General features: G+C 74.8%; 55 protein-coding genes and 1 tRNA gene (2 of these 56 only partly in view). 37 read left to right on the top strand and 19 right to left on the bottom strand.

Annotation, left to right across the window (positions count from 1 at the left end; genetic code table 11):
* Positions 1-235, bottom strand: partial view of an alcohol dehydrogenase catalytic domain-containing protein gene (locus QDR37_RS16225; protein WP_279714808.1) — the start only. 857 nt of this gene lie to the left of the window's left edge; only the first 235 of its 1,092 coding nucleotides appear in the window; the start codon lies at positions 233-235; the stop codon falls past the left edge of the window.
* Between the two features lie 79 nt (positions 236-314).
* Between QDR37_RS16225 and rsmA the strand changes: the two genes are divergently transcribed.
* Positions 315-1,175: a 16S rRNA (adenine(1518)-N(6)/adenine(1519)-N(6))-dimethyltransferase RsmA gene (gene rsmA, locus QDR37_RS16220; RefSeq protein WP_279714807.1), complete on the top strand. Its 861-nt coding sequence runs from the start codon at positions 315-317 to the stop codon at positions 1,173-1,175.
* A gap of 1 nt (position 1,176) precedes the next feature.
* Here the strand turns inward: rsmA and QDR37_RS16215 are convergent, their stop codons facing one another.
* Positions 1,177-1,956: a PRC and DUF2382 domain-containing protein gene (locus QDR37_RS16215; protein ID WP_279714806.1), complete on the bottom strand. Its 780-nt coding sequence runs from the start codon at positions 1,954-1,956 to the stop codon at positions 1,177-1,179.
* A gap of 112 nt (positions 1,957-2,068) precedes the next feature.
* Here QDR37_RS16215 and QDR37_RS16210 point away from each other — a divergent pair, with 112 nt between their 5' ends.
* Positions 2,069-3,001 carry a 4-(cytidine 5'-diphospho)-2-C-methyl-D-erythritol kinase gene (locus QDR37_RS16210; protein WP_279714901.1) on the top strand — a complete coding sequence of 311 codons (933 nt, stop codon included), beginning with the start codon at positions 2,069-2,071 and terminating at the stop codon, positions 2,999-3,001.
* On the opposite strand, the gene QDR37_RS16205 is transcribed toward QDR37_RS16210, so the two are convergent.
* A complete protein-coding gene (locus QDR37_RS16205; protein WP_279714805.1) occupies positions 2,988-3,695 on the bottom strand; it encodes a hypothetical protein in 708 nt (235 codons plus the stop codon). The two genes, QDR37_RS16210 and QDR37_RS16205, sit on opposite strands and share 14 nt — an antisense overlap.
* A gap of 254 nt (positions 3,696-3,949) precedes the next feature.
* On the opposite strand from QDR37_RS16205, the gene QDR37_RS16200 reads away from it, so the two are divergent.
* From QDR37_RS16200 to QDR37_RS16185, 4 genes are read left to right on the top strand one after another with little or no spacing between them, the layout of a single operon-like run.
* Positions 3,950-4,429, top strand: a complete 480-nt coding sequence (locus QDR37_RS16200) for a sigma-70 family RNA polymerase sigma factor (protein WP_279714804.1) — start codon at positions 3,950-3,952, stop codon at positions 4,427-4,429.
* Positions 4,426-5,043: a hypothetical protein gene (locus QDR37_RS16195; RefSeq protein WP_279714803.1), complete on the top strand. Its 618-nt coding sequence runs from the start codon at positions 4,426-4,428 to the stop codon at positions 5,041-5,043. Before QDR37_RS16200 ends, QDR37_RS16195 begins: the two co-directional genes overlap by 4 nt.
* A gap of 8 nt (positions 5,044-5,051) precedes the next feature.
* Positions 5,052-5,666, top strand: coding sequence for a hypothetical protein (locus tag QDR37_RS16190; protein WP_279714802.1), 615 nt, complete (start codon positions 5,052-5,054; stop codon positions 5,664-5,666).
* A gap of 47 nt (positions 5,667-5,713) precedes the next feature.
* A complete protein-coding gene (locus QDR37_RS16185) occupies positions 5,714-7,498 on the top strand; it encodes an ABC-F family ATP-binding cassette domain-containing protein (RefSeq protein WP_279714801.1) in 1,785 nt (594 codons plus the stop codon).
* 82 nt (positions 7,499-7,580) lie between these two features.
* Here the strand turns inward: QDR37_RS16185 and QDR37_RS16180 are convergent, their stop codons facing one another.
* Positions 7,581-8,384, bottom strand: a complete 804-nt coding sequence (locus tag QDR37_RS16180) for an aminoglycoside adenylyltransferase domain-containing protein (protein WP_279714800.1) — start codon at positions 8,382-8,384, stop codon at positions 7,581-7,583.
* Between the two features lie 28 nt (positions 8,385-8,412).
* A complete protein-coding gene (locus QDR37_RS16175; RefSeq protein ID WP_279714799.1) occupies positions 8,413-9,864 on the bottom strand; it encodes a hypothetical protein in 1,452 nt (483 codons plus the stop codon).
* A gap of 144 nt (positions 9,865-10,008) precedes the next feature.
* Here QDR37_RS16175 and QDR37_RS16170 point away from each other — a divergent pair, with 144 nt between their 5' ends.
* From QDR37_RS16170 to QDR37_RS16135, 8 genes are all read left to right on the top strand, one after another.
* Positions 10,009-10,809 carry a DUF4097 family beta strand repeat-containing protein gene (locus QDR37_RS16170; protein WP_279714798.1) on the top strand — a complete coding sequence of 267 codons (801 nt, stop codon included), beginning with the start codon at positions 10,009-10,011 and terminating at the stop codon, positions 10,807-10,809.
* Positions 10,806-11,414, top strand: a complete 609-nt coding sequence (locus tag QDR37_RS16165) for a PadR family transcriptional regulator (RefSeq protein ID WP_279714797.1) — start codon at positions 10,806-10,808, stop codon at positions 11,412-11,414. The genes QDR37_RS16170 and QDR37_RS16165 overlap by 4 nt, the downstream gene beginning before the upstream one ends.
* Before the next feature lie 37 nt (positions 11,415-11,451).
* A tRNA-Gln gene (locus tag QDR37_RS16160) sits at positions 11,452-11,523 on the top strand.
* 93 nt (positions 11,524-11,616) lie between these two features.
* On the top strand, positions 11,617-13,074 hold the full coding sequence (glmU, locus tag QDR37_RS16155; protein WP_279714796.1) for a bifunctional UDP-N-acetylglucosamine diphosphorylase/glucosamine-1-phosphate N-acetyltransferase GlmU: 1,458 nt from the start codon (positions 11,617-11,619) through the stop codon (positions 13,072-13,074).
* Entirely contained in the window at positions 13,071-14,048 is a 978-nt protein-coding gene (locus QDR37_RS16150; protein WP_279714795.1) for a ribose-phosphate diphosphokinase, read from the top strand. Before glmU ends, QDR37_RS16150 begins: the two co-directional genes overlap by 4 nt.
* A 160-nt stretch (positions 14,049-14,208) precedes the next feature.
* A complete protein-coding gene (locus QDR37_RS16145) occupies positions 14,209-14,835 on the top strand; it encodes a DUF2510 domain-containing protein (protein ID WP_279714794.1) in 627 nt (208 codons plus the stop codon).
* A 33-nt stretch (positions 14,836-14,868) separates the two neighbouring features.
* Complete coding sequence (locus QDR37_RS16140; protein ID WP_279714793.1) at positions 14,869-16,203, top strand: CoA transferase; 1,335 nt, start codon at positions 14,869-14,871, stop codon at positions 16,201-16,203.
* Complete coding sequence (locus QDR37_RS16135; RefSeq protein ID WP_279714792.1) at positions 16,200-16,748, top strand: TOPRIM nucleotidyl transferase/hydrolase domain-containing protein; 549 nt, start codon at positions 16,200-16,202, stop codon at positions 16,746-16,748. The genes QDR37_RS16140 and QDR37_RS16135 overlap by 4 nt, the downstream gene beginning before the upstream one ends.
* Here QDR37_RS16135 and QDR37_RS16130 read toward each other — a convergent pair.
* A complete protein-coding gene (locus tag QDR37_RS16130) occupies positions 16,745-17,461 on the bottom strand; it encodes a hypothetical protein (RefSeq protein WP_279714791.1) in 717 nt (238 codons plus the stop codon). The genes QDR37_RS16135 and QDR37_RS16130 overlap by 4 nt on opposite strands.
* 100 nt (positions 17,462-17,561) lie before the next feature.
* On the opposite strand from QDR37_RS16130, the gene QDR37_RS16125 reads away from it, so the two are divergent.
* From QDR37_RS16125 to QDR37_RS16115, 3 genes are read left to right on the top strand one after another with little or no spacing between them, the layout of a single operon-like run.
* Positions 17,562-18,572, top strand: coding sequence for an aldo/keto reductase family protein (locus QDR37_RS16125; RefSeq protein ID WP_279714790.1), 1,011 nt, complete (start codon positions 17,562-17,564; stop codon positions 18,570-18,572).
* Positions 18,569-19,480 (top strand): aldose 1-epimerase family protein, encoded by a 912-nt coding sequence (locus tag QDR37_RS16120; RefSeq protein WP_279714789.1) that lies wholly within the window; start codon positions 18,569-18,571, stop codon positions 19,478-19,480. Before QDR37_RS16125 ends, QDR37_RS16120 begins: the two co-directional genes overlap by 4 nt.
* A gap of 36 nt (positions 19,481-19,516) precedes the next feature.
* Positions 19,517-21,040, top strand: a complete 1,524-nt coding sequence (locus tag QDR37_RS16115; protein WP_279714788.1) for a hypothetical protein — start codon at positions 19,517-19,519, stop codon at positions 21,038-21,040.
* Positions 21,041-21,065: 25 nt separating this feature from the next.
* On the opposite strand, the gene QDR37_RS16110 is transcribed toward QDR37_RS16115, so the two are convergent.
* Positions 21,066-21,839: a GDSL-type esterase/lipase family protein gene (locus QDR37_RS16110; protein WP_279714787.1), complete on the bottom strand. Its 774-nt coding sequence runs from the start codon at positions 21,837-21,839 to the stop codon at positions 21,066-21,068.
* Between the two features lie 78 nt (positions 21,840-21,917).
* Between QDR37_RS16110 and QDR37_RS16105 the strand changes: the two genes are divergently transcribed.
* The 3 genes from QDR37_RS16105 to QDR37_RS16095 are packed head-to-tail and all read left to right on the top strand — an operon-like array spanning position 21,918 to position 23,601.
* On the top strand, positions 21,918-22,598 hold the full coding sequence (locus tag QDR37_RS16105) for a hypothetical protein (protein ID WP_279714786.1): 681 nt from the start codon (positions 21,918-21,920) through the stop codon (positions 22,596-22,598).
* 11 nt (positions 22,599-22,609) lie between these two features.
* Positions 22,610-23,299, top strand: coding sequence for an AzlC family ABC transporter permease (locus tag QDR37_RS16100; protein ID WP_279714785.1), 690 nt, complete (start codon positions 22,610-22,612; stop codon positions 23,297-23,299).
* Complete coding sequence (locus QDR37_RS16095; protein ID WP_279714784.1) at positions 23,296-23,601, top strand: AzlD domain-containing protein; 306 nt, start codon at positions 23,296-23,298, stop codon at positions 23,599-23,601. Before QDR37_RS16100 ends, QDR37_RS16095 begins: the two co-directional genes overlap by 4 nt.
* On the opposite strand, the gene QDR37_RS16090 is transcribed toward QDR37_RS16095, so the two are convergent.
* From QDR37_RS16090 to QDR37_RS16075, 4 genes are all read right to left on the bottom strand, one after another.
* Positions 23,598-24,488, bottom strand: coding sequence for an aminoglycoside phosphotransferase family protein (locus QDR37_RS16090; RefSeq protein ID WP_279714783.1), 891 nt, complete (start codon positions 24,486-24,488; stop codon positions 23,598-23,600). The genes QDR37_RS16095 and QDR37_RS16090 overlap by 4 nt on opposite strands.
* Before the next feature lie 162 nt (positions 24,489-24,650).
* Positions 24,651-25,160, bottom strand: a complete 510-nt coding sequence (locus QDR37_RS16085) for a hypothetical protein (protein ID WP_279714782.1) — start codon at positions 25,158-25,160, stop codon at positions 24,651-24,653.
* A gap of 201 nt (positions 25,161-25,361) precedes the next feature.
* Positions 25,362-26,954 carry a sodium:proton antiporter gene (locus QDR37_RS16080; RefSeq protein ID WP_279714781.1) on the bottom strand — a complete coding sequence of 531 codons (1,593 nt, stop codon included), beginning with the start codon at positions 26,952-26,954 and terminating at the stop codon, positions 25,362-25,364.
* A gap of 122 nt (positions 26,955-27,076) precedes the next feature.
* Positions 27,077-27,796, bottom strand: coding sequence for an SDR family NAD(P)-dependent oxidoreductase (locus QDR37_RS16075; protein WP_279714780.1), 720 nt, complete (start codon positions 27,794-27,796; stop codon positions 27,077-27,079).
* Between the two features lie 91 nt (positions 27,797-27,887).
* Here QDR37_RS16075 and QDR37_RS16070 point away from each other — a divergent pair, with 91 nt between their 5' ends.
* Together QDR37_RS16070 and QDR37_RS16065 are read left to right on the top strand one after the other, a co-directional pair.
* Positions 27,888-28,664: an SDR family NAD(P)-dependent oxidoreductase gene (locus QDR37_RS16070; protein ID WP_279714779.1), complete on the top strand. Its 777-nt coding sequence runs from the start codon at positions 27,888-27,890 to the stop codon at positions 28,662-28,664.
* A complete protein-coding gene (locus QDR37_RS16065; RefSeq protein ID WP_279714778.1) occupies positions 28,661-29,449 on the top strand; it encodes an ABC transporter permease subunit in 789 nt (262 codons plus the stop codon). The genes QDR37_RS16070 and QDR37_RS16065 overlap by 4 nt, the downstream gene beginning before the upstream one ends.
* 299 nt (positions 29,450-29,748) lie before the next feature.
* On the opposite strand, the gene QDR37_RS16060 is transcribed toward QDR37_RS16065, so the two are convergent.
* The gene (locus QDR37_RS16060) at positions 29,749-31,929 is read right to left on the bottom strand and encodes a glycoside hydrolase family 3 C-terminal domain-containing protein (RefSeq protein ID WP_279714777.1); all 2,181 of its coding nucleotides are present in this window, start codon (positions 31,927-31,929) and stop codon (positions 29,749-29,751) included.
* Between the two features lie 146 nt (positions 31,930-32,075).
* On the opposite strand from QDR37_RS16060, the gene QDR37_RS16055 reads away from it, so the two are divergent.
* Positions 32,076-32,822: an ABC transporter permease gene (locus QDR37_RS16055; protein WP_279714776.1), complete on the top strand. Its 747-nt coding sequence runs from the start codon at positions 32,076-32,078 to the stop codon at positions 32,820-32,822.
* Between the two features lie 6 nt (positions 32,823-32,828).
* Here the strand turns inward: QDR37_RS16055 and QDR37_RS16050 are convergent, their stop codons facing one another.
* A complete protein-coding gene (locus QDR37_RS16050; protein ID WP_279714775.1) occupies positions 32,829-33,614 on the bottom strand; it encodes a hypothetical protein in 786 nt (261 codons plus the stop codon).
* Between the two features lie 111 nt (positions 33,615-33,725).
* On the opposite strand from QDR37_RS16050, the gene QDR37_RS16045 reads away from it, so the two are divergent.
* The 7 genes from QDR37_RS16045 to QDR37_RS16015 all read left to right on the top strand — a co-directional run bounded on the left by QDR37_RS16045 (position 33,726) and on the right by QDR37_RS16015 (position 40,617).
* Positions 33,726-34,340, top strand: a complete 615-nt coding sequence (locus QDR37_RS16045) for a DedA family protein (RefSeq protein WP_279714774.1) — start codon at positions 33,726-33,728, stop codon at positions 34,338-34,340.
* Positions 34,330-35,004 carry a response regulator transcription factor gene (locus QDR37_RS16040; RefSeq protein WP_279714773.1) on the top strand — a complete coding sequence of 225 codons (675 nt, stop codon included), beginning with the start codon at positions 34,330-34,332 and terminating at the stop codon, positions 35,002-35,004. The genes QDR37_RS16045 and QDR37_RS16040 overlap by 11 nt, the downstream gene beginning before the upstream one ends.
* 128 nt (positions 35,005-35,132) lie before the next feature.
* Positions 35,133-36,473, top strand: coding sequence for a HAMP domain-containing sensor histidine kinase (locus tag QDR37_RS16035; protein WP_279714772.1), 1,341 nt, complete (start codon positions 35,133-35,135; stop codon positions 36,471-36,473).
* A 52-nt stretch (positions 36,474-36,525) separates the two neighbouring features.
* Positions 36,526-38,067 (top strand): hypothetical protein, encoded by a 1,542-nt coding sequence (locus QDR37_RS16030; protein ID WP_279714771.1) that lies wholly within the window; start codon positions 36,526-36,528, stop codon positions 38,065-38,067.
* A gap of 51 nt (positions 38,068-38,118) precedes the next feature.
* Positions 38,119-38,886 carry a polyprenol monophosphomannose synthase gene (locus tag QDR37_RS16025; RefSeq protein WP_279714770.1) on the top strand — a complete coding sequence of 256 codons (768 nt, stop codon included), beginning with the start codon at positions 38,119-38,121 and terminating at the stop codon, positions 38,884-38,886.
* A gap of 48 nt (positions 38,887-38,934) precedes the next feature.
* Positions 38,935-39,732, top strand: a complete 798-nt coding sequence (locus tag QDR37_RS16020) for an LLM class flavin-dependent oxidoreductase (RefSeq protein ID WP_279714769.1) — start codon at positions 38,935-38,937, stop codon at positions 39,730-39,732.
* 105 nt (positions 39,733-39,837) lie between these two features.
* Positions 39,838-40,617: an SDR family oxidoreductase gene (locus QDR37_RS16015; protein WP_279714768.1), complete on the top strand. Its 780-nt coding sequence runs from the start codon at positions 39,838-39,840 to the stop codon at positions 40,615-40,617.
* 101 nt (positions 40,618-40,718) lie between these two features.
* Here the strand turns inward: QDR37_RS16015 and QDR37_RS16010 are convergent, their stop codons facing one another.
* Genes QDR37_RS16010 through QDR37_RS15995 form a run of 4 tightly spaced genes read right to left on the bottom strand, consistent with a single transcriptional unit; the run spans position 40,719 to position 44,777 of the window.
* Positions 40,719-41,582, bottom strand: a complete 864-nt coding sequence (locus QDR37_RS16010; protein ID WP_279714767.1) for an NAD(P)H-hydrate dehydratase — start codon at positions 41,580-41,582, stop codon at positions 40,719-40,721.
* Positions 41,566-42,282 (bottom strand): histidine phosphatase family protein, encoded by a 717-nt coding sequence (locus tag QDR37_RS16005; protein WP_279714766.1) that lies wholly within the window; start codon positions 42,280-42,282, stop codon positions 41,566-41,568. Before QDR37_RS16005 ends, QDR37_RS16010 begins: the two co-directional genes overlap by 17 nt.
* 4 nt (positions 42,283-42,286) lie before the next feature.
* The gene (gndA, locus tag QDR37_RS16000) at positions 42,287-43,753 is read right to left on the bottom strand and encodes an NADP-dependent phosphogluconate dehydrogenase (RefSeq protein WP_279714765.1); all 1,467 of its coding nucleotides are present in this window, start codon (positions 43,751-43,753) and stop codon (positions 42,287-42,289) included.
* A 37-nt stretch (positions 43,754-43,790) separates the two neighbouring features.
* Positions 43,791-44,777: an aldo/keto reductase gene (locus tag QDR37_RS15995; protein WP_279714764.1), complete on the bottom strand. Its 987-nt coding sequence runs from the start codon at positions 44,775-44,777 to the stop codon at positions 43,791-43,793.
* Between the two features lie 154 nt (positions 44,778-44,931).
* On the opposite strand from QDR37_RS15995, the gene QDR37_RS15990 reads away from it, so the two are divergent.
* From QDR37_RS15990 to pth, 5 genes are all read left to right on the top strand, one after another.
* Complete coding sequence (locus QDR37_RS15990; protein WP_279714763.1) at positions 44,932-45,987, top strand: D-2-hydroxyacid dehydrogenase; 1,056 nt, start codon at positions 44,932-44,934, stop codon at positions 45,985-45,987.
* Between the two features lie 49 nt (positions 45,988-46,036).
* Positions 46,037-46,540 (top strand): gluconokinase, encoded by a 504-nt coding sequence (locus tag QDR37_RS15985; RefSeq protein ID WP_279714762.1) that lies wholly within the window; start codon positions 46,037-46,039, stop codon positions 46,538-46,540.
* Between the two features lie 181 nt (positions 46,541-46,721).
* Positions 46,722-48,113, top strand: coding sequence for an aminotransferase class III-fold pyridoxal phosphate-dependent enzyme (locus tag QDR37_RS15980; protein ID WP_279714761.1), 1,392 nt, complete (start codon positions 46,722-46,724; stop codon positions 48,111-48,113).
* A gap of 401 nt (positions 48,114-48,514) precedes the next feature.
* Positions 48,515-49,114 (top strand): 50S ribosomal protein L25/general stress protein Ctc, encoded by a 600-nt coding sequence (locus QDR37_RS15975; protein ID WP_279714760.1) that lies wholly within the window; start codon positions 48,515-48,517, stop codon positions 49,112-49,114.
* A gap of 6 nt (positions 49,115-49,120) precedes the next feature.
* Complete coding sequence (gene pth / locus QDR37_RS15970) at positions 49,121-49,705, top strand: aminoacyl-tRNA hydrolase (RefSeq protein WP_279714759.1); 585 nt, start codon at positions 49,121-49,123, stop codon at positions 49,703-49,705.
* Between the two features lie 88 nt (positions 49,706-49,793).
* Here pth and QDR37_RS15965 read toward each other — a convergent pair whose 3' ends face one another.
* Positions 49,794-50,162 carry a divalent metal cation transporter gene (locus QDR37_RS15965; protein ID WP_279714758.1) on the bottom strand — a complete coding sequence of 123 codons (369 nt, stop codon included), beginning with the start codon at positions 50,160-50,162 and terminating at the stop codon, positions 49,794-49,796.
* A gap of 123 nt (positions 50,163-50,285) precedes the next feature.
* On the opposite strand from QDR37_RS15965, the gene QDR37_RS15960 reads away from it, so the two are divergent.
* A complete protein-coding gene (locus QDR37_RS15960) occupies positions 50,286-50,714 on the top strand; it encodes a DUF6789 family protein (protein WP_279714757.1) in 429 nt (142 codons plus the stop codon).
* A 61-nt stretch (positions 50,715-50,775) separates the two neighbouring features.
* Here QDR37_RS15960 and QDR37_RS15955 read toward each other — a convergent pair whose 3' ends face one another.
* Positions 50,776-52,848, bottom strand: a complete 2,073-nt coding sequence (locus QDR37_RS15955; protein ID WP_279714756.1) for a S53 family peptidase — start codon at positions 52,846-52,848, stop codon at positions 50,776-50,778.
* Positions 52,849-53,117: 269 nt separating this feature from the next.
* On the opposite strand from QDR37_RS15955, the gene mfd reads away from it, so the two are divergent.
* Positions 53,118-55,220, top strand: the 5' portion of a protein-coding gene (gene mfd / locus QDR37_RS15950) for a transcription-repair coupling factor (protein WP_279714755.1). It continues 1,524 nt past the right edge of the window; 2,103 of the gene's 3,627 nt are visible here — the first part of the coding sequence; it begins with the start codon at positions 53,118-53,120; its stop codon lies off the right edge, out of view.

Genomic DNA, 55,220 nt, shown 5'->3' with positions numbered 1-55,220 from the left:
CGACACCGATCCGGCCGCTCGTCCCGGGCCCGAGCGCCTCGACGACACCGGCGCCCTCGTGCCCGACGACGATCGGCAGCCGGGCCGGCAGATCGCCCGTCATGTAGTGCAGGTCGCTGTGGCAGACGCCCGCCGCCTCGATGCGGACCAGCACCTCACCGGGGCCGGGCGGGGCGAGCTCGAGGTCCTCGACGGTGAGGGGCGCCCCGACCTCGCGGAGCACGGCGGCGCGCATCGTCGTCCTCCCCGTGCCGTACCTGATGGGCGGCAGGCTACCGGGACCGCCCGAGCGGCCCCCGGTAGGCTGCGGGACGGTGAGCACGGGCGACTTCCCCCAAGGGCGCCTGCTGGGCGCCTCCGACGTGCGCCGGCTCGCGGACGCGCTCGGCGTCGCGCCGACGAAGCGCCTGGGGCAGAACTTCGTCCACGACGCGAACACGGTGCGCCGCATCGTCCGCCTCGCCGCGGTCGCCCCTGGGGACCGCGTGCTCGAGGTCGGCCCGGGCCTCGGCAGCCTCACGCTCGGCCTGCTCGAGGCGGGCGCGGAGGTCGTCGCGGTGGAGATCGACGAGCGCCTCGCCGCGGCGCTCCCCGGCACCGCTCGCGAGCTGCTCGGCGACGCCGCCGACCGCCTCACGGTCGTCCCGGGCGATGCGATCACCGTCGCCGTGCCCGGGGAGCCGGTCCGCGTCGTCGCGAACCTGCCGTACAACGTCGCGGTCCCGGTGCTGCTGCGGCTGCTCGCCGACGTGCCGTCGCTCGCCGCGGGCGTCGTCATGGTGCAGGCGGAGGTGGGGGAGCGGCTCGCCGCGCCGCCGGGTTCGAAGACCTACGGCGTCCCGAGCGTGAAGGGTGCCTGGTACGGGCGCTTCGAGCTCGCCGGCACGGTGCCGCGGGGCGTGTTCTGGCCGGTGCCGAACGTCGACTCGGTGCTCGTCCGCTTCACCCGGCAGCCGCCGCGGGGCGACGAGACGCTGCGGCGAGCCGTGTTCCGGGTCGTCGACGCCGCCTTCGCCCAGCGCCGGAAGACCCTGCGGCAGGCGCTCGCGGGCGTGGCGGGCGGCACGGACGCCGCCGCGGCGCTGCTCACCGCGGCCGGGGTCGAGCCGGGCGAGCGCGGCGAGCGGCTCGGCATCGACGCGTTCGTGGCGCTCGCGGAGCGGCTGCCGGCCTGAGCTACCGCTGCTTCCCGGCCCGCACGGCCGTGCCCGGCCGGGTGCCGCCCTGCGGGGCCGGTGCGGCCGGGGCGCCCGCCTCCGGGGGCGCCGGCGGAGCGCCGCCCTCGTCGAGCTCGATGCGCTCCTTGCGCACCTCGCCGGTCACCTCGCGGTCCTCGCTGACGCGGCGCTTCGTGAGCCGCACCCGCTCGACGGGCACGACCTCCTTCGTCACGACGACCCGCTCCTCGTAGAGCACGAGCTCGCGCTCCGCCTCGCCGATCGCGCCCTCCGGGTCGGGGAGGCCGTCCTCGATCGCCTCGCGCTCGATGACGAGCTCCTCGTGCCGCACCGCGACCGTGATGGTCTGCTGCTCGGTGACCACGACCTTCCGCAGCCGCACGCGGGTCGTCGGGACGGGCTCGGTGGACACCGCGAGGCGCTCCTCGCTGCGGGTCAGCTCGGGGCCGTCCGGCACGGCAGCGGCGTCGCCGAGCACCGGCACCTCGTCGCCGTAGTGCGCCTCGAGCCACCGCCGCTCGTCGTCGCGGAGGGGCGCATCGGGTCGCCGCTTCGGTGCCGCCCGCACCCGCTCGCGCGGCACGGGGATCCGCACCGTGTCGTCGGCGACCGTGGCGCCGGTGAGCGGCACGAGGGTCTCCGCCGTGCCGAGCACGCCGGCCCGCACCCCCACCCAGGTCGGCGTCCCCGCCTCGCCGTAGACCTGCCGCACCCGGCCCACGGACTCGCCGCGGAGGTCGACCACCTCCGCGCCCACCAGCTCGTCGGACCGTGCCACGGCGTCGCTCCAGGGCCGCGCGGACGGATGCCGCGCGGTTCGAGGTCCACCGTAGGCGAGCGGTGGCGACCCGCGGGAGCCGCTGCGCCCTCCCGGTAGGGTCACCCGGGTGGTGACCACCTCCCCGGCACCGGTGCACGCGCGGGCGCCGGGCAAGGTGAACGTCTTCATGCGGGTCGGCCGCGTGCTCCCCGACGGCTACCACGACGTCGCCACCGCCTACCAGGCCGTCGCGCTCTTCGAGGAGCTGCACGCCGAGCCCGACGACGACCTCGCCCTCACCTTCTCCGGGCCGATCCCGGTCGCCGGGCTCCCCGTCGACGGCCGCAACATCGTGATCCGGGCCGCCCACCTGCTGCAGGCCCGCACGGGATACCGCGGGGGCGCGCGGATGCAGGTCGTGAAGCGCGTGCCGATCGCCGGGGGCATGGGCGGCGGCTCCGCCGACGCGGCCGCGGCGCTCGTCGCCCTCGACGCGCTCTGGGATCTCGGCCTCGGCCGCGACGGGCTCGCGGTGCTCGCCGCCGAGCTCGGCGCCGACGTGCCCTTCGCCCTGCTCGGCGGCACCGCGATCGGCACGAACCGCGGCGAGAAGCTGAGCCCCGCCCTCGCGGCGGGGACCCTGCAGTGGGTGATCGCCCTCGCCGACCGCGGACTCAGCACCCCGGAGGTCTACGGGACGCTCGACGCGTTGCGCGCCGAGTCGGGCGAGCAGCCGGACGAGGCGCCGGTGGTGCCGCCCGAGGTGCTCGCCGCGCTCCGCTCCGGCGACCCGGCCGTGCTCGCCCCCGTGCTCCACAACGACCTCGAAGCGGCGGCGCTGCACCTGCGCCCCGAGCTCGGCGAGGTGCTCGAGCTCGGTCGCCGCAACGGTGCGCTGACCGGGATCGTGTCCGGCTCGGGCCCGTCGATCGCGTTCCTCGCCGAGGACCTCGACGCGGCGCTCTCGCTGCAGATCGCGCTGTCGGCGGCGCGGCTCACGGTGCTGCGGGCGACCGGGCCGGCGCAGGGCGCGCGCGTCGTCGAGCCTGCTACTCCGCGGTGATCGTCGCGGCGCCGACGACCGTCGAGCCCTGCAGCGCCGTGGTGCCGAGCCGGGCGTCCAGCAGGGTCGCGGCACCCGGGTCGAGCTCGACCCGGACGTTCGAGAACACCGTCTGCCCACCGGTGGTCGACGGCGACGCCATCGCCGCCGGGTCCAGCGTGAAGAGCACGACGCCGCGGGACCGCGTGGCACCGCCCGCGACCACGTCGCCCGTGATGTAGGGCGCCGAGCCCGGGATCACGACGAGATCGGTGAGCTCGACGCTCCGGCCGCGGCCCCGCAGCACGAGGCCTGACCCGGCGTGGAGCACGTCGCCCTCGACCGTCCCGCCGCTGAACAGCAGCAGCGAGCCGCCGGTGATCGGCAGCGACAGCGTGGTGCCCTGCAGGGCGGCCCTGCCCCCCTTCGCGACGGTCACCCTGAGGGCCTGCAGCTCGGCCGCGAACGCGCCGCTGAAGGAGATCTGCGTCGACCCGCCGGTGAGCGGGGCGCGGGCGGTCGTCGGCGTCGGGCCCGGCGTGGGTCCTGTCGTCGATCCGGCGGTCGGCGAGGACAGCGGCTGCACGCCGTGCGAGGTCGGCAGCGGCGTGGGGGACCCGGACGGGGTGTCCGCCGGCTCGGCGCAGCCCGCCAGCGCCGTCACGAGGAGACCGGCCGTCAGCGCGGCGAGTGCGGTCGTTCCGATCGTGCGCATGCCGGTCCTGCCTCTCCGTGCCGGGGCGCGCCCGTCCCGCCGGACGCCGCTCGCCCGTGTCACCCTCGCAGGCGGACGCCGCCGCCGCCGGATCCGGCTCGCTCCCCGCAGCCTCCTCCCAGGGATCACCCTGCTGCTGCGTGGCGGGGAGGACGCCCCTTCCGCAGCCGTCCGGTCCGTCGTGCAGCGGAACGTCCCCGCTCCGGGGTATACGAGGTGTGGAGCTGCTCGTCCCGAGGCCGGAGGTGCCCGCAGTGGTGGCACTGCCCGCCGACCCCGCGTTCGAGCGGTTCGTCACGACGCAGGGGCCGAGGCTCGTGCGGCTCGCCACGCTGCTCACCGGCAGCCCGTTCGACGGGGAGGACGCCGTGCAGGACGCCATGATCGCGATCGGCGGCGCGTGGCCGCGCATCCGGCCCGAGTCGCTGCAGGCGTACGCCCGCACCGTGGTGGTGCGCCGGTGCCTCAACCTCGTCACCCGGCGCCGCGAGCAGACCGTCGAGCAGGTGCCCGACGCCTCGGTCGACGACCCGGCGCTGCTGCGGTACGAGCAGGACCGGGCGTTCTTCGACCGGCTCGCCGGGCTGCCGAAGCAGCAGCGGGCGGTGCTCGTGCTGCGGTACTACGCCGACCTCGACGACGCCGCCATCGGCGCCCTGCTCCGCTGCCGCGAGAGCACGGTGCGCAGCCAGGCCGCGCGCGGGCTCGCGAAGCTGCGGGAGGAGCAGCGATGAACCCCGAGGACTCCCTCCGCGCGCTCCGCGACGACGACCGCTGGCAGGACCGGCCGTTCGTGCTCCGCGACGTGTCCCGACCGCACCTCCGGTCCTCGGGACGCCGCGGGGTGCTCGCCGCGTCGCTCGCGCTCGCCGCCGTCGCCGCGGGCCTCCTCGTGCTCGGCCTCTCGCAGGCCGTCTGGACGCCGGCGGCGCCGGCGACGACCCCTGCCGCAGCGGCGCCGGCCGTGCCCTGGACCTCCGCTCGGCCCGGTGGCGTCGGTCCGCTCGTGCAGGGTCCGGTCTCGCCGACGCTGCCGGTCCACGCCGCCATCGCGGCGCCCGCCACGGCGCGCGCCGGATCGGTGCTCGCCTACACGGTGACCCTCACGAACACGTCCGCGAAGGCGGTGCGGCTGAGCCCGTGCCCCACCTACACGGAGGCGGCGCTGCCGAGCGGCGTCCCGCTGCGCTACCGGTTGAACTGCACGCCGGTGCGGGCGCTCCCGCCCTCCTCCGCCGTCCGCTTCGCCATGCGGCTCGCCCTCCCCGCCGACCCGGGCGCCGTGACCCTGCGATGGACGCTCGCCGACGGCCCGACCGCGACGGCGCGCGTGACGCTGACCCGATAGGAGCACCGATGACCCGCCTCCGCTCGCTGCTCCTCGCCCCCGCCGTCGCGCTGCTGCTGTCCGGCTGCGCCGGGCAGGCGGGCGCTGCCTCGGGCGGCGCATCCGGCTCATCCGCGTCGTCCTCGCCGTCCTCGCCGAGCGCGTCGTCGTCGCCGTCCGCGTCGGCGCGCGGCCCCGGTGAGGGCGCCGTCGTGAAGCCGGGTCCCGCGCCCTCCACGGCCCCCGGCGCGGCGCGCACCGCGCACCTCGTGCAGCACCAGGGCCCCGTGCCGAGCACGAAGCGTCTCGGTCCGGTCTGGCAGCTGGTCCGATCCTCCCCGGCCTCCCCGGACGTGCGGATCCTCTGGACCTCGGGCACGTCGCCGGCGTGCGGCGCTCCGACCGACGTCTACGTCACCGAGAGCGCCGGGGCGGTCGTGCTCGACCTCGCGGGTCCGCGCCCGCGCATCGGCGCCGCGTGCAGCGCGCTCGTGGTCGAGAGCACCGCCACGGTCGTCCTGGCGCAGCCGCTCGGCAGCAGGGTGCTCGAGGAGCACCGGCCCGGCGCCTGCGCCCGCCCGACGCCGTCGACCGGAATGCAGCCGCAGGACGCCTGCCCGAGGGCCGTCGGGCCGGTCGGCTAGGCGGTCGCACGAGGGTCCTCGAGCGGCCCCGCCTAGGCTGTCGGCCCGTGGTGCACCTGGTCGGCGCGGAGCGGATCCGGCTCGAGCACCCGACGCGGGTCGTGCTCGACGACCTCTCGCTCGGGCTCGAGTCCGGCGACCGCATCGGTGTCGTCGGCCGCAACGGCGAGGGCAAGTCGACCCTGCTCGGGCTGCTCGGCGGCGTGCGCGAGCCCGACGGCGGCCGGGTCACGCGGCGCGGCGGCGTCCGGATCGGCATGCTCGACCAGCGCGACGCGCTCGCCGCAGGAACGGTGCTCGAGGCGGTCGTCGGCGACCGCCCCGAGCACGAGTGGGCGGGCGACCGGCGCGTGCGCGACGTGATGACCGGCCTGCTCGAGGGCCTCGACCCCGCGACCCCGACCGACGCGCTCTCCGGCGGCCAGCGGCGGCGGGTGGCGCTCGCGGCGCTGCTCGTCGGCGAGGACGACGTGCTGCTGCTCGACGAGCCGACGAACCACCTCGATCTCGAGGGCGTGCGGTGGCTCGCGGCCCACCTGAACGCCCGGTGGGCGGCCGGGCAGGGCGCGCTCGTCGTCGTGAGCCACGACCGCTGGTTCCTCGACGCGGTCTGCACGCGGATGTGGGAGGTGCACGACCGCACCGTCGACGCCTTCGAGGGCGGCTACGCCGCGTACGTGCTGCAGCGCCTCGAGCGCGACCGCCAGGCGCGGGCGATCGAGGACCGCCGGCAGAACCTGCTCCGCAAGGAGCTCGCCTGGCTGCGCCGCGGCGCCCCGGCGCGCACGTCGAAGCCGAAGTTCCGCCTCGACGCCGCCGCGGCGCTGATCGCCGACGAGCCGCCGCCCCGCGACCGGGTCGAGCTCACGCGGGTCGCGACCGCGCGGCTCGGCAAGGACGTCGTCGACCTCGTCGACGCCGGTGCCGCCTTCGACGGGCGGCGGGTGCTCGAGCACGTCGAGTGGCGCATCGCGCCGGGGGAGCGCACCGGGATCCTCGGCCGGAACGGCGCGGGCAAGTCGACGCTGCTCGGCCTGATCGACGGCACCGTGCCGCCCGCGGCCGGCCGGGTGAAGCAGGGCAGGACGGTGCGGATCCGGCGCCTCAGCCAGCAGCTCGACGAGCTCGAGCCGCTGCTCGGGGAGCGGGTGAGCGACCTGATCGGCCGGCTGCGGGCGGGCTACCAGGTCGGCGGCGCGGAGATGACGCCGGGGCAGCTGCTCGAGCGGCTCGGCTTCCCCTCGGCGCAGCTCTCGAGCCGGGTCGGCGAGCTGTCCGGGGGCTGGCGGCGGCGGCTCCAGCTGCTGCTCGTGCTGCTCGACGAGCCGAACGTGCTGATCCTCGACGAGCCGACGAACGACCTCGACACCGACATGCTCACGGCGATGGAGGACGTGCTCGACTCGTGGCCGGGCACGCTCATCGTCGTCAGCCACGACCGGTACCTGATCGAGCGGGTCACCGATCAGCAGTACGCGGTCGCGGGCGGCCGGCTGCGCCACCTGCCGGGTGGTGTGGAGGAGTACCTGCGGCTCACGGACGCGATCGCCGCGGTGCCGTCGGACGCGCCGGGAAGCCCCGGCCGGCCGGAGGGCGACGCGCTGTCCGGGGCCGAGCGGCGGAACCTCGAGAAGGAGCTCGCGTCGCTCGAGAAGCGCATCGGCCGGGCGGAGGAGCGCATCGCGAGCGAGCACGCGGCCCTCGCGGCGCACGATCAGAGCGACTACGCGGGACTCGGTGAGCTCACCGAGCGGCTGCGCGAGCGCGAGTCGGAGCGCGAGGACCTCGAGCTCGCCTGGCTCGAGGCCGCCGAGCGCCTCGAGCACCCGTAGCCCGGGTCCGCCCCCCCGATCGCGGATCCGGATTTCTCGCGCCGTTCCGGAGATCCTCGCCGACACGCCGGCGGAGGGAGCCTCACGCCGGCGTGTCCCCGAGTTCTTCCGGATCCGCGAACGGGGACGACGGCGCGGGATGCGCCGCGAGCAGCTCCCTCGCCTGCTCGTCGACGAACGCGAGGACCGCGGCCCGCGGCGCGCCGCCGTCGTCCGTGCCGTCGTCGTACCACCACCGATCCGCCCAGCGGACCAGGTCCGCGTGCTCCGGCAGCTCCGCCTCCGCCTGCAGCGCCGACTCGTGCTTCGACCCGCGGCGGTCGTGCTCGAGCAGCAGGCGGGCCCGGCAGAGCGTGAGCACCGCGTAGGCGAGGAAGCCCGGGGCCTCGTTCTCGCGGACCCACTCGGGCCACTGCTCGACGTGCCGTCGCACGACGGCCCGGACGGTGACGGGCGGCACCTCGGGCACGAGCGCGTGGGGCGCGGGCCCGATCAGCGCGACGCCGTTCCTGGCCGATGCGCGGTTCAGCAGGTAGTGGTCGCTCGCCGGCACGAGGTGCAGGGACTCGCCGGGGCTGACGCGCGCGAACCGTCTCGAGGGGTCGACGCCCGTGAGCAGATCGAGCGCGACGTACTCGACCTCGATCCGGCCGGCCCAGTGCGGATGCGAGCGGTCGAACCGCTGGTGCAGCGCCGCGAGCCGGGCGAGCACCTGCTCGTCGGGATCCGATCGCAGCGCCGCGAGCAGGTCGAGGTCGCTGCGATGCGGCGCGAAGTCCCCGAGCACGGCGCTGCCGTGCAGCACGAGCCCGACGAGGTCCTGCCCCAGCGCGGCGGCGATCGCGTCGGCGAGCTCCGTCCCGACGCGCGCGGCCTCCGGGTGCATCCGGCGACCGTAGCGGCAGTCCGCCGCCTCAGCGGCTGAAGCGGAGCAGCATCGACCCGCTCGTGCGGAACGTGCCGGTCTGCCGGAGGCCGAGCACGCGCATCGCGGCGACGGGGACGACGGTCTTCGGCTCGGAGTCGAGGTCGAGCAGGAACCAGACCGTCCGGAGGCCGCGCAACCGCGGCACCGCCGCCGTCGTGGTCGTGTCCGCGCCGAACAGCGCGGTGCTCTCGGCGAGCGGCCCACGCGCCGTGAGGTCGGTGAGGCCCCGGAACGGCAGCGGATAGGCGATCTCCTCGATGCGCGTCGTGACGCCGGGGATGTGGTGGTACTGCCCGTAGACGATCCCGGAGGGCCCGTCACCGGGGCGCCGCTCGGTCGCGACGAGACGCGCGGCGAGCTGCAGCTCGCTGCCCGCCTTCGCACGCGGCTGACGGTCGGCGACCACCTGCGGCAGCGCCGTGACGGCGATCGCGAGGACCGCGACGGCGGGGAGGAGGCGGGGGAGCGCCGCGGCGGCGAGCCCCACGAGCAGCGCGATCGCGGGCGCCGTGAACGTGACGTACCGCGGCCAGTACATCGGGGCATGCACGAGCCCGGCGGCGAGCAGCGCAGCCGGCGGCAGCAGCGCCCACGGCAGCGCGACGGCGAGGGCCGGGGCCGGGACGGCGTGCCGGAGCACCGCAGCGACCGCGCCGACCACGACGACGGCGAGCACGGTCCAGGCGACGGCGTCGGACCGGAACCACTGCGTCACCGCGACGTCGTGCCAGGTCGCGGGCCGGATCCAGGCGACCTGCCCCGTCTGCGCGGCGGCGAGGCGGGCGAGCGGCAGCACCGCGATCGCCGCCACGACCGCGGCGACCGCACCGGCCGCCCGCTGCCGACCGCGTCCGAGGAGCGCGGCGGCGACCGCGGTGGCGCCGCCGAGCAGGAGCGCGTCGAGGAAGAGGGCCGCGGTCAGCGCGAGCAGAGCCGCGTGCCCCGTCCAGGCGAGCAGTGCCGTCGCGCGGGAGCGGTGCGGACCGAGCGCGTGCAGCAGCGCGAGCACGGTCGCCGCGGCGAGCAGCGCGGTGAGGGCGTAGGAGCGGCCCTCACCGCCGGCCCAGACGAGCGACGGCAGCACGGCCGCGACGAGACCGGCCACGACACCGGCGACGCGGCCGCCGAGCCGTGCGCCGAGGAGCGCGACGACCGCGGCGGTACCGCCCGCGGCGAGCACCGACGGCAGCCGCAGCGTGAGCGGCGTGTAGCCGACGGCGAGGAACCAGACGTGCAGTGCCGCGTAGTAGACGGCGTGCACGACGTCGACGTGCTGGATCATCCCGCCGAAGGCGGCCCAGGTACGGGTGGCGGCTGCGACGGATGCCGCCTCGTCGCGCCAGAGCGCCGGGACCTCGACGTGCCACCCGGCGACGAGTGTGCCGGCGAGGCCTGCCCAGAGCGCGTCGGTCCACGGGGGCAGGGCACGAGCGGGCACGGCAAGGAGGTAGCAGTGCCGGGTGAACGGCCGGCGTCCGACGGCGCCGCGACGGGGCGGCGAGCAGAGCTGGACTCGAGATGTATCGCGTTGTACAGTCGGCCGGCAGAACGAGATATATCTCGAACGGAGAAGGGAACGGCGATGGCCGACGAGGAATGGATGATCGAGGACGGGACGACGCTCGACCTCGAGGGGGTGGCGCGGCTCAAGGTGGGCCTCGCGGGCGGGCAGGTCGACATCCTCGGCCACGACGAGACGTTCACGCGGGTCGAGGTGCACTCGGTCAGCGGGCGTCCGCTGCGCATCGTGCAGAGCGGCGACCGGCTGGAGATCGACCACACGCAGGTCCGCTGGGACGACTGGCTCGGCGCGATGAAGAACCTCACGACCTCGGCGCGTGCCGACGTGAGCCTGCTCGTGCCGCGCGCCGTCGCCCTGAAGCTCGGGGTCGCCAGCGCGCCCGTGCTCGTGACGGGCCTGACGAGCGACGTCTCGCTCAGCTCGGTGTCCGGCGACCTCGTGCTCGACGGCGTCGCCGGGAACGTGCAGCTGAACTCGGTGAGCGGCGAGGTGTCGGTCCGCGACCACGAGGGCGCCCTCGCCGTGCACACCGTGAGCGGCGACGTGACCGCCTCGGGCGAGGTGCGGGCGTTCTCATGCGACGCCGTGAGCGCGGATGTCTACCTCGACCTCTCCGGCGCGGCCGAGACGGTCTCGGTGAACACGGTCAGCGGATCGATGACGGCCCGCCTCGGCGCCGACGTCCGCGTCGACTACACGATCGCGACCGCGAGCGGCCGCCTGCAGCTCGGCTCGCAGCCGGTGACGGTGAACCGGGGCCGGATCACCGGGTCGATCGGGGCGGACGGCGCTCCGCGCCTCGTGCTCAAGGCGAACACCGTGAGCGGCGGGGTGAGCCTGCTCACGGCTGTGCCGGCATGAGCGCGCCGATCTTCGCCCACGGGCAGCTGCGGCTCTACCTGCTGAGCCTGCTCGGCGAGCGGCCGATGCACGGGTACGACCTCATCCAGGCGCTGTCGGAGCGCTTCGGCGGCACCTACGCGCCGAGCGCCGGCACGATCTACCCCCGCCTCGCACGGCTCGAGGAGGAGGGGCTCGTCACGAAGGAGAGCGACGGGCGGCGCACCGTCTACGCGGTGACCGACGCCGGCCGCGAGGAGCTGGCGCGCCGCGGCCCCGAGCTCGCTGGGCTCGAGGACCAGGTCTCCGACTCGGTGCGACGCCTCGCCGACGAGGTGCGCGGCTCGGTGAACGACGCGATGCGCTCGCTGCGGGCCGATCTCGCGGCCGCCGCGCGCGACCAGCGGGCCGCGCCGCCCCGGCAGGAGCAAGCGGACGATCCGCGGGTGCGGTCGCGCAGGGCGCTCGCGCAGGCGGAGGCGCAGCTCGCCCGCTTCCGCGGCGACCTGCGCGGCGATCTGCGCTCCGCGGTCGCCGCCGGGTCGCTGCTCGAGGAGGTGCCGGGGGTGCTCGCGCGGCGGCTCGACGAGGTGCGGGCGGAGGTCGCCGCCCTGCTCCACCGCTGACCCGGCAGGCCGGGCGGATGGCACACTGTGCGTGCCATCCGCCTTGGTGTAACGGCAGCACGACGGCCTTTGGAGCCGTGAGGTCCAGGTTCGAATCCTGGAGGCGGAGCTCCGGAGGCGGCCCATCCGCATCCCCTCAGCCCGCCCCTGCCACCCTGGTCTCCATCGGACACGCACCCCCGTCTCTCGAAGGAGCCCCGAGTTGACCGCCTCCCCTCCGTCCGCCGGCCTCGCCGTCGTCGTGCTCGCCGCAGGGCAGGGCACCCGCATGCGGTCGCGCACCGCGAAGGTGCTGCACCCGATCGCCGGGCTGCCGATGGTCGCGCACGTGCTCGCGACCGCGCTCGCGCTCGAGCCCGGCCGTGTCGTCGCCGTGGTGCGGCATGAGCGCGACGCCGTCGCCGCGGCGGTGCTCGACGCGGTGCCGGAGGCGCGCATCGTCGACCAGGACGGGATCCCCGGAACCGGTCGGGCGGTCGAGCAGGCGCTGCCCGAGGTGGGCGACGCGAGCCATGTGCTCGTGCTGAACGGCGACCTGCCGCTGCTCGACCTCGAGACGCTCGAGCCGATGCTCGCCGCGCACCGCGGCGCCGACGTCGCGGCGACGGTGCTCACGGCCGTCGTCGAGGACCCCGCCGGGTACGGGCGCGTCGTGCGGTCGGCCGACGGCGGCCTCGAGCGCATCGTCGAGCACCGCGACGCGACCCCCGAGGAGCGCGCGATCGACGAGATCAACGCGGGCGTCTACCTGTTCCGGGCCGAGGGGCTCGCCGACCGGCTCGCGGCGCTGTCGGTGGCGAACGATCAGGGGGAGCGGTACCTCACCGACGTGATCGGCGCCCTCCGCGACGACGGGCACCGCGTCGCGGCCGTCCGGGCGCACGACCCGCATGCGGTCGCGGGCGTCAACGACCGGGCGCAGCTGTCCGACGTGGCGCGGCGCCTGAACGACCGCATCGTGCGCCGCTGGCAGCTCGACGGCGTCACCGTCGTCGACCCGGCGAGCACGTGGATCGACGCGCGGGTGCGCCTCGAGCCGGACGTCGAGATCCGCCCCGGCACGCAGCTCGTGGGTGCCACGATCGTCGAGCGCGACGCGGTGATCGGTCCCGACACCACCCTCACCGACTGCGAGATCGGGGCGGGCGCGCGCGTGACGCGCACGGACGGCACGCTCGCCGTGATCGGCGCCGGCGCGCAGGTCGGCCCGTGGGCGTACCTCCGTCCCGGCACCTACCTCGGCCGTGACGGCAAGATCGGCACGTTCGTCGAGACGAAGAACGCCGAGATCGGGGCCGGCTCGAAGGTGCCGCACCTCTCGTACATCGGCGACACGACGGTCGGCGAGCGCTCGAACATCGGCGCCGGGACGATCACCGCGAACTACGACGGGGTCGACAAGCACCGGACCGCGGTGGGGTCGGCCGTACGTACCGGCTCCCACAACGTCTTCGTCGCCCCCGTTACGATCGGGGACGGCGCGTACACGGGCGCCGGCACGGTCGTCCGCAAGGACGTGCCTGCCGGCGCGCTCGGCGTGAACGTCGCGCCGCAACGGAACATCGAGGGCTGGGTCGAGCGCAGCCGGCCGGGCACGGCCGCCGCGCGGGCCGCGGCCTCGAGCGCCGGCGATGCGCCGGAGGACCCGGAGGGCCAGTGACCGGCATCAAGACCAGGGGCGAGAAACGACTCGTCCTGATCAGTGGCCGGGCGCACCCCGAGCTCGCCGAGGCGGTCGCCGCCGAGCTCGACACCACCCTCCTCCCCGTCGACGTGCGCGCCTTCGCGAGCGGCGAGATCTACACCCGCATGGAGGAGAGCGTCCGCGGTGCGGACGCCTTCGTCATCCAGTCCTACGGGGCGCCGATCAACGAGTGGCTCATGGAGCAGCTCATCATGGTCGACACCCTGAAGCGGGCCTCCGCGAAGCGGATCACCGTCGTGGCGCCGTACTACCCGTACTCCCGCCAGGACAAGAAGTCCCGCGGCCGCGAGCCGATCTCGGCCCGCCTCATCGCGGACCTCTTCAAGACGGCGGGTGCCGAGCGCATCATGTCCGTCGACCTGCACGCCGCGCAGATCCAGGGCTTCTTCGACGGACCCCTCGACCACCTGTTCGCGATGCCCGTGCTCATGGAGCACATCCGCGCCACCGTCGACCGCTCGAACCTCACGGTCGTCTCGCCCGACATGGGCCGCGTGCGGGTCGCCGACGTGTGGAGCGACAACCTCGACGTGCCGCTCGCGATCATCCACAAGCGGCGCGACCCGATGGTGGCGAACCAGGTGACGGTGCACGAGATCGTCGGCGACGTGCGCGGCCGCATGTGCCTGCTCGTCGACGACATGATCGACACGGCCGGCACGATCGTGAAGGCCGCCGAGGCGCTCAAGGCGAACGGCGCGACCGGTGTCATCGTCGCCGCCACGCACGCGGTGTTCTCGCCGCCCGCCGTCGAGCGGCTGTCGGGCGCCCCGATCGACCGCGTCATCGTCACCGACACGCTGCCGCTGCCCGACGACAAGCGCTTCGCCACGCTCGAGGTGCTCTCGATCGCGCCCCTCATCGCGCGCGCGATCCACGAGGTCTTCGAGGACGGTTCCGTCACGTCGATGTTCAACGGGGCGGCGTAGGCCGCGTCCGCCCCGCGGCTTCCGCATGCCGTCGGGACATCCGTCTGCGCTCGTCCGCCTGCACCTGTCCCGACGGCATGCGGATGCGGGCACGACGGGGTCTGGACGGTGTCGCGACGGGGCCTTAGGCTCGCGCGGCCCCTACTCGAGAAGGACCCCGATGAGCTCCGACGCGCCCGCGCCCGGCTGGTACCCCGATCCCGCCGGCAACCAGGGCCAGCGCTACTGGGACGGCCGCGCCTGGACCGAGCACGTCTCGGCCGGCACGTGGGCGGCCGGGATCTCGCAGCCGGCGCTTCCCGACGGCGCACGGGTGAACACCGTGTTCATCTGGCTCTACGTGCTGCTGCCGCTCGTCTCGCTCGTCGCGTCGGTGCTGCAGGACCCGGCCGGGCGGATGCAGGAGGCGGTGCGCCGCGGGCTGGAGCACCCGGGCGTGACCACGACGCCCGTCGCCTCGCCCGGCGTGCTGCTCGCGCAGCTGCTGGGCCTCGTGCTCTACGCGGCAGGCGTGGTGCTCGCCTACTTCGACTGGTCGGCCCTCAAGCGCATCGGCATCGTGCGGCCGTTCCACTGGGCGTTCGCGTTCATCCCGGCGCCGGTCTACATCATCGGCCGCACGGTGGTGCTGCACCGCCGGGTGCACAAGGGGTACGCGCCGCTCTGGGTCTACATCGCCCTGACGGTGCTCGGCATCGTCGTCGGCGTCGTCGAGCTCGTCCAGGTGTTCGCGGCGCTCGAGCCCGTCCTCCGCGAGATCCGCTCCACCGCGGGCACGAACGCCTGACCGCGGATCCTCCTCGGGCGTAGCGTCCCGCTCATGGAGGCGCCCGCGGAATCCGCGCTGCGCGCCGAGGCGTGCGCCGCGCTCGGCCTCGATCCGGTCGCCGTCGTCGGGGGTGCCGGCACGCTCGAGTCCGTCTACGCCGTGAACGAGCTCGCCGCCGCCTCGGTCGCGACCTTCGGCGACGCGCGCGCGCACCTGCTGCCGGGTGCGGCCGAGGTGCGCGTCGACCGGGCGCTCGCCTGCACCTGGTTCGGCCCCGCGCTCCGCCCGGTCGGCTGGGCCCTGCCCTCGCCGTGGGACCCGATCGCGGGCGACTACGCCGCGCGCGACGGCTGGATCCGCCTGCACACGAACGCGCCCCACCACCGTCGGGCGGCGCTCGCGGTGCTCGGCACGGCCGAGGAGCGGGAGGCGGTCGCGTCCGCCGTCCGCACCTGGGACGCCGACGAGCTCGAGGCCGCCGTGGTCGGGGCGGGCGGATGCGCGGCCACGATGCGCAGCCCGGAGGCGTGGGCCGCGCACGTGCAGGGGAGCGCCGTCCAGGCGGAGCCGCTCGTCGCCGTCGAGCGGCTCGAGGCGGGGCAGCGGGGCCCGGCCCCGCATCCGCGGCGACCGCTCGCCGGCGTCCGCGTGCTCGACCTCACCCGCGTGCTCGCCGGACCCGCCGCGACGCGGGCGCTCGCCGCGGCCGGCGCCGCGGTGCTCCGCGTCGACCCGCCCGACTGGGACGAGCCGGCGGTCGTGCCCGAGATGACCCTCGGCAAGCGCGCGGCCCGCCTCGACGCTCGCGCAGCGGAGGGCCGCGACCGGCTGGTCGCGCTGCTCGCCGAGGCCGACGTGCTCGTCTCCGGCTACCGCGCCGATGCGCTCGAGTCGCTCGGGCTCGGCGACGTGGAGCGCGCCCGGATCCGGCCCGGCCTCGTCGAGGTCGCCCTCGACGCGTACGGCTGGACGGGGCCGTGGGCCGGCCGGCGCGGCTTCGACAGCCTGGTGCAGATGTCGTCCGGCGTCGCCGAGCGCGGCATGCGCCGGCGAGGCGCGGACCGGCCCGTGCCGCTGCCCGTGCAGGCGCTCGACCAGGCGACCGGCTGGCTGATGGCTGCGGCCGCGGTCACCGGCATCGCCGCCCGGCACCGTGACGGCCGCGGGTACCGGGCCCGGCTGTCGCTGGCCCGGACCGCCGCGGCGCTGCAGCAGGCGGGACCGGGGGAGCCCGCTCGCGAGGCGCCGGCGCCGATGCTCAGGCGGATCGCCACGCCCTGGGGCGACGCCGAGCTGCCGCCGCTGCCGCTCGAGGTCGCCGGCGCCCCGCTGCGGTTCGAGGCCGGCCCCGTGCCGCTCGGCGGCGATCCGCCGGCGTGGGAGTGAGCCTCCTCCGTGTCGACGCGCGGGGCGTCGTGCTCGTCGAGGGCCGGAGCGACCGTGCCGCCCTGCTCACCGCCGCCCACGTGGCCGGGCGGGACCTCGCCGCTGCCCGGGTCGCGGTGGTGCCGATGGGCGGGATCACGAACCTCGTGCGGACGGCCACCGAGGTCGTGACGGCCGCCCCCGATGCGCGGGTCGTCGTGCTCGCCGATGCGGGCGAGGCCGCCTGGGTCCGGGCCGCGGTGCCGCGGCTGCCGGTCGTGCCTTCCCTCCACTGGTGCGAGCGGGACCTCGAGGAGGAGCTGCTCCGCGCGCTCGGTGCCGACCGGGCGCTCGCCGTGCTCGCCGCGCTGGGTGATCTGCACGCGTTCCGCACCTTCCAGGGGCAGCCCGCGCAGCGGGACCGCGGGATGGCGGCACAGCTGCACCGGTTCCTCGGCACGGCGAGCGGACGGAAGGAGCGTGCGGCGGCCGCGCTCACCGCTGCGCTCCGTCCTGACGAGCTGCCTCCGCCGCTCGTGCAGGCCCTCGACGCGGCCGTCGGCTAGGGCCGGCCCCGGCGGGCCGTCGCGTAGGACGGCTCCCGCAGCACCCGGGTCCACTCGTAGGTCTCCGCGCCCGGCAGCGGGTTGAGGATCGGGTCGAACCGGAGGTCGCCGTCGTCGAGCTCGCCCGGCGCCGCGGCCAGCTCGAGCGTCGCGAAGCGGTGCCAGCGGCCGCGCGGCGTCGCGAAGAGCAGCTCGAGCGTCCACGGCACGTGCAGCAGCGTCCGCCGCACGTGCGCCGTCCGCGCGGGCAGCACGCTCGGGCTGAGGCTCCGTGCCGCCACCAGCACGGGACCGTCCGGCCCGCGGTAGGGCATCAGCGTGCTCATCGTCGACGGCGCCGGTCGCCACCTCGGCGCGAGCAGGAACCGCCCGGGCACCCCGAGCCCGGTGCTCGACAGCAGCAGGTCCGCGACGCCGCCGGGGCTGCGGGTGCGCACCGCGAGGCCCTGCACGTCGGGCAGCGGTGCCGGAACGGATGCGCCGCGCGACAGCCGGGCGACGACGCCGGTCTCGCTCGGCTCGCGGTCGTCGATCCACGCGATGCCGGAGCGCACGGGCAGGTGCGGCTGCCGCAGGAGCACGCCGGTGAGCACCAGCCCGGTCGTGTGGATCGGCCGCGGGCCGCGCACGCGCAGGAGGGCCGCCATCACCACGCGCAGCGCGCGCCCGGTCAGCGCCGCCGCTGAGGTCGCCGCGGAGTCCTTCCCACCCACGGCCGGAACCGTAGGCGGCTCCGGCTGGGCGTCGAGTCAGCGTCCGGCGAGCGTTCAGTAGCCTCGGCAGCAGGAAGCAGTCGCGAGGGAAGGACGCCGCATGCAGTTCCGCTATCTCGGCCGGTCCGGGTTCAAGGTCTCGGAGATCACCTACGGCAACTGGCTGACCCACGCGTCCCAGGTCGAGAACGACCAGGCCGTCGCGTGCGTGAAGGCCGCGCTCGAGAACGGCATCACCACCTTCGACACCGCGGACGTCTACGCGAACACCGGCGCGGAGACGGTGCTCGGCGAGGCGTTGCAGGGCGAGCGACGGCAGTCCGTCGAGGTCTTCACGAAGGTCTTCGGGCCTACCGGCCCGAAGGGCCACAACGACCTGGGGCTCTCGCGCAAGCACATCATGGAGTCGATCGACGGCTCGCTGTCGCGCCTGCAGACCGACTACGTCGACCTCTACCAGGCGCACCGCTTCGACCACTTCACGCCGCTCGAGGAGACGATGCAGGCGTTCGCCGACCTCGTCCGCATGGGCAAGGTGCTCTACGTGGGCGTGAGCGAGTGGACCGCCGACCAGCTGCGCGAGGGCGCCGCGCTCGCGAAGGACCTCGGCTTCCAGCTCATCTCGAACCAGCCCCAGTACTCCGCGCTCTGGCGCGTCATCGAGGGCGAGGTCGTGCCCGCCTCGAAGGAGCTCGGCATCTCGCAGATCGTCTGGTCGCCGATCGCGCAGGGCGTGCTCACCGGCAAGTACAAGCCGGGCCAGCAGCCGCCGGAGGGCAGCCGCGCCACCGACGAGAAGGGCGGCGCGAACATGATCGCCCGCTGGATGCGCGACGACGTGCTCACGAAGGTGCAGGACCTCCAGCCGATCGCGCAGGAGCTCGACCTGTCGCTCGCGCAGCTCGCCATCGCGTGGACGCTGCAGAACGACAACGTCGCCTCCGCGATCATCGGCGCCTCCCGGCCCGAGCAGGTCGTCGAGAACGTCAAGGCGTCCGGCGTGAACATCCCGCTCGAGCTCATGGAGCGCATCGACCAGGTGCTCGACGGCGTCATCGAGCGCGACCCGAAGCGCACCGCCGACAGCTCGCCGAAGCAGCGCGAGGCGTGAGCGAGCCGCTATCGGGGACGCAGGTCCGGCTGACGGACGGCGACGCGGTCGTCGACGTCGCGTCGGTCGGCGCTTCCCTGCGCGCGTTCACGGTCGCCGGCAGCGACCTCGTCGTCCCGTACGGGGAGGACGAGGTGCGGCCGCTGTACCGCGGGGCGGCACTCGTGCCCTGGCCGAACCGGGTCGTCGACGGCCGCTACCGCTTCGAGGGCGTCGACCACCAGCTCGCGCTGACCGAGCCGGATCGCGGGCACGCGCTGCACGGGCTCGCCGTCTGGCTCGACTTCGCCGTCGAGGAGGCCGAGGCGACGCGGGCCGTGCTCCGCGGCGTGGTGCCGGCGCAGGCCGGCTACCCGTTCCGCATCGAGACGACCGTCACCTACGAGCTCGCCGGGTCAGCGCTCACCACGCGCATCGAGTCGGTCAACACCGGCGACACCCGCGCGCCGTACGGCACCTCCGGGCATCCGTACGTCGTGGCGGGCCCCGGTCGCGTGGACGACTGGACCCTCGAGTTCAACGCCATCACCGTGCTCGAGGTCGACGACCGCCTCGTGCCCGTCGGCCGATCCGAAATCGACGGCACCGAGTTCGACTACCGCTCGCCCCGGCGCATCGGGTCGGCGTTCCTCGACCACGCGTTCACGGACCTCGTGCGCGACGACCAGGGGATCGCACGGGTGCGCCTGCTCGCGGACGACGGGCACGGTGCCGAGATGGTCTGGGGCGCAGGCTGCGGCTGGGTGCAGATCCACACCGGCGATCGCCCCGAGCCGGACTGGAACCGCCGGGGCCTCGCGGTCGAGCCGATGACCTGCCCGCCCGACGCCTTCAACTCCGGCGACGACCTCGTGGTGCTCGAGCCCGGCGACCGCCACGTCGCGGAGTGGACGCTCAGGGCCGTCTGACGCGTGTCGTCCCGCCTCCTTGCTACCGTCGAGCGGGTGCGTGGGGGGCTGCGGATGGTGGTCGCGTCCGCGACCCTGGCGGGCCTCGCCGCGGTCGCGGCGGTCACCGGCTGCACGCCGCAGGCCTCCGGGCGGACCTCGGCCCTCGCGCCCGCGTCGCCGGCCGCGGCACCACCGGCCCGCCTCGCGCTCGCCGTCACGGGCTCCACGCGCGCCCTGACGGCGGGGTCCGCCGCGGATCGCGCCCTCGAGGTGAGCCGGACGCTGTTCGCCTCCGCGCCGGGCGCGGTGCTCGCGGGGTCGACCCCCGCCGATGAGCGTGCGGCCGCACCGCTCGCCGCTCGCCTGCACGTGCCCATGCTGCTCGCGCCCGCCCCGGCCGACGCCGCCGCCCGGGTGACGCTGAGCGGCGAGCTGCAACGCCTCGGGGTGCGGTGGGTGACCCTGGTCGGATCGGTCAGCGCCACCCTGCCGCCCGGGGTCGCCGTCGTGCCGGGCGGGTCGGTGCAGGCCGCGCCGCGCCCCGTCCCGCCGAGCCGCACGATCGCGGTGCTGGCCGATCCCTCCGGTGAACGGGCGGTGGCCGCGACGGCGGCCGCGGCCGGCGCCACCGTCGTCGACGCCGGCACCGACCTCTCCCGGTCCGCGGCCCTCGACGCGGCGCTCCGCGCGCACCACGACGCGCCGGTGCTGCTCGTCGGCTCCGCCTTCGCCCACGACCCGTCGACGCGGGACTGGGCGGTGCGCGCCGCGCGGAGCGGCTACGAGCTGCCGGGCGGCGGTCAGCGCCCGCTTCCCGACCGCCGGTTCGTCGCGCTCTACGGCGCCCCCGGCATCCCGGTGCTCGGCGTGCTGGGCAGGCAGGGCGTCGACGCGACCATCCGCCGCGTCCAGGACCTCGCGGCGCAGTACCGGCCGCTGTCCCCGAAGCCCGTCGTGCCGATGCTCGAGATCATCACGACGCTCGCCGCCGGGAGCCCCGGCGCCGACGGCGACTACTCCTCGGAGCTGCCCGCCGACTCGATCCGCCCCTACCTCGACGCCGCGGCGAAGGCGCACGTCTCCGTGGTGCTCGACCTGCAGCCCGGTCGATCCGACTTCCTGACCCAGGCGAAGCACTACCAGGCGCTGCTCGAGCGACCGGGGGTGGGGCTCGCGCTCGACCCGGAGTGGCGCCTCGGCCCCTCCCAGAAGCCGCTCGAGCAGATCGGCCGGGTGTCGGCCGCCGAGGTGAACCGGACCTCCGCGTGGCTCGCCGGCCTCGTGCGCGACCGCGGCCTGCCGCCCAAGCTGTTCGTGCTGCACGAGTTCCGGCTGACGATGCTCCAGGACCGCACGAGCATCGTGAGCCGCCCGCAGCTCGACCTCGTGATCCACGTCGACGGCCAGGGCGTGCAGCCCGACAAGCAGCAGACGTGGGCGGCCGTGCTGCGCGACCCGCCCGCCGGGCTCGCCGGCTGGGGCTGGAAGAACTTCCTGAAGGTCGATCACCCGATGCTGACGCCCGGGCAGACGATGCGCGAGGTGCACCCGACGCCGGACCTCATCAGCTACCAGTAGGGCCGGCGTCGGGCGCACATCGCGCTCAGTCCTCCCACCACTCGTGGATCGCGTGCGCGATCGCGCGCGCGATCGCCCGGTCGCCGGCGCAGTTCGGGTGGAAGATGTTCGGCCCCGACAGCACGAACCACGGGTCCGCCGAGTCGACCGTGTGCCCGGTGAAGTCGAGCGGCACGAACCGGATGTGGGCGCCCGCAGTCCGGGCCGCGGTGACAGCGGCCTGGATCGTGCTGTTGAGCGCCGACTCCGCGGTGGCCAGCGGACCGGACGAGACGAGCGTCGGGTAGCCGGTCACGAGGATCCGCGCGTGCGGCGCGGCGGCGGCGATCGCGCCGTAGGCCGCGACGAGCCGGGAGCCCAGCTGCGGCAGCTCGGCCTCGCGCGTCCGGATCGCGTTCAGGCAGTCCGTGGAGGACGGTGCCGGCGCGCAGACGGCCTCGAGGCCGGCGACGTCGAGGTCGTCAGCGCCGACGGTCACCGTGACGAGCCGGGTGCGCGGGCTCAGCGCGGCGAGCTGGGTGCCGGCGACGTCCGCGGTCGTCGCGGCGGCGCACGTGACGTCGTGGACGAGCCGGATGCGCGGCAGCCGGTCGAGCCGCAGGGGGTAGCTCGAGGCCGTGTGCGTGCAGTCGGTGGCCTGCCCTGCGGCGTAGGAGTCGCCGAGCGCCACGTAGGCGATCGGGTGGCGGTGAGCGGTCTCGGCCGCGGCGGGGAGGGCGGAGCCGGCCACGAGGCCGGCGGTGGCGAGGAGCGCGCCGAGGCCGGCGAGCAGCCGGGTGCGGAGGGGGGAGGGGTGCATGCGCCGGACGTTAGTCAGCACCCACAGGGGGACCAGAGGCCGAAGGCCTGGGCGCGGACGGAGCCGTAGCGTGGTCGGGTGCTCGTCACGTCGCGGTCGTTCGAGGAGTACGCCGCGTTCTTCGCGCTGAGCGAGCACGACCTGCGCGGCCGCATCCTCGACTGCTCGGCCGGCGCCTCGGGCTTCACCGCCGCGGCTGCGGACGCGGGCGCCGACGTGACCGCCGTCGACCCGGTCTACGCGGAGCCGCGGGGCCGGTTGCGAGCGGCCGCCGAGGCCGCGCAGCGGGAGGGCGCCGCCATCGTCGACGCCCACGACGGCCGCTTCACCTGGCGCTGGTACGGGACGCCCGAGCGGCGCTCGTCGCTGCGGACCGGGGCGCTCTCCGCCTTCGCGGACGACCTCGAGCGGCATCCGGAGCGCTACGTGCCGGGGGCGCTGCCCGACCTGCCGTTCACCGTCGCCGCCTTCGACCTCGCGCTCTGCTCGCACCTGCTCTTCACCTGGTCCGATCGCTTCGACGAGGCGTGGCACGAGGCGGCGCTGCGCGAGCTGCTCCGGGTCGCGGCGGAGGTCCGCGTCTTCCCGCTCGTGACGCAGGGCAGGGGCGACCCCGTGCCGTTCCTCGAGCCGCTGCTCCTCCGGCTGCGCGCCGACGGCGTCGACGCGGCGGTGGAGCGGGTGCCCTACGAGTTCCAGGTCGGGGCCGACCGGATGCTGCGGCTGACCCGTCCTGAGCCCTCGCCGGCCAAGCCCTAGGGTCGGATGCGATGGGGGAGCGCGACACCGCACGGGTCGTCCGGCAGGGGCTCGCGGTCGGGCTCGCCACCGCCGCCTACGGCGTCTCGTTCGGCGCGCTGTCCGTGCTCTCCGGGCTCGACGTCGCCCAGACCTGCTTCCTCAGCCTCGTGCTGTTCTCGGGCGGATCCCAGTTCGCGCTGATCGGCGTGCTCGCCACGGGCGGCGCTGCGGCGGCGGGGATCGGCGTGACGAGCGCGGCGCTGCTCGGCAGCCGCAACCTCTTCTACGCCGTCCGGCTCGCGCCGCTGCTGCGCTACCGGCCCCTGCGCGCGCTCGCCGCCGCGCAGCTGACGATCGACGAGTCGACCGCCGTCGCCATCGCCCAGACCGAGCCGCGGCTGCAGCGGCTCGGCTTCTGGGTGACCGGCGCGACGGTCTACCTCGGGTGGAACCTCACGACCCTGATCGGCGCGCTGCTCGGGAACCTGCTCGGCGACGTGCGGGCCTTCGGTCTCGACGCCGCGGCGGCCGCCGCGTTCCTCGCCCTCCTCTGGCCGCGGCTCGCGAAGCGGCAGGCCCGCGCCGTCGCCGCCGCGTCGGCCGTGCTCGCCGCCGCTCTCGTGCCGGCGCTGCCCGCCGGGGTCCCCGTGCTGCTCACGGTCGTCGTCGCGATCGTCGTCGGCGCGACGAACCTGCTCGGCCCGAAGGCGGCGGCGTGAGCACCTGGGCCGCGGTGATGGCCGCGTCGGTCGCCTGCCTCGCGCTCAAGGTGACCGGCTACCTCGTGCCGCCGAAGCTGTTCGAGCCGGCGCCCGCGCGGCGGACGCTCGACCTGCTGCCGGTGGCGCTGCTCACCGGGCTCGTCGTCACGCAGGCCTTCGCCGCGGGCCGCGCCTTCGTGCTCGACGCGCGGGTGCCGGCCCTCGCGGTCGCCGCGGTGCTGCTCGCGCTGCGGGCGCCGTTCCTCGTGGTCGTGCTCGCCGCGGCGGTCGTCGCGGCGCTGCTGCGCGCCCTGACCTAGGCCTCGGGGTCGAGCAGCACCTGCTCGGCGGTGCGCCGGCAGACGGCGGCGAAGCCCGGGTTCGTGTCGCGGTAGTACGGGATCGCCATCGCGGCCTGGTGCAGCGCGATGCCGCGCGCCCGCGCCCACGTGCCGTCATCGGGCGCGAGCCGCTCCCGGTAGGCGCGTCGGCCGGCCGGGCCGAGCACCGCCCAGGCGGGCACGAGGTCGTGCGCGGGGTCGCCGGTGCCGGCCGCGCCCCAGTCGATCACGCCGCTCAGCCGGCCCTCCGTCGCGAGCAGGTTCCCAGGCAGCAGGTCGGCGTGGATCCAGGTCGCGCGGCCGTCCCAGACCGGGGCCTCGAGGGCGCGGTCCCAGGCGGCGAGCGCGGCGGCCCGATCGAGCTCGACGGACGCCTCGAGCGCCGCCCGCGTGTCAGCGGCGAGCTCGGCGAGCGGCGGACGGCCGGCCCGCGGCGCGCCCGTGACGTCGACGGCGCGCATCGCGGCGACGAAGCCGGCGAGCGCCTCCGCCCGGGCGATGTCCTCGTGGTCGTCCGCCGGCGGCCCGAGCGGCGAGCCCGGCAGCCAGGAGCAGATCGCCCAGCGGTACGGGTAGTGATCGTCCGGATCGCCGAACCGGACCACCGCGGGCACGGCGAGCGGCAGGAGCGGCGCGAGGCGCGGCTGCACGGCGGCCTCGCGATCGAGGTCGGCGACGCCGTCCTCGAGCAGCGGCAGGCGAACCGAGAGGGCGTCGCCGAGGCGGAACACGGCGTTCACGGTGCCGAAGGTCGCGGCGGGCTCGATCGCCAGGCCGGCGAGCTGGGGCGCCTGGGCCCGGAGCAGCCGACGCACCAGCGCGGTGTCGACAGCGACCTCGCCCTCGTGCATCGCGGCCCGCGTCATCGGGTCCAGTCTGCCGGGCGTCGACCGTCCCAGGTCGCGCGGTACTCGTGGCGTCGCGCGGTGGGCATGCGTACCGCGCGGCGCCACACCCACCGCGCGAGGCGCCGCGGATCGGAGGCACCGCGTGCGGCACGCGTCGGCGCCGCACGCGGTGCCCGCCCGTCAGGTGGCCGAGCCGCTCGCCGGCGAGCCGGAGGGCGCCTGCCCGGCCGTGCCGGACCCGCCGCCCTGCGGGCCGGCGCCGCCGGGACCGCCCTTGCCCATGCCGTCCTCGACGCCGGTGACCGTGAGGCTCGAATCGAGCTTCACCGTCACGAGGGTGCCGTCGGGCTTCTTCATGTGCGCCTCGTAGGCGGCGTCGCCCGAGTCGGTCTCGACCCGGAGGACCGTGCCGCCCGGCACCGCCTTCAGGGCCGCGGCCGTCAGCTTTGCGGCCGTGCTGCCCGTGGCCAGGGTCTCGCCCGGGCCGTGCGACCCGGACGGGAACCCGCCCTCGCCGCTCTGGCCGTAGCCGGGCAGCGGGCTCCCCGACGACACCGCCGACGTGAGGCTGGGCGCACCCGAGGCCGTCGCCGCGGTCACGCCGATCACGCCCGCGGCCGCGCCGCCGGCGAGCAGGCCGCCCGCGACGAGCAGCGCCGTTCGCCTGCGGGCACCGTTCTGCTCCGCCATCGTGCTCCTTCCTTCGCCGCCGCACGGTGCGACGACGAACAGGAACCGTCCGCCGAAGCGCTCGCAGCCGCTGCGGAGCAGGGTTGGAACGCGCCAAGGAACCGGCCGACCCCGTGCCTTCCGCATGCAGCCGGGACATCGGTACAGGTTCGAACGCCTCCATGCGTCCCGACGGCGCACACACCTCGCGGGGTGGACGCGTCAGGGGATCGGCGGGAGCTGGCTCTCCTGGTGGTCGAGCTCGCCCTGCAGGCGGCGCAGGTCGGGTTCGCTGAGCATGCCCTCGTCGCGGCGCCGCAGCAGCTCGTCGCGCTCGGCCTGCAGGATCGCTCGACGGGCGCCGAGCGCGGCGAGGTAGTCGGACGACACCTGCGGCTCGCCCTCCTCGGCCTCGGAGAGCACCTCCAACCGCCGCCCGTACCGTCGCCGCCGCTCCTCGAGGTCGCGCAGCAGGCCGGCGCGCGCCTCCTCGGGGACCTCCTGCACGTCGTCGAGCCGGGCGAGCGCCGCGTCGACGGCGGCGAGCCTGGCCTCGTTGCGGCTGCGGATGCCGTCCGCGGCGCTCGCCCGGATGCCGAGCCGACGTGCGAGCGGCGCGAACGTGAGCCCCTGCCCGAGCAGCGTGACGGCGACGAGCACGAACGCGCAGAAGAGCAGCAGGTCGCGCTGCGGGAAGTCGAGGGGCAGCGAGTAGACGGCCGCGAGCGTGATCGCCCCGCGCGTCCCGGACCACGACAGCAGCACGAGCTCGCCGGCGGTGAGGCGCGGGGCGCCGCGGTCGCCGGCGAGCCGCAGCCGCCGGGGGAGCAGCTGCGTCAGCGCGAGCCAGATCGGCCGCAGCAGCAGCGCGACGGCGAGCGTCACGAGGACGGCGCCGACGAGGGTCCCGGCGCTGTAGCGCGAGAGCGCCGGCACGATCTCCGGCAGCTGGTTGCCGAGCAGCAGGAAGACGAAGCCCTCGAGCAGCAGGTCGAGCACCCGCCAGACGGCCGCGGCCTGCAGGCGGGAGGCGCCCGTGTCGGAGCGGGGCAGCCGGTGGCCGGCGACGAGCCCCGCGATGACGACGGCGAGCACGCCCGAGACGTGCAGCTCCTCGCCGACGATGTAGACGACGAACGGCGTCGCGAGCGACACCGCGGCACCGGCGACGGCGTCCTCGCGGAGCGGACGGATCATCCCGAGCAGCAGCGCGATGCCGGCCCCGATCACCACACCGCCGACCGCGGACAGCAGGAAGTCGCCGACGGCGAGGCCGAGGGAGAAGCCGGACCCCGCCACGGCGGCCACCGCGACACCGAACACGGTGAGCGCGGTGGCGTCGTTCAGCAGGCCCTCGCCCTCGATCACCGTGAGCAGCCGTCGCGGCAGGCCCACCCGGCGCCCGATCGACAGCGCGGCCACCGGATCCGGCGGGGCGACGGCGGCGCCGAGCGCGACGGCCGCGGCGAAGCCGAGGTGGGGGACGACGAGGGGCAGCAGCGCGCCGAGCACGAGCGCGGTCGCGAGCACGAGGCCGAGTGAGAGGCTCGCGATCGGCTGGAACGCCCGGCGGATGTCGATGAGGCTCGCGCCGAGCGCGGCGCTGTAGAGCAGCGGCGCGATGACCGCGGTGAGCACGACGTCGGGCTCGAGCGCGATGTTCGGCCCGGGCAGGAGCGCGTAGAGGCCGCCGACGAGCACGAGCAGCACCGTGAACGGCATCCGGATCCGCTCGGCGACGAAGCGGACGACCACGACGACCGCGAGCGCGGCCGCCGCGAAGGCGACGACCTCCGCGATCCCGTGCTCCGGCATGCCTCGACGCTATCGAGCGCTCCGACGGCATGCCCGGCGCGGCCGAGGGATCGGAGGCGGATCCTCAGAGCCGGCCGGGACGGTGCCGGCGGGCGCGGTGCTGCCCGGTCGGCGCTGCCGGGTCAGTGCTGCTGCGTGGGGCTCAGCACCAGCTCGTCGATGCGCACGTGGGGCGGCGAGTCGAGCACGAACGCGACGGCGCGGCCCACGTCCTCGGGCTGCAGCATGCCGCGGCGCACCTCGTCGGCCGGCACCTCGGGACGCAGCTCGAGGAAGCCGGTGTTCACGTCGCCCGGGCAGAGGTGGGTCGCGCGCACCCCCGACTCCCACTCCTGGGCGTTCAGGTTGCGGCAGACCGAACCCAGCGCGGTCTTGCTCGCGCTGTAGGCGACACCGGCGCCGGGCGAGAACGACCAGCCGGAGTACGACGAGATGACGACCGCGGTGCCCCGCGCGGCGCGCAGATCCGGCAGCGTCGCCTCGATCACGGCGGCGACCGCCATGAGGTTCGTGGCGACGATCCGCTCGAAGCCCTCCATGGTCTGGTCGCCCCACCGGCGGTGCGGGCTGTTCGACCCGGCGGAGAGCACGAGGTCGGACACCGCGCCCCAGCGCGACGCGAGCTCGCGGTGCGCGTCCGCGATCGCGGCGGTGTCGGTGACGTCGAGCGGGAGCACCAGCGCCTCGCCGCCGGCCGCCTCGACCGCGCGAGCGGTCCCGTCGAGCTGCTCGCGCCGACGCCCCGACACCACGACCCGCCTGCCGGCGGCGGCGGTGACGGCTGCGGCCCGCCCCATGCCGGATCCCGCCCCCGTCACCCAGAGCACCCGTGGGTCGCCCATCGCCCTCCCTCAGCGCTCGACGAGGGCCGGCCCCCGCCCTCAGTGGCCACTCCGGCGCGCTCAGTATGCTCGCCGCCACCGGGAGGTCCACATGCAGATCGATCTCAGGGATCGGGTCGTGATCGTGACCGGCGCGGCTCGCGGGATCGGCGCCGGCATCGCCGAGTCGTTCGCCGAGGAGGGCGCCCGCGTGGTCCGCCTCGACCTCGAGGGCGGCGGCTTCCCGGTGGGCGACGACGACCTCGTCTGCGACGTGGGCGACGAGACCGCCGTGCAGGACGTCGTCCGTCGCATCGTCGAGCGGCACGGCCGCATCGACGTGCTGGTGAACAACGCGGGCATCAACCTCGAGGGACCGCTCGAGACGATCGCCGACGACGCCTGGCGGCGCCTCTTCGAGATCAACGTCGGCGGCGTGTTCCGCATGTGCAAGGCGGTGGTGCCGGTGATGCAGCGGCAGCGGTCGGGCCGCATCCTGAACGCCGCGTCGTTCGCCGCGATCGTGCCGAGCGTGAACAGCTCCGCCTACGCGGCCTCGAAGGCGGCCGTCGTGCAGCTGACGCGGGTGCTCGCGAGCGAGCTCGGCCCCTACGGGGCCACCGTCAACGCCTACGCGCCCGGCATGGTGCCGACGGGCATCAACGGCTTCGCCGAGATGCCGCAGGCCGCGCAGGACCGGCTGCTCGACACCCTGTCGCTGCGGCGCTGGGAGGAGCCGCGCGACGTCGCGGACGTGCTGAAGTTCCTCGCGAGCGATCAGGCCGGCTACATCACGGGGACCCTCATCGATGTGAGCGGCGGCAAGCTCGCGACCCAGATCCCGGCCAAGGCGTACGAGACGGCGGCGCAGCGCGGCGAGACCGCGTGAGGCGCCGCGGCCCCTGGCTGCGGTTCGCCGTCCTGCTCGTCGTGACGGTCGTGCTGCTCCTCCCGGTGCTGTCGATCGTCTGGCGTGCGCTGCTGCCGCTCGGGGACGATGGCGGCGACGTGCCGGGCGGCCCGCTCGGCGTGCTCGCGCTCACGCTCGCGAACCCGACGACGCTGCTCCTCCTCCGCAACAGCCTCGGCACGACCGCCGTCACGGTCCTCGTGACGGTGCTCGTCGCCGCGCCCGCCGGGTACGTGCTCTCGCGCGGGCGGGGACGCCGCGTCGCGGTGTTCTCGCTGCTCGTGTTCGGCGTGCAGTCGCTGCCGCTCGTCGTCTTCCTCGTGCCGCTCTTCGTCGTGTTCGCGCAGATCGGGCTCGTGGACGACCTGGTCGGCGTCACGATCCTCTACATCGGCGCGGCCGTGTCGGTCGGCATCTGGATGATGGGCGCCGCATTCGACGCGATCCCGGCCGAGCTCGAGGAGGCGGCCTGGCTCGACGGGTGCGGCGTGCTCGGCGGCTTCGTGCGCGTCGTGCTCCGCAACGCGCTGCCCGGGGTGCTCTCCACCGCGGTCTACACGTTCCTCTTCGCATGGAACGACTACTGGATCGCGAGCCTCTTCCTCGGCACGAACACGAACTACACGCTCGGCCTCGGGGTGGCGGGCGGCGGAGGCGGCCCGGCGCTCGCGGTCGTCGCGCTGATCCCGCCGCTGCTCGTGTTCGCGGTGTTCCACCGCTACTTCAGCCTCGGCGGGGTCAGCGGCTCCCTCGCGGGCACCTGAGGGGCGACGGGCTCCGCCCCGCCACCGATTCGGTCCGTGGCAGCGGATCCCGTCCAGGGCCCGAATCCGTGGCCGGAGCGCCGCTGGACCGAATCCGTGGCGAACGTCGAACCACGATTCAGGACGGAGGCCGGGATTCAGCACCGCCGGTCCTGAGTCCCGGCCGTTCGGACCGTCCGGCCTGAATCCGGGCTCTATCCCGCCACCGATCCGGTCGGCGGCACCGGATCCCGTCCAGGGACCGCATCCGTGGCGGGAGCGCCGGTGGACCGAATCCGTGGCCGCCGACCCCGAGCCCGCTACCGCAGCCGGAGGCGTGCGGTCGGGCCGGTGCGGTCCGCGGCGTCCGCGCCGGCGGCGACGAGCGCCTCGGCCGCCGCGGGCACGAAGCCCTCGTCGGTCCAGCGCTGCAGGGGCCGGACGGAGCCGCGCAGCTCGACCGTGCGGCTGCCGCCCGCGGGCACCTCGACGCCCGCGAAGCCGACGAGCACCCGCCGCGGGAAGTCGCCGGCCGCCTCGTGCGGCTCGGCGTACAGCTGCACGACGTGCCGCCCGTCGCGATCGCCGGTGTTCGTGACCGTGGCGCGCGCCGCGAAGTGCTCGCCGTCGACCGGGCCGAGCTCGAGGTCCGCGATCGCGAACCGCGTGTACGAGAGGCCGAACCCGAGCGGGAACGCCGCGTCGACCCCGTCGCGGTCGAGCAGGCGCTGCCCGAACCAGCGGTCGTAGGTGATGCTCGTGGCGTCCGGGTCGAAGAACGGCAGGTCGTCCTCGCTGCGGGGGATGGAGAACGGCAGACGCCCGGCGACGTCGACCGCGCCGGTGAGCACGTCGGCGAGCGCCGCACCGCCCTCGCTGCCCGCGTACCAGCCGAGCAGCACCGCGGGCACCCGCTCGCGCCACTCCTCGGTGATGACCGCGCCTGCCGCGACGATCACGACGACGGTGCGCGGGTTCGCCGCGGCGACCGCCTCGATCAGCTCGACGTGGTGCCGGTGCAGGCGCAGGCTGCGCCGGTCGCCGCCGGCCGCACCACCGACGATGCCGCCCGCGCCCGCCTGCCCGCCGGCGCTGCCCAGGAAGTCCTCCGCCCACGCGTCGCCCTCGGTCGGCGGGTAGGTGGCGACGAGGTCGGGGGCGAGGAACGCGCCCGCCTCGATGTACTCGCCCTCGTCCTGCGCCGTGTAGCCGACCACGACGACGGCGGCGTCCGCATCGGCCGCGACCATCGCCGCCTGCTGCGGGTCGTCACCGGCGGCGGTCACCTCGACGCCCGCGAGCCCCGCGCGGAGGCCGTCGAGCGGCGTCGACACGGCGGGGGAGCGGACGTCGGAGGAGCCGTTGTCGCCGGTGTTGGGGCGCGCGGCGAGGTCGCCGATCACGGCGAGGCGGCGGAGCGCGCCCGTCTCGAGCGGCAGCACCGGCGCGCCCTCGACCGGCGCGTTCTTCAGCAGCACCATCGAGCGGGTCGCCACCTCGCGGGCGAGCGCGCGGTGCTCGGCCGAGAACACCACCGACGGGCCGGGCTCGTCCGACACCCGGCGGGCCGCGAAGGCGAGCTCGACGGCGAGGATCCGGATCGCGGCGGCGTCCGCCTCGCTTCGCAGGTCGGGGTCGGCGGCGACGGCCTCGGGCAGCACGGGGGCGCGCTGCTCCGAGAACGGCTCCTCCACGTCGAGCCCGGCCCGCAGCGACGCGATCGGGTCGCGGAGGCCCCAGATGAAGTCGGACACGGCGATGCCGCGGAAGCCCCATTGCTCGCGCAGCACCTCGGTGATGAGGTGCCGGTTCTCGCCCGCCCACGCGCCGTTCACCGAGTTGTAGGCGGTCATGACGGCGTCGGCACCCGCCTCGACGACGCGGCGGAAGTGCGGCAGGAACACCTCCTGCAGGCTCGCCTCGTCGATCGTCACGTCGACCGTGAAGCGCGCGTTCTCCATGGAGTTCAGCGCGTAGTGCTTCACGGTGGTCATCGCGTTCGGCGCGACGCCGCGATGGAGCGCGGCGCCGAAGTCGCCGAGCAGCAGCGGGTCCTCGCCGTAGGTCTCCTGGATGCGGCCCCACGCGGGGTGCCGCGGCAGGTTGATGCAGATGCCGCCGAAGAAGTTGCCGCCGAGGGCGCGCAGCTCGCGTCCGATGGCGGTGCCGACGCGCTCCTCGAGCGACGGGTCCCAGGTCGCGCCGCGCGCCATCGAGACGGGGAACGCGGTCGCCTGCCCGAGCACGACGCCGCGCGGGCCGTCGCCGAAGCGGAGGCCGGGGATGCCGAGCCGCGGCACGGCGCCGTGCACGTAGGGCGTGTGGTTGTAGCCCTCGACGACCATCCGCCGGAAGCCCTGCCAGAACGGCTCGTCGCCGTCGAGCAGCGAGAGCCGCTCCTCCGGCGTCAGCTCCTGCAGCAGCGCCGCCGCGGCCTCGCGCGGGTCCGCGCCCGCCCGCACCTGCGCCGCCGCCTCGTCGAACCGCGTGCTCTCCGCCATCGTCGCCGCCTCCCCGCCCGCCCCTGCGGGCGGCGTCACGCTAGCAGCGGGGCTGGGAGGTCTGTCGGGGTCGACGACGAAGGCGCAGCGTGCGGTCCCGAGGATCCCGGCCGACGTCGCACGGGCGCGGGCCATAGCCTCGGGCCGTGCTCCTCGCGACGCTCCTGCCCTCGCTCCTGGGCGTCGCCGTGCTCGCGGCCATCACGGTCGGGGTGCTCACCGTCGTGCGGACCCCGCACCGCTCAGCGCCGACCCTCGCGATCCTCCGCGGCGCGCTGCAGCTCGCGGTCATCAGCCTCGTGCTCGCCGGCGTGATCCGCGATCCGCTCTGGGTGGGCGCCGCCCTGCTCGTCATGTTCGGTGTCGCCGTGTCGACCGCGACGCGGCGCATCGGCTGGAGCGCGCAGCACCTCGCCGTCATGGCCGGGGCGATGGGCTGCGGCATCCTCGTCACCCTCGTCGTCGTGTTCGGCACCGGGGCGATCGCCTTCACGGCCCGGTACGCGCTCGCGATCGGCGGCATCGTGGTCGGCAACGCGATGTCGATCGCGACGCTCGCCGGGCGCCGCTTCACCGAGTCCGTCACGGACTCCTGGGAGCAGGTCGAGGGCTGGCTCGCGCTCGGAGCGACGCCGCGCGAGTCGACCCGCACGCTCGCCCGGTCCGCCGTCTACTCGGCGCTCATCCCGTCGACCGACCAGACCCGGACGACGGGGCTCGTCACGCTGCCCGGCGCGTTCGTGGGCGCGATCTTCGGCGGCGTCTCACCGCTCGACGCGGGCCGGTTCCAGATCGTCGTGCTCGCCGCGATCATGGCCGCCGGCTCGATCACCGCCGCGCTGGTCGTCGCCGCGCTCGCGCCCGTCCGGGTCCGCCCGGGCGCGCTCGACTGACGCGGGTCAGGCCGCGGCGGGCACGACCTCGACGTCGCGCTTGCGCATCGAGAGCACGACGACGAGCACGATGAACACCGCGAGCTCGACGACGCTCACGAGCCCGGTGCCGACGTCGAGGCCGCCACGCGAGGCGGGCACCGCGATCCAGTCGGAGAACGAGGCCCCGAGCGGGCGGGTGATCACGTAGGCGGTCCAGAACGCGAGCACCGGGCCCAGCCCCGCGAACCGGTGCGCGAGCGCCGGCACGGCGATCGCGACGGCGAAGAGCACGCCCGAGCCGAGGAAGCCGAGGTGCAGGCTCACCGCGGTCCAGTCGCCTGCGGCCGTGCCGAGCGCGAAGGTGGCGAGCACCGCCGCCCAGTAGAAGCGCTCGCGGCGGGCGGTGATGATCGCGTGCACCGACAGGGTGCGCTCGCTGCGGTGCCAGAGCACGAACACGACCGCGAGCGCCACCGCGAACACGATCGTGGAGGCGACGTAGGGCACGCCGAGACCGACGTGGAGCACGTCCGCCGCCATCGTGCCGAAGATGCTCACCGCGAGGGCGGTGGTCCAGTAGACGGCCGCGACGTACCGTCGGAGGCGGAACTGCGCGACGAGCATCGCGACGAGGAAGACGAAGCCGAGCGGCACGACGATCTCGGGCGGGTAGTGCTTCACGAGGAAGTCCGACATCGTCTCGCCCATGCCGGTCGTCAGCACCTTGACGACCCAGAACAGCGGGGTCACGAGCGGGACGCGGTTCAGCACCGCGGGCACGACGAGGCGGACGGGCGTCTCGGGGCTCATGGAGGACGAGGATGACCGAGATCTGCTGATCCGTCGCTGAGGCGCACGGCCCGGGGGAGTCTTCCGGGTGCCTCACGGCTTCCTCAGTGCTCGTTCCGGAACCTTGATCCGATGTTCGATCTCGGGAACCTCCTCACCTCGCTCGGCCCATGGGCGCTCGCCGCCATCGGCCTCATGGTCTTCATCGAATCCGGGGTGCTGTTCCCGTTCCTGCCCGGTGACTCGCTGCTCGTCACGGCGGGGCTGCTGCACGCGAAGCTGGGGCTCGAGATCTGGCAGATCATCGTGGTCGGGGTCGTGGCCGGCGTGCTCGGCAACCAGGTCGCGTACTGGCTCGGCCTGCGGTTCGGCCGCCGCCTCTTCAAGGAGGACGCGCGGGTGCTGAAGCTGCGGCACCTCCACGAGGCCGAGGGCTTCTTCGCGAAGTACGGCGGGGCCGCGCTCGTGCTCGGCCGCTTCGTGCCGATCGTCCGCACCTACGTCGCCCTCGCCGCGGGCAGCGCCCGCTACCACTACCCCCGGTTCCTCACCTGGAACATCGTGGGCGCCGTGCTCTGGGCGGGCGGCGTGACGCTGCTCGGCAGCGCGCTCGGCGGCGTGCCCTTCATCGTCAACAACCTCGAGGTGCTCCTCGCCCTGGTCGTCGTGATCTCGATCGCGCCGATCGTGATCTCGGCACTCCTGAAGCGCCGCCGCAGCCGCCGGGAGGGCGCTCATGTCGGATAGCCCACTGCCCGCCCTGCTGATCGTCGAGGACGACGCCCGGCTCGGCCCGCTGATGGCCGAGATCCTCGGCGAGACCTACGACGTGACCCTCGTGCAGGACGGCCTCGCCGGCCTCGACGCCGTGCTCTCGAACGGATTCGAGGCCGTCGTCCTCGACCGGCGCCTCCCCGAGCTCGACGGGCTCGAGCTGCTGCGCCGCGTCCGCGCCGCCGGCCGTCGGGTGCCGATCCTGCTCCTGTCCGCCTACGGCACGCTGCAGGACCGGGTCGAGGGACTCGACAGCGGTGCGAACGACTACCTCGTGAAGCCGTTCGAGACGGACGAGCTGCTCGCCCGTCTCCGCGCGCTGCGGCGCGCGAGCGCGATCGAGGAGACCGTGCTCGACATCGGCTGCTGGCGCTTCTACCCGGACGGCAGGGCGCTGACCTCGCCCGGCCAGGACCGCGTCGCGCTCACGGAGAAGGAGTCGGACATCCTCCGGCTGCTCGCGGAGAGCCCCGACCGCACCTTCGCGCCCGAGCGGATCCTGCGCAGCGTCTTCCCCGAGGGGGAGAAGCTCGGCGTCGTGCGCACGTACGTGCACTACATCCGGCACAAGACGGTGCCGGAGCTCATCGCGACGGTGCGCGGTGTGGGCTACCAGGTGGGACGGCCCGAGCGGTGACGGCCGCCCCGCCGCGGCGGGACGCGCGTCGGCCCTCGCGCGACGAGGGCCCGGACCGCCAGGATCGTTCCCGTGACCTGCCGTCGAGCGTCCCGCCCGCTGCGCGCGTGGTGCTCGAGGGACTGCTGATGCGGTCCCTCCCGCTCGGCGCAGGCCTGCGGCGCCGCATCGTCGCCTCGACCGCGCTGCTCAGCGTGGTGGGGATGGCCCTCCTGATCGGCGCCGTCCTGCTGCTCAGCGACCAGGGCACCGACCGGGAGATGCGCCAGGTGCTCTCCGACCGCGCCGACGCCGTGCTCGCGACGACGACCTACGCGAACGGGACGCTCCGTCCGGCGAAGGCGAACGACGTGCTGTTCGACACCCTGAGCTGGATCACCGACCGCAACGGCCGGTTCGTCGCGGGGCCGCGTGTGCCGTCGTCGCTGCGGCAGCCCGTGGCCGAGCTGAGCACGGCCGGCAGCCCGCGCTACAGCGAGGCCGACCACTGGTGGCTCTACGCCCAGCCCGTCGAGTCCGACGGCAAGCGCGTGGGGACCGTCATCACGGTCCTCAGCTCGCGCCCCTACGAGGGCGTGCTGAAGCGGGAGGCGGCCGCGAGCATCGTGCTCGGCCTCATCACCGTCGCCGGCATGACCCTGCTCGCGTGGCTGATCGTCCGGCGCGCGCTCGCGCCGGTGGCCCGGATGACGAGGGCCGCCGAGGCCTGGTCGCAGGACCGGCTCGAGCAGCGGTTCGACCTCGGGCCTCCCGCGGACGAGATCACCGCGCTCGGCGCCGTGCTCGACTCGCTGCTCGAGCGCGTCAGCCAGGCGATCCGCGCCGAGCAGCGGCTCACCGCCGAGCTCGCGCACGAGCTGCGCACACCGCTCACCGTCATCAAGGGCGAGGCCGACCTCGGCCGCCTCGGCCGCGGCGTCGCGCCCCGCGAGCGCGACCGCTTCGGGCGCATCGCCGCGGCGGCGAGCGACATGAGCGCCGCGATGACGACCCTGCTCGACGTCGCCCGCGGCTCGATCGGCACCGACGCGAGCACCGACGTCGTGCCCGTCGTCGAGGCCCTCGCAGGCCGTATGGCCGACCCGGTGCTCGGCATCCGGGTCGTGCCGTCCGACGCCGTCGCGGCCGTGCCGAAGGAGCTGCTCGAGCGCATCGTCGCCCCCGTCCTCGACAACGCCGTGCGGTACGCCCGCAGCACGATCCGGATCACGGCGGTGCACGAGGGCGATCAGGTCGTCGTGCTCATCGAGAACGACGGCGAGCCCGTGGTCGGCGCCGACGAGGACCTCTTCGCCGCGGGGGTGCACTCCGACGACAGCCCCGGTGCCGGGCTCGGACTCGCCCTCGCCCGCCGGGTCGCCCGGGCGATCGGCGGCGACGTCCGCCTCCGGAGCGCGTCGCCCGCAGCGTTCGCCGTTACGCTCCCGGCGGGCGTCCCGAGGCGCTCGACCAGGCGGGAGGCCTCCTGATCGCCGCGGCCCCGCCCGTCGCGGCGCCGGCAGGCCGGACAGGAGTGCAGGCATGACCGCGACCGCGACCGCCACCGCCGTGCCGCAGGGCACCGCGCCCACCAGGGATCGCCCGGCACCGCTGCCGGTCCCGCGCTGGGCGTGGGTCGCCGTCGTCGTGCTCGTCGCCGCGATCGCGTTCTGGGTGCGCATCGGGCTGCTGCTCCGCGGGGGCGGCCTGCTCGGCTCCGACGCCTACGACGACGGCGTGTACTACGCGGGCGCCGCCGCCTTCGCGCACGGCCGGGTGCCCTACCTCGACTTCCTGTTCCTGCAGCCGCCCGGGATCATGGTCCTGCTCGGGCCCTTCGCGGCGCTCGGCGCCGTCGTGACCGACGCCCGGGCCATGGCCCTCGCCCGCGTCTCGTTCGAGCTGGTCGGCGCCCTGAACGCGGTGATCGTGATGGTGCTCGCCCGCCGGTGGGGCTTCGGCGCCGCGCTCATCGCCGGGGTCACGTACGCCGTGTTCTTCCCGAACGCGTACACCGAGCGGTCGACGACGCTCGAGCCGATCGGCACGCTCGGGATCCTGCTCGCCCTGCTGCTCGCCCGGCGCGCGGCCGTCTCGCCGGCCTGGGCGCTGCTCGCGGGCGCCTGCGCCGCGCTCGCCGTGAGCATGAAGGTCTGGTACATCATCCCGGCGGCGATCGTGCTCGCCTTCCAGCCCGCCCGGCGCCTGCAGTGGTTCCTCGGGCTCGTCGGCGGCGGCGTCGCGCTCTACGTGCCGTTCCTGCTCGCGGCGCCCGGGCCGATGCTGCAGCAGGTCGTGCTCGACCAGCTCGGCCGGCCCCGGCCGGGCACCCTGATCGGCTCGCTGAAGAAGCGGGTGCTGGGGCTCTCGGGCGCGCCGACGCTGCACGGCTCGCTCGCGTGGCTCACCCCCTCGCGCATCGCGCTGACCGTCTTCGCGATCGGGCTCCTGCTCGCGATCGGCGCGGCCCTCGTCCGCGGCGCCCGCGTCTACGTCGTGCTCAGCGTCGTCACGGCCCTCGTGATCATCGCGAGCCCGTCCTACTTCACCCACTACGTCTCGTTCGTCACGCCGTGGGCGTCGGTGATGGTCGGCGTCGGCGCCGCGCGCTGGCTCAGACCGATCCCCATCCGGGCCGTGCGCGCCGTGGGCGTCGTCGTGCTGCTCGTGCTCGTCGTCGCGCTCGACTGGAGGCGGGACGCGCAGCCGATCGGCGAGCGCATCCCGCTCGCCTCGCTGCGGCCCGCGGCCGCTCAGGTCCGGGGCTGCATCACGACCGACGACCCGGTGATCCTCGCGAGCATGAACGTGCTCACCCGCGACCTCGAGCGGGGCTGCCCGCTCTGGCCGGACGTGACGGGCTGGACCTACGACCGCGACGACGTCCGGAAGGCGAACGGCCAGGCGCAGGACCGCCCGAAGAACCTCCGCTGGCAGCACGACCTGCTCGTCTACCTGCGCAGCGGCGACGCGACGATCGTCGCCCGGCAGCTGACCGGACTCAGCCCCGAGTCGAAGGCCGTGCTCGAGCGCGGCCGGGTGCTCGGCGGCAGCGGCGGCTTCCTGCTCCGCACCACGCCCTGACCCCCTGATCCCTCCGGCGCTCCGCCGGCCCTGCCGAAAGGTGTACGACCGATGCCCACCCCCGCGTCCTCGACGCTCGTCTGCGTCCCGACCTACAACGAGGCGGACTCGCTCCCGGTGCTGCTCACGAAGCTGCGGGCGGCGCAGCCGGACGTGCACGTGCTCGTCATCGACGACGGCAGCCCCGACGGCACCGGCGCGATCGCCGACGGCTGGGCGGAGCGCGACGACCACGTGCACGTGCTCCACCGCACCGAGAAGGCCGGCCTCGGCGCCGCGTACCTCGCCGGGTTCGCGTGGGGCATCGAGCGCGGCTACGAGTTCCTCGTCGAGATGGACGCCGACGGCAGCCACCGCGCCGAGGACCTCGGGCGCCTGCTCGACGCCGCCGCGACGAACGACCTCGTGCTCGGCACGCGGTGGATGCCGGGCGGCAGGACGGTCAACTGGCCCTTCCGGCGCCGGCTGCTCTCCGTCGCCGGCAACGTGTACGCCCGGACGATGCTCGGCGTGCCGTTCGGTGACATCACCGGCGGGTTCCGGGTCTACCGCACGGCGACGCTCCAGCAGCTCGATCTGACCACGGTGCGCAGCGAGGGCTACTGCTTCCAGGTGGAGCTCGCCCTGCGGGCCTGGGACTCGGGCTTCCGCATGGTGCAGGTGCCCATCACGTTCGTCGAGCGCGAGCAGGGCGTGAGCAAGATGAGCGGCAACATCGTCCGCGAGGCCATGGAGAAGGTCACGGTGTGGGGCATCGAGCGCCGCGTCCGGCGTCTCTTCGTGGGCTGGCGCGTCGACCCGAAGGCGTCGCGCGGCTGATCGCGTCCGGGCTCCCGTCCCGGGGTGCCGCAGGCATAGCCTGCGTCCGTGGCCGTGCACCCGTTCCGCTTCGGCGTCGTGGCCGGCCGGCCCGTCTCCGGCACGGCGTGGCTCGACCTCGCACGCTCCGTCGAGGCCGCCGGCTACGACGCCCTGCTGCTGCCCGACACGCTGTTCACGCCGTCGCCGTTCCCGGCGCTCGCCGCCGCGGCGGCCGTCACCACCCGGCTGCACGTCGCGACCTGGGTGCTCGCGGCTCCGCTGCGGCCGCCGGCGGCCGTCGTGCGCGAGACGGCCGCGCTGCAGCTGCTCTCGGGGAACCGGTTCGAGCTCGGCATCGGCACGGGGCGGCCAGGTGCGAAGGCCGAGGCGGAGCGTCTCGGGATGCCGTGGGGTGGCTGGACCGACCGCCTCCGGCAGGTGCTCGAGACGGTCGAGGCGGTGCGCGGCGAGGTGCAGCCGGCGCCCCGCGTGATCATCGCCGGGGCGGGGCCGAGGATGCTCGGGCCCGCCGGGACCGCCGACACCGTCGCGCTCGCCCTGCCGCCGGCCGCGACCGTCGACGACGTGCTCCGCGCCGCGGAGCGCACCCGCGAGAGCGGTGGCGACCCGGAGCTCGCGCTGCAGCTCTCCGGGGTCGGCGGACGGCTCGTGGCGTACCTCGAGCGCTCCGGCACCACCGCGGCCGACCTCGCGGGTGCCGCCGCCGTGCTCTCCGGCGACGCCGACGCGATGGCGGGATCCCTGCTCGCGCTGCGCGAGCGAACCGGCGTCTCGTTCCTGCCCGTCGCGGCCGAGCAGCTCGAGGCGTTCCAGCCGGTGCTCGAGCGGCTGAGGGCCGTCTAGGCCGCTCGGCGCCTCCCCGTCCCAGCTGCTCCGGAGCCGTGCCGCTCCGCGCGCGCCAGAGCGGCACGGATCCGGAGCAGGCGCGGGGGCCGTAGCGTGCAGCGCGTGCAGCCCGCCGACCACCTCGCCCGCCTCTTCTCCCTCGAGGGCCGCACCGCGGTCGTCACCGGCGGCAGCTCCGGCATCGGCCTCGCGATCGCGTCCGCGCTCGCCCTCGTGGGAGCGCGCACGGTGCTCGTCGCGCGCGACCGCGACCGGCTCGAGGCCGCCGCAGCAGGGCTCCGGGAGCGCGGCGCGGACGTCCTCGGCGTGCCCGGCGATCTCGGGACGCGACGAGGCGTCGCCGACGCGATCGCCGCCGTCGTCGCCGCGGCGGGCGAGCCCGACATCGTCGTGAGCGCGGCGGGCGTCAACCTCCGGCCGCCGATGCCGGAGGTCGACGAAGCCGTCTGGGACGCCACGATGGGCCTCAACCTCGACGCGCCGTTCCTGCTCGGGCAGCGGTTCGGTCGGGGCATGGCGGCGCGGGGCTACGGGCGCCTCATCGCCGTCTCCAGCCAGCAGGCCCACCGCGCCTTCGTCGACAGCGGCGCGTACGGCGTCTCGAAGGCCGCCCTCGAGGCGCTGGCCCGCTCGCAGGCCGAGGCGTGGTCCGCCTCCGGCGTCACGAGCAACGTGCTCGTGCCCGGCTTCGTGCTCACCCCGCTGAACGCGCGCCTGCAGCAGGACCCGGAGCGGGTCGCGGCGCTCGCCGCGCGCACGATGGTCGGGCGCAACGGCGTGCCCGACGACTTCGCGACCGCGGCGGTCTTCCTCGCGAGCCCGGCGTCGGGCTACGTCACGGGGCAGGCGCTGTTCGTGGACGGCGGCTTCTCCGTCCACTAAGGAACGCGCCTCCGCTGCTCCGGATCCCGGTCGCTCTGCGGAGCGCGGAGCGACGCGGATCCGGAGCAGGCGGACGCCGGCCCGCGCCGCGGCTCGGACGGTCAGGCGTTGGCGGACCGCGCCAGCACGAGGGGCAGCTCGTCGGCGAGCTCGCGGGCGAGGAAGCCGAGCGGCCCGATGCGCTCCGCGAGGCGGTCTCCCGCCCGCGCGTGCAGGTAGGTGGCCCAGCAGGTCGCCTCCGCCGTCTCGGCGCCGCGCGCGATGAGCCCGCCGATCGCGCCGGCGAGCACGTCGCCGCTGCCGGAGGTGCCGAGTCCCGGCCCACCGGCCGGGACGCCGCGGAGCCGTCCGCCGGGCTCAGCGACCATGCCGCCCCCGCTCACGACGGCGTCGTAGCGGTCGGCGACGCGCAGCAGCCCGTCGGCGAGGTCGTCGACCTCGGCGCCGAGCAGGCGTGACGCCTCCGCCGCGTTCGGGGTGAGGATCAGCCGGCCGCGCAGGGGCTCGGCGAGCTCGGGCCGGTTGCCGAGCGCACCGAGCGCGAACGCGTCGAGCAGCACGCGGGTGCGCTCCGGGATCGCCGGGATCACGCGGGCGAGCAGCTCGCCGGTCTCGTCCGGCTCGTCGAGGCCCGGCCCGAGCACGATGCAGTCGACGTCGAGCTCGTCCGCGAGGGCGTCGGCCGCGCCGCGGCCCGCGACGGATCCGCCGCTCGCCTCCGGCAGCCCGAGCACGCCGGCCTCCGGCAGGGCGACGGCGAGGGAGGGCGCGACGGACGCCGCGACACCGAGGGTCAGCCGCCCGGCGCCGACCCGCAGCGCCGCGATACCGGTGAGCGCCGCGGCGCCCGGGGTCTTCGCGGCACCGCCGACGACGAGCACGTCGCCGCGGTCGCGCTTGCCGTGCCCGGGCGGCGGGAGCGGGACGAGCCCGCCCGGCTCGATCGGCTCAGGCGTGGACGTCATCGGACTCCCTCCCGTGCACCGTCGGCTCCTCGACGTGTCCCACGTCGTTCACGAGCGTCGCCCGCCATCCGGCCCCGTCGCGCTCGAGCACGGTGAGGGAGGCGTTCTTGATGGGGTCGCGTCGCGCGGCGTCGAGCAGCTCCTGCTCGCCGAGGTGCTCGAGGACCGCGCGGAACAGCCAGATCACCGCGTCGTGGCAGACGACGAGCACCGTGCCGCCCTGCCCATCGAGATCGTGGAGCGCCGAGCGCACCCGGAGCTGCACGTCGGCCCACGACTCGCCCCCGGGGGGCCGGTGGTAGTACTTGCCGAGCCAGCGCCGGCGCTCCGCCTCGTCGGGGTGCAGCTCGACGATGCCACGCCAGGTCAGCGCGTCGAGGATGCCGAGCTCGCGGTCGCGCAGCCGCTCGTCGACCTCCGGCTCGAGGCCGAGCCCGGCGCGCTCGAGGGCGATGGATGCCGTCTCCCGCGCGCGGACGTACGGCGAGACCCGGACCGCGCCGGGCCGCTCCGCCGCGTCGAGGCGCGCCAGCCGGTCGCCGAGGTCCGCCGCCTGCTCGCGACCGAGCGCGGTGAGCACCACGTCGGCGTCACGGGCCGGCACGGCGACGCGGAGCGCGTGGGTGCGGTCCGCCTCCGCGGCGGCGACGTTCCCCTCGCTCTCGCCGTGCCGGACGAGGATCAGCCGTTCGAGCGCCACGGGGTCAGTGTCCCGAGCCGGCCGACTCGATCTCGCTGCGGTCGCCGCTCCAGAGGGTGTGGAAGGTGCCCTCGCGGTCGACGCGGTGGTAGGTGTGCGCGCCGAAGAAGTCGCGCTGCCCCTGGATGAGCGCGGCGGGCAGGCGCGTCGACGAGAGCGAGTCGTAGTAGCTGAGCGCCGACGCGAAGCCCGGCACCGGGACGCCGGAGAGCGCCGCTGCCGACACGACCCGGCGCCACGCCGCCTCGCCGTCGGCGACGGCCTTCGCGAAGTACTCGTCCGCGAGCAGCGTCGGCAGCTCGGGGTCGCGCTCGTAGGCCTCGACGATGCGGTTCAGGAACCGGGCCCGGATGATGCAGCCCGCGCGCCAGATCTTCGCGACCGCGCCCTTGTCGATGTCCCAGCCGAACTCCTTCGCGCCGGCGATGATCACGTCGAAGCCCTGGGCGTAGGCGACCACCTTGGAGGCGTAGAGCGCGGCGCGCACGTCGTCCTCGAAGCCGTCCGGCTTCGCGACCGGCTCGGGCCGGCCGTGCTCGCGGCCCTGCACGGCGGCGCGCTGGTCGGGCTTGCTCGACACGGCGCGGGCGAAGACGGCCTCGCCGATCCCGCTGACGGGCACGCCGAGCCCGACCGCGTTCTGCACGGTCCAGACGCCGGTGCCCTTCGACCCGGCCTGGTCGACGACGACGTCGACGAACGGCTTGCCGGTCGCCGCGTCCTTCTGCCGCAGCACCTCGGCGGTGATCTCGATGAGGTACGACTCGAGGTCGCCCTCGTTCCAGGCGGCGAACACGTCGGCGATGGCGTCGGGCTCGTGCCCGGCGATGCGCCGCAGCAGGTCGTACGACTCGGCGATCAGCTGCATGTCGGCGTACTCGATGCCGTTGTGGACCATCTTCACGAAGTGGCCGGCGCCGTCGGTGCCGATGTGCGTGACGCACGGCTCGCCCTCGGCCTCGGCGGCGATCGACTCGAGGATCGGCCCGAGGGTGGTGTACGCCTCACGGGAGCCGCCGGGCATGATCGACGGCCCGTTCAGCGCGCCCTCCTCGCCGCCCGAGATGCCGGCGCCGACGAAGTTGAGGTCCCGCGCCTTCAGGTCCTGCTCGCGGCGGATGGTGTCGTGGAAGTTCGCGTTGCCGCCGTCGACGATGATGTCGCCGGGCTCGAACCGCTCGGCGAGCTGATCGATCACCGCGTCGGTGCCGCGCCCCGCCTGGACCATGATGATCGCGGTCCGCGGCTTCTTCAGGCTCGCGACGAACGCGTCGACGTCGTGCGCCGGCACGAAGTCGCCCTCCGAGCCGTGCTGCTGCATCACCTCGTCCGTGCGGGAGGTGGTGCGGTTGTAGATCGCCACCGTGTGCCCGTGGTGGGCGAGGTTGCGGGCGAGGTTCGAGCCCATGACCGCCATGCCGACGACGCCGATGTCGGCGACGCCCTCCCTCGTGCTGCTGCCGTCCGTCATCTCAGCGTCCTCCCTTGGCTTCCGTGCGTGCGCCCGATCATCGTCCCAGCGGCGTGCGCCCGCCGATCCGGGCGTAGTCCTCGGCCGTGAGGTGCAGGCCCGCGGCCGAGATCCAGCCGTCGATCTGGTCGGGACGCCGGGCGCCGACGATGGCGCCGGTGACGCCCTCGAAGCCGAGCGTCCAGGCGACCGCCGCGGCGGCCTGCGGCACCCCGTGCGCATCGGCGACCTCGCCGATGCGGCGGCCGAGGCCGAGGTTCTGCTCGAGGTCCGTGGTGAAGTCGGGGCTGTTGCGGCGCCAGTCGTCGTCGGGCAGCGACGCGACCCGGTCGGCGTCGAAGGCGCCGGTGAGCAGGCCGGATCCCATCGGGCTGTAGACGATCACCCCGGTGCCGTTCGCTGCGCACCACGGCAGCAGCTCGTCGGCGGCCTCGGGGTGGATCGCGGAGAACGGCGGCTGCAGCGCGTCGACGTGCCCGACCGCCTCGGCGCGCTCGAGCTCGGCGACGGAGTGGTTCGACAGGCCGATGGCCCGGACCTTGCCGCTCTCGCGCAGCGCGACGAAGGCGCCCCAGTAGTCCTCGATGGGGGTGCCGTCGTCGGCCGGCCAGTGCATCTGGTAGAGGTCGATCGTCTCGACGCCGAGCCGCTTCAGGGACGCCTCGGCCTCGCGCCTGATCGAGGCGGGGTCGCCGACCCGGCGGGGCTGCTCGCGGCGGGAGGACTCGTCCCAGACGAGGCCGCCCTTCGTGAAGACGAGCGGCCGGTCGCCCTCGGGCAGATCGCGCAGCGCACGGCCGACGACCTCCTCGGAGTGGCCGAGGCCGTACACCGCGGCCGTGTCGATCCAGTTGATGCCGGCATCGACGGCGTGGTGGATCGCCTGCACCGACGCGTCGTCGTCCTGCGGCCCCCAGGCGAACGCCCAGTCGCCGCCGCCGATCGCCCACGCGCCGAAACCGACCCGGGTGATCGCCATGCCGGTCCGTCCGAGCTGCGCGGTCTCGAGCGTCGTGTCCGTCATCGGGGGTGCCTCCTCGTCGCGCGGCCCGCCCGGGCCCGCCCTCGAGAACAGTAGTGAGCGGCGTCTGGAAGGACTTGAAGGGCTCTGGGAGCCGCCGGGGGACCCGCCGATAGGCTGCGCGGCGGATGCGGCGGCAGCCGCGGGAGGGAAGGCGATGGGCGAGCAGCGCCTCCGCGTCGTCGCGGCCACACCGATCCCCGACGAGCTCGTGCAGCGCGTCGTCGCGGCCGACCCGCGCATCGACTTCGTCGTCGAGCAGGACCTGCTGCCGCCGATGCGGCACCCGGGCGACCACCCCGGCGATCCGGCGTTCCGGCGCAGCGAGGCCGACGAGCGGCGGTTCACCGAGCTCGTCGACTCGGCTGAGGTGCTCTACGGCATCCCGGGGGAGCGGCCGGACCAGCTGCACCGCACCGCCGCCGCGAACCCGGGCCTGCGCTGGGTGCAGCTCATGACGGCGGGCGGCGGCGCGCAGGTGCGCGGCGCGCACCTCAGCAAGGAGCAGCTCGAGCGCATCCGCTTCACGACGACGGCCGGCGTGCACGCGGTGCCGCTCGCGGAGTGGGCCGTCTTCGGCCTCCTCGCCGGCTTCAAGACCCTGCCGCGACTCGAGCAGCACCAGCGGCGGCACGACTGGGCGACCGGCCGTTGGATCATGCGGCGCGTGGAGGGCAGCAGGGTGCTGCTGGTGGGCCTCGGCGGCATCGGCGGCGTCGCGGCCGCGAAGCTCGCGGCGCTCGGCGCGCACGTCGCCGGCACCTCGCGGCGCGACGCGCAGGTCGACGGTGTCGAGGAGGTGTTCCACCCGGACGAGCTCGCCGCCCGGATCGGCGACTTCGACGGCGTCGTGGTCTCGCTGCCCGGCACCGCCCAGACGGAGCACCTGCTCGGGCGTGAGGTGCTCGCCGCGCTGAAGCCCGGGACCGTGCTCGTGAACGTGGGCCGCGGCACCGTGATCGACCAGGACGCGCTGCTCGAGCGGCTCCGCGACGGCACGGTCGGCTTCGCCGCGCTCGACGTGACCGATCCCGAGCCGCTCCCGGCCGACTCGCCGCTCTGGGACGAGCCGAACGTGCTGATCAGCCCCCACACGGCGGCCCTGTCGGACCTCGAGGACGAGCTCATCGCCGACCTGTTCGCCGACAACGTCACGCGATTCCTCGACGGGCGGCCCCTCATCAACCCGGTGAACACCGTCGAGTTCTACTGATCCCGTCGTCCTGATGAGGCGGCGAGGCCGCCGCGATACGGTCGGCGGCATGGACCTGCCGCCGATCGTCGTCATGGGTGTCTCCGGCGCCGGCAAGTCGACGGTGGCCGCGGCCCTCGCCCAGCGGATCGGTGGCGTCTTCGTCGACGCGGACGACCTGCACCCCGCCTCGAACGTGCACAAGATGTCGAGCGGCATCCCGCTGACCGACGAGGACCGCGCCCCATGGCTCGACGCGGTGGGCAAGGCGCTCCGCAGCAGCGTCGCCGGCCGGCCGGTGGTCGTCGCCTGCTCGGCGCTGAAGCGGAAGTACCGCGAGCGGATCCGGGCCGAGGCGCCCCGGGCGTTCTTCGTGCTGCTCACCGGCACCCGCGACGAGCTCGAGCGCCGGCTGCTCGCCCGCAAGGGGCACTTCATGCCCCCGTCGCTGCTCGACTCGCAGCTCGCGACGCTCGAGCCGCTCGCGAGCGCTGAGCGCGGCGCCACGGTGAACATCCACGGCGACCCGGCCGCCGTCGTGAGTCGTGTGCTCGACGCAGTCGAGCACGAGTAGGCGCGGTCTCGACGCAGTCGAGCACGAGTAGGTGCGGTCTCGACGCAGTCGAGCACGAGTAGGCGCGGTCTCGACGCGGTCGAGCACGAGTAGGCGCGGTCTGGACGCGGTCGAGCACGAGTAGGCGCGGGCCCGACCGGCCGTCGAGCGGGCCGGGGAGCGCATGCCTACCCTTGAGGCCATGAGCGCGACCGCCCCGTCCTCCGTCCGGCAGTTCTCCGTCCCGCAGGAGCGGCGGCTCGTCACCGAGCTGCCCGGCCCCAGGTCGCGGGCGCTGCAGGAGCGCCGCGTCCAGAGCGTCTCGCGGGGGGCCGGCACCCTCGCGAACATCTACATGGACCACGGCGCGGGCGCGATCCTCGTCGACGTCGACGGCAACCAGCTCATCGATCTCGGCTGCGGCATCGGCGTCACCACCGTCGGCCACGCCGACCCGGCGGTCGCCGAGGCGGTCAGCGAGCAGGTGCGCAAGCTCACCCACACGCTCTTCACCGTCACCCCGTACGAGAACTACGTGAAGGTCGCCGAGAAGCTCGCGCAGATCACCCCCGGCGACTTCGAGAAGCACTCGGTGCTCGTGAACTCCGGCGCCGAGGCGGTCGAGAACGCCGCGAAGATCGCTCGCCGCTTCACGGGGCGCCGGGCGATCGTCGTGCTCGACCACGCCTTCCACGGCCGCACGAACATGACGATGGCGATGACCTATCGCCCCTGGCCGGAGCGCGAGGGCATGGGCCCGTTCCCCGGCGAGATCTACAGCGTGCCGATCAGCTACCCGTTCCGCGACGGCCTCTCGGGCGAGGAGGCGGCCGAGCGCACGATCGACTACATCGAGACGCACGTCGGCCCCCGCGACGTCGCCGCCTTCTTCGCCGAGCCGATCCAGGGCGACGGCGGCATCATCATCCCGGCGCCCGGCTACTTCCAGCGGATCGTCGAGTACTGCCGCGAGAACGGCATCGTCTTCGTCGCCGACGAGATCCAGGCCGGCATCGCCCGCACGGGCGCCTGGTACTCGATCGAGCACCACGACGCCGTGCCCGACCTCGTGACGACCGCGAAGGGCATCGCGGGCGGCCTGCCGCTCGCCGCGGTCACCGGCCGGGCCGAGATCATGGACGCCGTGCAGCCCGGCGGCGTCGGCGGCACCTTCGGCGGCAACCCGGTCTCGACGGCGGCGGCGCTCGCCGTGCTCGACCTCGTCGAGCGCGAGGACCTGATCGGTGAGGCGAAGCGCGTCGAGCGCGCGCTCGTCGAGCGCATCGGCGGCTGGGTCGACAAGTACGACATCGTCGGCGACGTGCGCGGCAAGGGCGCGATGTTCGGCGTCGAGCTCGTGCAGCCCGGTACGAAGAAGCCGAACCCGAAGGCGCTGAAGCACGTCATCTCGACGGCCGTGGCGAACGGCGTCATCGCGCTCGACGCGGGCTCGTGGGACAGCGTGCTGCGGCTGCTGCCCTCCGTCCTCATCTCCGAGGCCCTGATCGACGACGCGGCCTCCGTGCTCGAGCAGGCGATCGAGAGCGCCCCGTCGGGCGACGACGCCGAGGAGCCCCCGACCCCGCAGTCCTGACCCAGCGGAGCACGCCCGATACCGCGTGTAGGTACTTCGTCCTCGTGTAGGTCCGGATCGCGGTTCTGCACCTACGGCGGGGCGGATCACCTACACGCGGTACTCGGACCGCCGCTTCCGCGCTCTGCTCATGGCGGAACCGTCCCCGCCGCTTCCGCGCGCTGCTCATGGCGGAAGCGTCCCCGCCGCTTCCGCGCGCTGCTCATGGCGGAAGCGTCCCCGCCGCTTCCGCGCTCTGCTCATGGCGGAACCGTCCCCGCCGCTTCCGCTACACTCATCCGTCGGACTTCGGCGAGGGAGGCCCTGCCAGGGCTTCCGTGATCGACGCAGCGTGCCCTCCTCGGCGCGCGCGACCGCCGACCGCATCGACCGGGCCGGCATCGGCCCATGGAGGGACCGACATGGCCGACAAGATCAACGCCGAGCGCCGGGAGCGCTTCGGCAAGGGCGCCGCCCGCAAGCTCCGCGCCGCGGGCCGCATCCCGGCCGTCATCTACGGCCACGGCACCGACCCCGTGCACATCTCGCTGCCGGGTCACGAGACCGCGCTCATCATCCGCAAGGCGAACGCCGTGCTCGACCTCGATCTCGGCTCGGGCTCGCAGCTGGTGCTCGTCAAGGACGTGCAGAAGGACCCGGTGCGGCAGATCATCGAGCACGTCGACCTGCTCGTCGTCCGCAGCGGCGAGACCGTGCAGGTCGAGGTGCCCGTGCACCTCGAGGGCGAGTCGGCGCCCGGCACCATCGCCACGCTCGACGCCCAGACCCTGCTGCTCGACGTCGAGGCGACGCACATCCCCGAGCGCATCGTCCTCCCCATCGAGGGCCTCGCCGACGGCACGCACGTCACCGCCGCCGATGTGCAGCTCCCCGAGGGCGCGAAGCTCGCGTCCGACCCGGAGCTGCTCGTGGTCGGCATCTCGACGCCGGCGGCCGAGCCGGAGCCCGAGGAGGCCCCGGCCGCAGCGGACGCCGACGCCGAGTCCACCCCCGCGGCGTAGCCCCGGATGGACGGGCCCTGGCTCGTCGTCGGCCTCGGCAACCCCGGCGCGCAGTACGCGGGCAACCGCCACAACGTGGGCCGGATGGTGCTCGACGAGCTCGCCCGGCGGGCCGGTGCGCGCTTCACGCGGCACCGCACCGGCTCCGCCGTCGCCGAGGCGCGCGAGCCGGGCGGCCCCCGGCTCGTGCTCGCGGCGCCGCAGTCGTACATGAACGAGTCGGGCGGCCCCACCGGCCGGCTGCTGAAGTTCTACTCGCTGACGCCCGACCGGCTCATCGTCGTGCACGACGAGCTCGACATCCCGTTCGGTGACCTGCGTCTGAAGTCCGGCGGCGGCCACGGCGGCCACAACGGCGTCCGCGACATCGCGGCGGTGCTCGGCACGCCGGAGTTCCCGCGGGTGCGCGTCGGCGTCGGCCGGCCGCCCGGCCGGCAGCCGGCGGCGGACTTCGTGCTGCGGGACTTCACGCCGACCGAGCGCAAGGAGCTGCCGAACGTGGTCGTCGACGCCGCCGACGCGGTCGCCGCCCTCGCGACGGAGGGCCTCGAGCAGGCCCAGCAGCGCTTCAACGCCCCCCGCGCCCGCTAGCGCGGCCCGAGCGACGGGGGTCCCGGCCGCCGGTGCCCCGGAAGGGCGGCGGACGCGCTCACCGGAGTACGATCCTTCCGTCGTCCGGTCAGTGCGCGAGGATCGCGAACGGCACCATCGCGAGGCCGAAGGCCATGACGACGCGGCAGAGCGTCCAGACCGTGAAGCGGTAGGCCCCCCGCATCCGGTGCTCCTTCGGCAACGCCTTCGCCTCGAGCGCGAGCAGGAAGCCGAGCACGATCGGCAGCAGCAGGGCGTTCATGACCTCGACGTCGACGGCGAGCGAGACGAGGTCGACCGCGCCGAGCACGAGGACCGCGCCGACGATGTGCGCGACCGCGTAGACCGCGTAGAAGCGCCAGTTGCCGCCGTCGATGCGGCCGTTCAGGCTGTGCCGCCAGCCGAGCACGTCGGCGACGCCCCACGAGCCGGCGAGCGAGACGACGAGCGCCGCCACGAGCGCCGCCGAGCACCGCCGCGCCGATCAGCACGCGGGCGGGCATCGACCCGAGGAACGGCGCGACCGCGGCCGCCATCGGGCTCGACCGGCGCTCGGGCAGCCGTGGAAGACTCCGGCGCCATGCGCGACGACCGACCCGCTCCTCTGCCGTCCGGCGCCGCCGCCGGCCTGGCCGCCACCCTCGCGATGAGCGGGCTGCTCGTCGCGGCGAAGGCGCTCGGAGCGCTGCCGAAGCAGCCGCCGGTGCTGCTCGTGAAGAAGGTGCTGCCGAACCTCCCGGAGGCGGTCGCGCAGCCGCTGTCGTGGGCCGCGCACCTCGGGTACGGCGCGGTCGGCGGCGCGCTGCTGCCGGTGCTGCTGCGCCGCGTCACGCCCGCCCGCGGGCTCGCGTACGGGCTGGCGATCTACGCCGCCAGCTACGAGGGGTGGGTGCCGGTGGCCGGTGTGCTGCCGCCGGCGCACGCCGACGACCGGCGGCGCGTCGCGACGATGCTCGCCGCCCACGTCGTCTACGGCGCCGTGCTCGGGCGGCTGCTCCGCCGCCGCTGAGGCCGCCGCAACGGGAAGGGCCCGGGACGCGATCGCGTCCCGGGCCCGCTGATCCGAGAGGTCAGCCCTTGGTGATCGCCGTGAAGAACGCCGAGCCGTTCGGGGTGCCGACGCCGGTGGCGGTGTCGTAGCCCCTCGTGCTGTGCAGCGTCTGGTTCGGCTCCTCCAGCGTGCGGAGGCTGTACGACAGCCCGCCCGAGGCGTTCTCGCTGTTCACGTAGTTCACGCGGACGACCGAGGGCAGCCTCGAGGAGGTCGACGTGCCGAACAGGTCGGCCTGGTCGACGTCGTAGAAGGCGCCGGTGCCGGCCTTGTACGCCGCGTAGATGCGCGGGTTCAGGAACCCGAGCGGGCTGCCGTTCACCTGGTCCGCCACGGCCGCGATGCCCGCGGTGAGGGGCGCCGCTACGGAGGTGCCGCCGATGCGGTACTCGTCGTAGTAGGTGCCGTTGCTGAACTGCTGCGTCTGGCCGACGAGGAACCCGGTGTTCGGGTCGCCGAGGGCGCTGATGTCGGGCAGCGCGCGGCCGGCGCCGGTCGTGACGCCCTGCTGGTACGACGGCTGCGCGAAGAGCTTGCTGATGCCGCCGCCGCCACCGCCGAAGAACGTGCCGGGCAGGGGCTGCGAGAGCGTGCCGTTCAGCACGTACGGCGCCGACGTGATGTGGTCCGACGCCGTCTTCGTGATCGGGTCGTACCCGGTCTGCCAGCCGACCTCGAACGAGCGCTTCCACGCACCGCGCTGGTTCAGCACCGAGGACGCGTCGTCGACGTCCGCGTAGGTCGCGCCGGCCGGCGTCGTGCCGGACGGGACGATCGAGGCCGACGTGCCGCCGACCGCGGTCACGAACGGGCTGTCGGCGTAGAAGTCGACCTGCGGCGAGCCGTACGTCGACACCTCGTCGCCGTTGTCACCGCTCGAGACGTACACGCCGATGCCCTCGGCGACGGCCTGGACGAACGTGTTGTTGAGGCTGTTGATGTAGCCCTGGGGCACGCCCTCACCGCTGAAGCCGTAGCTGATCGAGATGATGTGGCTGAGGCCGCGGTCGACGATGTGGTTGATGCTCGCGTCGAAGTCCTCCCGCGCGTTCGCGGAGGCCACGTAGAGGAGCTGCGCGCCGGGGGCCGTCGTGTGGATGGCCTCGGCGTCGAGCGTCTCCTCGCCGTAGTAGTCGCCCGGCACCTGCTGCGGGGTGTCCGGGTGCTTGTAGATCCCCGGAGCGACGATCTCGGTGATCGACGGCGCCGGCAGGTTGTGCTTCGCGCTGTACGCGGTGACGTCCTGCTTCAGGGTCGGGCTCGCGTTCGCGCCGACGAAGGCGACCGTCTGGCCGGTGCCGTCCGCCGAGACGGAGTCGAGGCCGTACAGGCCGCGGACCTGGGCCGGCGTGTAGCCGCACGGGGCGAGCGGCTTGGTCTTCGTGCCGTAGGCCGTGATGTTCGGGGTCGAGACCGTCTTCTCGCCGAACCAGAGCGAGCACGGCTGGCCGGCGCGGAAGCCGACGCCCGGGGCGCCGTGGTTCTGCTTCGGATCGTTGCCGACGCTGTCGGTCGGGAAGAGCAGCTGGCTGCTCTGGTCGAGCCCCGTCACTCCCTGCACGACCGCGCCGAGGGACGACGGCACGGAGACGTCGGACTCGGGCGCGCGGAGGGTCTTGCCGTTCGTCGTGTAGAGACCGAGCGTCGTGCCGAACGCCGCCTGCGCCTGGGCGACGGTGCCCTCCGCGGAGACGTAGTGGTTGTTCGACGGGGTGTCGACGATGGTGAAGCCGCTGCTCTTCAGGAACTGCTGCACGGCGCCGACGTCGGCCTGCGCCGGGGCGAACTGCTGCCGGAACTGCGCCGGCGTCAGGTAGTGGTGGTAGCTGGCCGAGCCGGGCGTGGCGATGGCGAGCGCGGTGGCCTGCGCCTGAGCCTGGTTGCGCCAGTTGAGGTAGACCCGGATGTTCACGGCGTCGGTCGTCGCCGCCGCCTTCTGCAGCTTCGTGGACTGCGCCCATGCAGGCCGGCTGCCGGAGAGGGTGGTGCGGCCGGTGGCCGCGTTCGACGGTGCCGCCAGCACGCAGCCGGCGGCGAGCGCGAGTCCCGTCAGAGCGGCGGAGCCGCTCAGTATGCGAGTGCGTCGATGCAAGGAGATGCTCCTCGAGGTACGGGATGCCGGGTGGCATCCGATTCGAATGCAAGCAGACGCTGTGAGAACGCGCCAGATCACGTACGAAAGCCTGAAACCTTGCCGACAGGGGCTTCCGGCCCTGACTTCTCGTCGGGTATACGCATCCGCTGCCGGTATGCCTCGGCTCGTCCCCGCGCCGGAAGAGGCATACGTCGGATGCGCAGGCGGCCCGTTCGCCCTCGACGGAACCGGCGGCGCACCGCCGCGGCGCCGGTACCATCGAACGAGTGAGTCTCGGGGGTCTGCCGCGCCTGCTGTCCCACGGCGAGTCGGTCGAGCGCGCGCTCGTCGCCGCCTCCCGCAACGCCGACTTCTCGGCGACGCCCGGGCTGCACGCGCCGCTGCTCGCCGCGCTGCTCGAGCGCCGTCGGGACCGCGGCGAGGCCGACGCCGCCTTCCTCATCACGGCGACCGAGCGCGAGGCCGACGCCCTGCGTGCGTCGTTCGAGTGCCTCGTGCCGCACGCCGAGCTGCTCGACCTCCCGGCCTGGGAGACGCTCCCGCACGAGCGCTTGAGCCCCGGTGTCGAGACCGTCGGCCGCCGCCTGCACGCGATCCGCCGCATGGCGCTCTGGCGGCAGGGGGACGCGCCCCTCATCGTCGTCGCGCCGGTCCGGGCGGCGCTGCAGCCGCTGACCGCCGGGCTCGCGGAGATCGAGCCGATCGCCGTCGCGCTCGGGCAGCGGGGCGTCGACCTGAACGCGGTCGGAGCGCGTCTCGTCGAGCTCGCTTACACGAGGGTCGACCTCGTCACCCGCCGCGGCGAGTTCGCGGTGCGCGGCGGCATCCTCGACGTCTTCTCGCCGGTCGCCGAGCACCCCGTGCGCATCGACTTCTTCGGCGACGAGGTCGACCAGCTGCGGCACTTCTCGGTCGCCGACCAGCGCTCGCTCGACGCGCCCGTCGATCGCGTCGAGCTCGTGCCGGCGCGCGAGTTGCTGCTCACGCCGAGCGTGCAGCAGCGGGCGCGCGAGCTGCGGCACGAGTTCCCGAACCTCGCGACGATGCTCGCGAAGATCGCCGAGGGCATCCCGGTCGAGGGCATGGAGTCGCTCGCGCCGGCGCTCGCCGACGGGCTCGTCTCCATCGCCGAGTACCTGCCGCGAGGATCCGCCGTCGCGGTGGTCTCGCCGGAGCGCGTCGCGTCGCGGGCGGTGAGCCTCGCCGACACGAACCGCGAGTTCCTCCACGCCGCGTGGAACGCCGCCACGGCGGGAGCCCAGGCGCCCATCGACCTCGAGGCGGGCGACTTCCTCACCGTGAACGCGCTGCGCGAGCAGGCGGGCGCCGACCACACGTGGTGGACGCTCAGCTCGTTCGAGGCGCAGCCCGACGACCCGGAGCTGGACCCGGCGAAGGCCGCGGCGCTGCTCGCCGACTCGGCCGAGTACCTCCGCGTCGCCGGCGCGGCGACGCCCGTCGTGCCCGGACGTCCCGCCGAGCTGCTCGACCACGTCGGGTCGCGGCTGCGGCACGGGTGGAGCGTCGTCGTCACCGCGGCGGGCAAGGGCCTCGTCGAGCGCGCCCACGACGTGCTCGCGGAGCGCGGCCTCGCCGCCCGGCAGGTCGACGCGCTGCCCGACGAGCTCGAGCCCGGGATCGCCTACGTCACCCTCGGCGACGTCGACGCCGGCTTCGAGCAGCCGGAGATCTCCCTCGCGCTCGTCACCGAGCGCGAGTTCTACGGCCGCGCCGCCAGCGTCGACGCCCGCGCGCCCCGCAAGCTCGCCTCGCGGCGCAAGAACGTCGTCGACCCGCTGCAGCTGAAGGCCGGCGACTACGTCGTGCACCAGACGCACGGCATCGGGCGCTTCGTCGAGCTCGTGCGCCGCGAGGTCGCCGGGCAGCAGCGCACCGGGCCGCGCCGCATGGGGGAGAAGGCGCCGGAGAAGGTCGTCCGCGAGTTCCTGCTGCTCGAGTACGCGCCGAGCAAGCGCGGGTACCCGGGCGACAAGCTCTACGTGCCGACCGATCAGCTCGACCTGCTCACCCGCTACGTGGGCGGCGAGGCGCCGCAGCTGTCGAAGATGGGCGGCGCGGACTGGGCCGCGGCGAAGGGCCGCGCCCGCAAGGCGGTCCGCGACATCGCCGTCGAGCTGGTCAAGCTCTACTCGGCGCGGATGGCCTCGCGGGGGCACGCCTTCGGGCCCGACACCCCGTGGCAGCGCGAGCTCGAGGAGGCGTTCCCGTTCGCCGAGACGCCCGACCAGCTCGAGACGATCGAGCAGGTGAAGGCCGACATGGAGCGGCCGATCCCGATGGACCGCCTGGTCTCCGGCGACGTCGGCTTCGGCAAGACCGAGGTCGCGGTGCGGGCCGCCTTCAAGGCG

Source organism: Amnibacterium sp. CER49, from assembly GCF_029846255.1.
Taxonomy (GTDB): Bacteria; Actinomycetota; Actinomycetes; order Actinomycetales; family Microbacteriaceae; genus Amnibacterium.
The sequence above is the reverse complement of the archived record's forward strand: the minus strand, read 5'-3'. Positions and strand labels throughout refer to the sequence as shown.

Bases quoted from the DNA above. Each gene is read 5' to 3' on its own strand.
- QDR37_RS16205 (WP_279714805.1), bottom strand. From the start codon at position 3,695: ATGCGCACGATCGGAACGACCGCACTCGCCGCGCTGACGGCCGGTCTC.
- QDR37_RS16195 (WP_279714803.1), top strand. From the start codon at position 4,426: ATGAACCCCGAGGACTCCCTCCGCGCGCTCCGCGACGACGACCGCTGG.
- QDR37_RS16190 (WP_279714802.1), top strand. From the start codon at position 5,052: ATGACCCGCCTCCGCTCGCTGCTCCTCGCCCCCGCCGTCGCGCTGCTG.
- QDR37_RS16180 (WP_279714800.1), bottom strand. From the start codon at position 8,384: ATGCACCCGGAGGCCGCGCGCGTCGGGACGGAGCTCGCCGACGCGATC.
- QDR37_RS16170 (WP_279714798.1), top strand. From the start codon at position 10,009: ATGGCCGACGAGGAATGGATGATCGAGGACGGGACGACGCTCGACCTC.
- QDR37_RS16165 (WP_279714797.1), top strand. From the start codon at position 10,806: ATGAGCGCGCCGATCTTCGCCCACGGGCAGCTGCGGCTCTACCTGCTG.
- QDR37_RS16145 (WP_279714794.1), top strand. From the start codon at position 14,209: ATGAGCTCCGACGCGCCCGCGCCCGGCTGGTACCCCGATCCCGCCGGC.
- QDR37_RS16140 (WP_279714793.1), top strand. From the start codon at position 14,869: ATGGAGGCGCCCGCGGAATCCGCGCTGCGCGCCGAGGCGTGCGCCGCG.
- QDR37_RS16125 (WP_279714790.1), top strand. From the start codon at position 17,562: ATGCAGTTCCGCTATCTCGGCCGGTCCGGGTTCAAGGTCTCGGAGATC.
- QDR37_RS16110 (WP_279714787.1), bottom strand. From the start codon at position 21,839: ATGCACCCCTCCCCCCTCCGCACCCGGCTGCTCGCCGGCCTCGGCGCG.
- QDR37_RS16100 (WP_279714785.1), top strand. From the start codon at position 22,610: ATGGGGGAGCGCGACACCGCACGGGTCGTCCGGCAGGGGCTCGCGGTC.
- QDR37_RS16090 (WP_279714783.1), bottom strand. From the start codon at position 24,488: ATGACGCGGGCCGCGATGCACGAGGGCGAGGTCGCTGTCGACACCGCG.
- QDR37_RS16085 (WP_279714782.1), bottom strand. From the start codon at position 25,160: ATGGCGGAGCAGAACGGTGCCCGCAGGCGAACGGCGCTGCTCGTCGCG.
- QDR37_RS16080 (WP_279714781.1), bottom strand. From the start codon at position 26,954: ATGCCGGAGCACGGGATCGCGGAGGTCGTCGCCTTCGCGGCGGCCGCG.
- QDR37_RS16075 (WP_279714780.1), bottom strand. From the start codon at position 27,796: ATGGGCGACCCACGGGTGCTCTGGGTGACGGGGGCGGGATCCGGCATG.
- QDR37_RS16070 (WP_279714779.1), top strand. From the start codon at position 27,888: ATGCAGATCGATCTCAGGGATCGGGTCGTGATCGTGACCGGCGCGGCT.
- QDR37_RS16060 (WP_279714777.1), bottom strand. From the start codon at position 31,929: ATGGCGGAGAGCACGCGGTTCGACGAGGCGGCGGCGCAGGTGCGGGCG.
- QDR37_RS16050 (WP_279714775.1), bottom strand. From the start codon at position 33,614: ATGAGCCCCGAGACGCCCGTCCGCCTCGTCGTGCCCGCGGTGCTGAAC.
- QDR37_RS16045 (WP_279714774.1), top strand. From the start codon at position 33,726: ATGTTCGATCTCGGGAACCTCCTCACCTCGCTCGGCCCATGGGCGCTC.
- QDR37_RS16040 (WP_279714773.1), top strand. From the start codon at position 34,330: ATGTCGGATAGCCCACTGCCCGCCCTGCTGATCGTCGAGGACGACGCC.
- QDR37_RS16035 (WP_279714772.1), top strand. From the start codon at position 35,133: ATGCGGTCCCTCCCGCTCGGCGCAGGCCTGCGGCGCCGCATCGTCGCC.
- QDR37_RS16030 (WP_279714771.1), top strand. From the start codon at position 36,526: ATGACCGCGACCGCGACCGCCACCGCCGTGCCGCAGGGCACCGCGCCC.
- QDR37_RS16025 (WP_279714770.1), top strand. From the start codon at position 38,119: ATGCCCACCCCCGCGTCCTCGACGCTCGTCTGCGTCCCGACCTACAAC.
- QDR37_RS16010 (WP_279714767.1), bottom strand. From the start codon at position 41,582: ATGACGTCCACGCCTGAGCCGATCGAGCCGGGCGGGCTCGTCCCGCTC.
- gndA (WP_279714765.1), bottom strand. From the start codon at position 43,753: ATGACGGACGGCAGCAGCACGAGGGAGGGCGTCGCCGACATCGGCGTC.
- QDR37_RS15995 (WP_279714764.1), bottom strand. From the start codon at position 44,777: ATGACGGACACGACGCTCGAGACCGCGCAGCTCGGACGGACCGGCATG.
- QDR37_RS15990 (WP_279714763.1), top strand. From the start codon at position 44,932: ATGGGCGAGCAGCGCCTCCGCGTCGTCGCGGCCACACCGATCCCCGAC.
- QDR37_RS15985 (WP_279714762.1), top strand. From the start codon at position 46,037: ATGGACCTGCCGCCGATCGTCGTCATGGGTGTCTCCGGCGCCGGCAAG.
- QDR37_RS15980 (WP_279714761.1), top strand. From the start codon at position 46,722: ATGAGCGCGACCGCCCCGTCCTCCGTCCGGCAGTTCTCCGTCCCGCAG.
- QDR37_RS15975 (WP_279714760.1), top strand. From the start codon at position 48,515: ATGGCCGACAAGATCAACGCCGAGCGCCGGGAGCGCTTCGGCAAGGGC.
- pth (WP_279714759.1), top strand. From the start codon at position 49,121: ATGGACGGGCCCTGGCTCGTCGTCGGCCTCGGCAACCCCGGCGCGCAG.
- QDR37_RS15960 (WP_279714757.1), top strand. From the start codon at position 50,286: ATGCGCGACGACCGACCCGCTCCTCTGCCGTCCGGCGCCGCCGCCGGC.